The sequence below is a fragment of the Polaribacter ponticola genome (genome assembly GCF_026191475.2).
Taxonomy (GTDB): Bacteria; Bacteroidota; Bacteroidia; order Flavobacteriales; family Flavobacteriaceae; genus Polaribacter; species Polaribacter ponticola.
Genome location: NZ_JAOSLC020000003.1, coordinates 173,015 through 230,685 on the forward strand (window position 1 = coordinate 173,015; position 57,671 = coordinate 230,685).

The 57,671-nt window shown below is 27.4% G+C and carries 59 protein-coding genes, 1 other RNA gene and 1 pseudogene (2 of these 61 running past the window's edge); 34 read left to right on the forward strand and 27 right to left on the reverse strand.

The window, feature by feature from the left end:
- A protein-coding gene (locus N5A56_RS05520) for a T9SS type A sorting domain-containing protein (protein WP_265724588.1) crosses the window boundary here: on the forward strand, positions 1-434 show its end. Its footprint begins 9,943 nt before the window's first position; 434 of the gene's 10,377 nt are visible here — the last part of the coding sequence; its start codon lies beyond the left edge, outside the window; its stop codon occupies positions 432-434.
- Between the two features lie 67 nt (positions 435-501).
- Here the strand turns inward: N5A56_RS05520 and N5A56_RS05525 are convergent, their stop codons facing one another.
- Both N5A56_RS05525 and N5A56_RS05530 read right to left on the reverse strand, forming a co-directional pair.
- Complete coding sequence (locus tag N5A56_RS05525) at positions 502-2,949, reverse strand: TonB-dependent receptor (RefSeq protein WP_265724589.1); 2,448 nt, start codon at positions 2,947-2,949, stop codon at positions 502-504.
- A gap of 5 nt (positions 2,950-2,954) precedes the next feature.
- Positions 2,955-4,658 (reverse strand): M23 family metallopeptidase, encoded by a 1,704-nt coding sequence (locus tag N5A56_RS05530; RefSeq protein WP_265724590.1) that lies wholly within the window; start codon positions 4,656-4,658, stop codon positions 2,955-2,957.
- A gap of 148 nt (positions 4,659-4,806) precedes the next feature.
- Here N5A56_RS05530 and N5A56_RS05535 point away from each other — a divergent pair, with 148 nt between their 5' ends.
- The 4 genes from N5A56_RS05535 to rny all read left to right on the forward strand — a co-directional run bounded on the left by N5A56_RS05535 (position 4,807) and on the right by rny (position 7,197).
- On the forward strand, positions 4,807-5,097 hold the full coding sequence (locus N5A56_RS05535) for a hypothetical protein (RefSeq protein ID WP_265724591.1): 291 nt from the start codon (positions 4,807-4,809) through the stop codon (positions 5,095-5,097).
- A 13-nt stretch (positions 5,098-5,110) separates the two neighbouring features.
- Positions 5,111-5,401, forward strand: coding sequence for a cell division protein ZapA (locus tag N5A56_RS05540; RefSeq protein ID WP_265724592.1), 291 nt, complete (start codon positions 5,111-5,113; stop codon positions 5,399-5,401).
- Positions 5,402-5,454: 53 nt separating this feature from the next.
- Positions 5,455-5,582: non-coding RNA, 6S RNA (ssrS, locus tag N5A56_RS05545), on the forward strand.
- Positions 5,583-5,628: 46 nt separating this feature from the next.
- Positions 5,629-7,197: a ribonuclease Y gene (gene rny, locus N5A56_RS05550; RefSeq protein ID WP_265724593.1), complete on the forward strand. Its 1,569-nt coding sequence runs from the start codon at positions 5,629-5,631 to the stop codon at positions 7,195-7,197.
- A gap of 48 nt (positions 7,198-7,245) precedes the next feature.
- Here rny and xerD read toward each other — a convergent pair.
- Positions 7,246-8,141 (reverse strand): annotated as a pseudogene (gene xerD / locus N5A56_RS05555) (site-specific tyrosine recombinase XerD).
- A 245-nt stretch (positions 8,142-8,386) separates the two neighbouring features.
- Here xerD and N5A56_RS05560 point away from each other — a divergent pair.
- Both N5A56_RS05560 and aroQ read left to right on the forward strand, forming a co-directional pair.
- On the forward strand, positions 8,387-8,665 hold the full coding sequence (locus N5A56_RS05560; protein WP_265724595.1) for a hypothetical protein: 279 nt from the start codon (positions 8,387-8,389) through the stop codon (positions 8,663-8,665).
- Positions 8,666-8,749: 84 nt separating this feature from the next.
- Positions 8,750-9,163, forward strand: a complete 414-nt coding sequence (gene aroQ / locus N5A56_RS05565) for a type II 3-dehydroquinate dehydratase (RefSeq protein ID WP_265724596.1) — start codon at positions 8,750-8,752, stop codon at positions 9,161-9,163.
- 14 nt (positions 9,164-9,177) lie between these two features.
- Here the strand turns inward: aroQ and N5A56_RS05570 are convergent, their stop codons facing one another.
- The 5 genes from N5A56_RS05570 to N5A56_RS05590 form a co-directional block, all read right to left on the reverse strand.
- Positions 9,178-9,648 (reverse strand): GNAT family N-acetyltransferase, encoded by a 471-nt coding sequence (locus N5A56_RS05570; RefSeq protein ID WP_265724597.1) that lies wholly within the window; start codon positions 9,646-9,648, stop codon positions 9,178-9,180.
- Positions 9,649-9,760: 112 nt separating this feature from the next.
- The gene (gene ftcD / locus N5A56_RS05575; protein WP_265724598.1) at positions 9,761-11,443 is read right to left on the reverse strand and encodes a glutamate formimidoyltransferase; all 1,683 of its coding nucleotides are present in this window, start codon (positions 11,441-11,443) and stop codon (positions 9,761-9,763) included.
- 81 nt (positions 11,444-11,524) lie between these two features.
- On the reverse strand, positions 11,525-12,673 hold the full coding sequence (locus N5A56_RS05580; RefSeq protein WP_265726095.1) for a lipoprotein N-acyltransferase Lnb domain-containing protein: 1,149 nt from the start codon (positions 12,671-12,673) through the stop codon (positions 11,525-11,527).
- Between the two features lie 24 nt (positions 12,674-12,697).
- Positions 12,698-13,768 carry a putative type IX sorting system protein PorV2 gene (locus N5A56_RS05585; RefSeq protein ID WP_265724599.1) on the reverse strand — a complete coding sequence of 357 codons (1,071 nt, stop codon included), beginning with the start codon at positions 13,766-13,768 and terminating at the stop codon, positions 12,698-12,700.
- Between the two features lie 55 nt (positions 13,769-13,823).
- Entirely contained in the window at positions 13,824-14,822 is a 999-nt protein-coding gene (locus N5A56_RS05590; RefSeq protein WP_265724600.1) for a YheT family hydrolase, read from the reverse strand.
- 97 nt (positions 14,823-14,919) lie between these two features.
- On the opposite strand from N5A56_RS05590, the gene N5A56_RS05595 reads away from it, so the two are divergent.
- The 3 genes from N5A56_RS05595 (at position 14,920) to N5A56_RS05605 (ending at position 16,870) form a co-directional block, all read left to right on the forward strand.
- Positions 14,920-15,630: a CDP-alcohol phosphatidyltransferase family protein gene (locus N5A56_RS05595; protein WP_265724601.1), complete on the forward strand. Its 711-nt coding sequence runs from the start codon at positions 14,920-14,922 to the stop codon at positions 15,628-15,630.
- A gap of 30 nt (positions 15,631-15,660) precedes the next feature.
- Positions 15,661-16,155, forward strand: a complete 495-nt coding sequence (locus N5A56_RS05600; protein WP_274270262.1) for a GAF domain-containing protein — start codon at positions 15,661-15,663, stop codon at positions 16,153-16,155.
- 91 nt (positions 16,156-16,246) lie between these two features.
- The gene (locus tag N5A56_RS05605) at positions 16,247-16,870 is read left to right on the forward strand and encodes a sensor histidine kinase (protein ID WP_274270566.1); all 624 of its coding nucleotides are present in this window, start codon (positions 16,247-16,249) and stop codon (positions 16,868-16,870) included.
- 230 nt (positions 16,871-17,100) lie between these two features.
- Here the strand turns inward: N5A56_RS05605 and lptB are convergent, their stop codons facing one another.
- The 4 genes from lptB to N5A56_RS05625 all read right to left on the reverse strand — a co-directional run bounded on the left by lptB (position 17,101) and on the right by N5A56_RS05625 (position 20,093).
- Entirely contained in the window at positions 17,101-17,844 is a 744-nt protein-coding gene (lptB, locus tag N5A56_RS05610) for an LPS export ABC transporter ATP-binding protein (protein ID WP_265724603.1), read from the reverse strand.
- Positions 17,845-17,966: 122 nt separating this feature from the next.
- Positions 17,967-18,320 carry a carboxymuconolactone decarboxylase family protein gene (locus tag N5A56_RS05615; protein WP_265724604.1) on the reverse strand — a complete coding sequence of 118 codons (354 nt, stop codon included), beginning with the start codon at positions 18,318-18,320 and terminating at the stop codon, positions 17,967-17,969.
- Positions 18,304-19,125: a twin-arginine translocase subunit TatC gene (gene tatC / locus N5A56_RS05620; RefSeq protein ID WP_265724605.1), complete on the reverse strand. Its 822-nt coding sequence runs from the start codon at positions 19,123-19,125 to the stop codon at positions 18,304-18,306. The genes N5A56_RS05615 and tatC overlap by 17 nt, the downstream gene beginning before the upstream one ends.
- Positions 19,125-20,093: a KpsF/GutQ family sugar-phosphate isomerase gene (locus N5A56_RS05625; protein WP_265724606.1), complete on the reverse strand. Its 969-nt coding sequence runs from the start codon at positions 20,091-20,093 to the stop codon at positions 19,125-19,127. The genes tatC and N5A56_RS05625 overlap by 1 nt, the downstream gene beginning before the upstream one ends.
- A 141-nt stretch (positions 20,094-20,234) precedes the next feature.
- Between N5A56_RS05625 and N5A56_RS05630 the strand changes: the two genes are divergently transcribed.
- Positions 20,235-22,415 carry an ATP-dependent DNA helicase RecQ gene (locus tag N5A56_RS05630; RefSeq protein ID WP_265724607.1) on the forward strand — a complete coding sequence of 727 codons (2,181 nt, stop codon included), beginning with the start codon at positions 20,235-20,237 and terminating at the stop codon, positions 22,413-22,415.
- A gap of 83 nt (positions 22,416-22,498) precedes the next feature.
- On the opposite strand, the gene N5A56_RS17365 is transcribed toward N5A56_RS05630, so the two are convergent.
- The 6 genes from N5A56_RS17365 to N5A56_RS05655 all read right to left on the reverse strand — a co-directional run bounded on the left by N5A56_RS17365 (position 22,499) and on the right by N5A56_RS05655 (position 27,098).
- Positions 22,499-22,894 carry a response regulator transcription factor gene (locus N5A56_RS17365; protein WP_337994766.1) on the reverse strand — a complete coding sequence of 132 codons (396 nt, stop codon included), beginning with the start codon at positions 22,892-22,894 and terminating at the stop codon, positions 22,499-22,501.
- An 8-nt stretch (positions 22,895-22,902) separates the two neighbouring features.
- Positions 22,903-23,139: a response regulator gene (locus tag N5A56_RS17370; RefSeq protein WP_337994767.1), complete on the reverse strand. Its 237-nt coding sequence runs from the start codon at positions 23,137-23,139 to the stop codon at positions 22,903-22,905.
- 62 nt (positions 23,140-23,201) lie between these two features.
- A complete protein-coding gene (locus tag N5A56_RS05640) occupies positions 23,202-24,083 on the reverse strand; it encodes a sensor histidine kinase (RefSeq protein WP_274270263.1) in 882 nt (293 codons plus the stop codon).
- On the reverse strand, positions 24,025-24,651 hold the full coding sequence (locus tag N5A56_RS05645; protein WP_274270264.1) for a hypothetical protein: 627 nt from the start codon (positions 24,649-24,651) through the stop codon (positions 24,025-24,027). Before N5A56_RS05645 ends, N5A56_RS05640 begins: the two co-directional genes overlap by 59 nt.
- 1,047 nt (positions 24,652-25,698) lie before the next feature.
- The gene (locus tag N5A56_RS05650) at positions 25,699-26,376 is read right to left on the reverse strand and encodes a ZIP family metal transporter (RefSeq protein WP_265724610.1); all 678 of its coding nucleotides are present in this window, start codon (positions 26,374-26,376) and stop codon (positions 25,699-25,701) included.
- Positions 26,373-27,098, reverse strand: coding sequence for a class I SAM-dependent methyltransferase (locus N5A56_RS05655; protein WP_265724611.1), 726 nt, complete (start codon positions 27,096-27,098; stop codon positions 26,373-26,375). Before N5A56_RS05655 ends, N5A56_RS05650 begins: the two co-directional genes overlap by 4 nt.
- A 159-nt stretch (positions 27,099-27,257) precedes the next feature.
- Between N5A56_RS05655 and N5A56_RS05660 the strand changes: the two genes are divergently transcribed.
- The gene (locus tag N5A56_RS05660; RefSeq protein ID WP_265724612.1) at positions 27,258-28,433 is read left to right on the forward strand and encodes a THUMP domain-containing class I SAM-dependent RNA methyltransferase; all 1,176 of its coding nucleotides are present in this window, start codon (positions 27,258-27,260) and stop codon (positions 28,431-28,433) included.
- Positions 28,434-28,438: 5 nt separating this feature from the next.
- Here the strand turns inward: N5A56_RS05660 and N5A56_RS05665 are convergent, their stop codons facing one another.
- The 3 genes from N5A56_RS05665 to N5A56_RS05675 are packed head-to-tail and all read right to left on the reverse strand — an operon-like array spanning position 28,439 to position 31,102.
- On the reverse strand, positions 28,439-29,293 hold the full coding sequence (locus tag N5A56_RS05665) for an alpha/beta fold hydrolase (RefSeq protein WP_265724613.1): 855 nt from the start codon (positions 29,291-29,293) through the stop codon (positions 28,439-28,441).
- Between the two features lie 34 nt (positions 29,294-29,327).
- On the reverse strand, positions 29,328-30,221 hold the full coding sequence (locus N5A56_RS05670; RefSeq protein WP_265724614.1) for an alpha/beta fold hydrolase: 894 nt from the start codon (positions 30,219-30,221) through the stop codon (positions 29,328-29,330).
- A gap of 2 nt (positions 30,222-30,223) precedes the next feature.
- Complete coding sequence (locus tag N5A56_RS05675) at positions 30,224-31,102, reverse strand: alpha/beta hydrolase (protein WP_265724615.1); 879 nt, start codon at positions 31,100-31,102, stop codon at positions 30,224-30,226.
- 98 nt (positions 31,103-31,200) lie between these two features.
- On the opposite strand from N5A56_RS05675, the gene priA reads away from it, so the two are divergent.
- From priA to N5A56_RS05700, 5 genes are all read left to right on the forward strand, one after another.
- The gene (priA, locus tag N5A56_RS05680; RefSeq protein WP_476445308.1) at positions 31,201-33,642 is read left to right on the forward strand and encodes a replication restart helicase PriA; all 2,442 of its coding nucleotides are present in this window, start codon (positions 31,201-31,203) and stop codon (positions 33,640-33,642) included.
- A gap of 106 nt (positions 33,643-33,748) precedes the next feature.
- Complete coding sequence (gene mqo / locus N5A56_RS05685; protein WP_265724616.1) at positions 33,749-35,212, forward strand: malate dehydrogenase (quinone); 1,464 nt, start codon at positions 33,749-33,751, stop codon at positions 35,210-35,212.
- 134 nt (positions 35,213-35,346) lie between these two features.
- A complete protein-coding gene (locus N5A56_RS05690) occupies positions 35,347-35,907 on the forward strand; it encodes an RNA polymerase sigma factor (RefSeq protein ID WP_265724617.1) in 561 nt (186 codons plus the stop codon).
- Positions 35,894-36,724: a hypothetical protein gene (locus tag N5A56_RS05695; RefSeq protein WP_265724618.1), complete on the forward strand. Its 831-nt coding sequence runs from the start codon at positions 35,894-35,896 to the stop codon at positions 36,722-36,724. Before N5A56_RS05690 ends, N5A56_RS05695 begins: the two co-directional genes overlap by 14 nt.
- 58 nt (positions 36,725-36,782) lie before the next feature.
- Positions 36,783-37,892, forward strand: a complete 1,110-nt coding sequence (locus N5A56_RS05700) for a hypothetical protein (RefSeq protein WP_265724619.1) — start codon at positions 36,783-36,785, stop codon at positions 37,890-37,892.
- 29 nt (positions 37,893-37,921) lie between these two features.
- On the opposite strand, the gene N5A56_RS05705 is transcribed toward N5A56_RS05700, so the two are convergent.
- On the reverse strand, positions 37,922-38,821 hold the full coding sequence (locus N5A56_RS05705; RefSeq protein ID WP_265724620.1) for a sterol desaturase family protein: 900 nt from the start codon (positions 38,819-38,821) through the stop codon (positions 37,922-37,924).
- A 125-nt stretch (positions 38,822-38,946) separates the two neighbouring features.
- Between N5A56_RS05705 and rpsF the strand changes: the two genes are divergently transcribed.
- The 11 genes from rpsF (at position 38,947) to N5A56_RS05760 (ending at position 45,047) form a co-directional block, all read left to right on the forward strand.
- Positions 38,947-39,288, forward strand: coding sequence for a 30S ribosomal protein S6 (gene rpsF / locus N5A56_RS05710; RefSeq protein WP_265724621.1), 342 nt, complete (start codon positions 38,947-38,949; stop codon positions 39,286-39,288).
- 3 nt (positions 39,289-39,291) lie between these two features.
- Positions 39,292-39,588, forward strand: coding sequence for a 30S ribosomal protein S18 (gene rpsR, locus N5A56_RS05715; RefSeq protein ID WP_091893627.1), 297 nt, complete (start codon positions 39,292-39,294; stop codon positions 39,586-39,588).
- A 15-nt stretch (positions 39,589-39,603) separates the two neighbouring features.
- Complete coding sequence (rplI, locus tag N5A56_RS05720) at positions 39,604-40,050, forward strand: 50S ribosomal protein L9 (protein ID WP_265724622.1); 447 nt, start codon at positions 39,604-39,606, stop codon at positions 40,048-40,050.
- A gap of 65 nt (positions 40,051-40,115) precedes the next feature.
- Positions 40,116-40,583 (forward strand): DUF6495 family protein, encoded by a 468-nt coding sequence (locus tag N5A56_RS05725; protein WP_265724623.1) that lies wholly within the window; start codon positions 40,116-40,118, stop codon positions 40,581-40,583.
- A gap of 160 nt (positions 40,584-40,743) precedes the next feature.
- Positions 40,744-41,157, forward strand: a complete 414-nt coding sequence (locus N5A56_RS05730) for a response regulator (protein WP_265724624.1) — start codon at positions 40,744-40,746, stop codon at positions 41,155-41,157.
- A 61-nt stretch (positions 41,158-41,218) separates the two neighbouring features.
- Positions 41,219-42,352 (forward strand): FIST signal transduction protein, encoded by a 1,134-nt coding sequence (locus N5A56_RS05735; protein ID WP_265724625.1) that lies wholly within the window; start codon positions 41,219-41,221, stop codon positions 42,350-42,352.
- 3 nt (positions 42,353-42,355) lie between these two features.
- A complete protein-coding gene (locus tag N5A56_RS05740; RefSeq protein ID WP_265724626.1) occupies positions 42,356-43,402 on the forward strand; it encodes a sensor histidine kinase in 1,047 nt (348 codons plus the stop codon).
- A 2-nt stretch (positions 43,403-43,404) separates the two neighbouring features.
- Positions 43,405-43,728: an Hpt domain-containing protein gene (locus tag N5A56_RS05745; protein WP_265724627.1), complete on the forward strand. Its 324-nt coding sequence runs from the start codon at positions 43,405-43,407 to the stop codon at positions 43,726-43,728.
- A gap of 6 nt (positions 43,729-43,734) precedes the next feature.
- Entirely contained in the window at positions 43,735-44,439 is a 705-nt protein-coding gene (locus N5A56_RS05750) for a LytR/AlgR family response regulator transcription factor (RefSeq protein ID WP_265724628.1), read from the forward strand.
- Positions 44,440-44,548: 109 nt separating this feature from the next.
- Positions 44,549-44,698 (forward strand): hypothetical protein, encoded by a 150-nt coding sequence (locus N5A56_RS05755; protein WP_265724629.1) that lies wholly within the window; start codon positions 44,549-44,551, stop codon positions 44,696-44,698.
- Positions 44,699-44,816: 118 nt separating this feature from the next.
- Positions 44,817-45,047, forward strand: coding sequence for a hypothetical protein (locus N5A56_RS05760; RefSeq protein WP_265724630.1), 231 nt, complete (start codon positions 44,817-44,819; stop codon positions 45,045-45,047).
- 37 nt (positions 45,048-45,084) lie between these two features.
- Here N5A56_RS05760 and N5A56_RS05765 read toward each other — a convergent pair whose 3' ends face one another.
- Positions 45,085-45,771: an SIR2 family NAD-dependent protein deacylase gene (locus tag N5A56_RS05765; protein ID WP_265724631.1), complete on the reverse strand. Its 687-nt coding sequence runs from the start codon at positions 45,769-45,771 to the stop codon at positions 45,085-45,087.
- Between the two features lie 72 nt (positions 45,772-45,843).
- On the opposite strand from N5A56_RS05765, the gene N5A56_RS05770 reads away from it, so the two are divergent.
- Genes N5A56_RS05770 through N5A56_RS05780 form a run of 3 tightly spaced genes read left to right on the forward strand, consistent with a single transcriptional unit; the run spans position 45,844 to position 47,458 of the window.
- On the forward strand, positions 45,844-46,515 hold the full coding sequence (locus N5A56_RS05770; protein ID WP_265724632.1) for a TrmH family RNA methyltransferase: 672 nt from the start codon (positions 45,844-45,846) through the stop codon (positions 46,513-46,515).
- Positions 46,516-46,544: 29 nt separating this feature from the next.
- A complete protein-coding gene (locus tag N5A56_RS05775) occupies positions 46,545-46,958 on the forward strand; it encodes a VOC family protein (protein ID WP_265724633.1) in 414 nt (137 codons plus the stop codon).
- A 2-nt stretch (positions 46,959-46,960) separates the two neighbouring features.
- Positions 46,961-47,458, forward strand: coding sequence for a DUF1801 domain-containing protein (locus N5A56_RS05780; protein WP_265724634.1), 498 nt, complete (start codon positions 46,961-46,963; stop codon positions 47,456-47,458).
- A gap of 92 nt (positions 47,459-47,550) precedes the next feature.
- Here N5A56_RS05780 and N5A56_RS05785 read toward each other — a convergent pair whose 3' ends face one another.
- The 3 genes from N5A56_RS05785 to tsaE are packed head-to-tail and all read right to left on the reverse strand — an operon-like array spanning position 47,551 to position 49,579.
- Complete coding sequence (locus tag N5A56_RS05785; RefSeq protein WP_265724635.1) at positions 47,551-47,919, reverse strand: DUF4258 domain-containing protein; 369 nt, start codon at positions 47,917-47,919, stop codon at positions 47,551-47,553.
- A 47-nt stretch (positions 47,920-47,966) separates the two neighbouring features.
- The gene (locus N5A56_RS05790) at positions 47,967-49,163 is read right to left on the reverse strand and encodes an alanine dehydrogenase (protein ID WP_265724636.1); all 1,197 of its coding nucleotides are present in this window, start codon (positions 49,161-49,163) and stop codon (positions 47,967-47,969) included.
- A gap of 8 nt (positions 49,164-49,171) precedes the next feature.
- Complete coding sequence (gene tsaE, locus N5A56_RS05795) at positions 49,172-49,579, reverse strand: tRNA (adenosine(37)-N6)-threonylcarbamoyltransferase complex ATPase subunit type 1 TsaE (protein WP_265724637.1); 408 nt, start codon at positions 49,577-49,579, stop codon at positions 49,172-49,174.
- 261 nt (positions 49,580-49,840) lie between these two features.
- On the opposite strand from tsaE, the gene N5A56_RS05800 reads away from it, so the two are divergent.
- Entirely contained in the window at positions 49,841-53,287 is a 3,447-nt protein-coding gene (locus N5A56_RS05800; RefSeq protein ID WP_265724638.1) for an Ig-like domain-containing protein, read from the forward strand.
- Positions 53,288-54,121: 834 nt separating this feature from the next.
- On the opposite strand, the gene porX is transcribed toward N5A56_RS05800, so the two are convergent.
- On the reverse strand, positions 54,122-55,669 hold the full coding sequence (gene porX, locus N5A56_RS05805; protein ID WP_265724639.1) for a T9SS response regulator signal transducer PorX: 1,548 nt from the start codon (positions 55,667-55,669) through the stop codon (positions 54,122-54,124).
- Positions 55,670-55,885: 216 nt separating this feature from the next.
- Here porX and N5A56_RS05810 point away from each other — a divergent pair, with 216 nt between their 5' ends.
- Together N5A56_RS05810 and lpxD are read left to right on the forward strand one after the other, a co-directional pair.
- Positions 55,886-57,109, forward strand: a complete 1,224-nt coding sequence (locus tag N5A56_RS05810; protein WP_265724640.1) for an HD domain-containing protein — start codon at positions 55,886-55,888, stop codon at positions 57,107-57,109.
- A gap of 45 nt (positions 57,110-57,154) precedes the next feature.
- Positions 57,155-57,671 carry the 5' portion of a UDP-3-O-(3-hydroxymyristoyl)glucosamine N-acyltransferase gene (gene lpxD, locus N5A56_RS05815; RefSeq protein ID WP_265724641.1) on the forward strand. The gene runs 515 nt beyond the window's last position, so 517 of the gene's 1,032 nt are visible here — the first part of the coding sequence; it begins with the start codon at positions 57,155-57,157; the stop codon falls past the right edge of the window.

Here is a 57,671-nt window from a genome sequence, read left to right on the forward strand (position 1 = left end):
TAGCAAATAATAAATTAATCTATTTAAATTTAAATAATAATTCTAACACTACATTAATTAAAGTTGATGTAACTGGTAACCCAGATTTAAGCTGTATTCAGGTTGATGATGTAGACATAGCAAATAATAACGCAGATTGGAAAAAAGATGCAATAGCAAGTTATAATACTTTCTGTTCGAAGACTGTTTTAAATATAGAAAGCTACTTAACAGAAAGTATTTCTATGTATCCTAATCCTACAACAACAAATATCCAGATTACAATAACTAATGATATAATGTTAAGAACTATTGAAATATATAATTCAATAGGAAAGAAGGTGATAGAAAGTAATAAGAGCTTAATTGATTTAAAAAGCTTAGCAAACGGAATTTACTTAGTAAGAGTAATTACCGATAAAGGATTTATTAATAAAAAGTTAATCAAAAAATAAGAAAAAGAGAAGAGTGTATTTTGTTTTTGAATTTTGCGGGGTACAGATTTGTACCTCGCATTTTTTGTTAAAACTTCATGCCAATTTTAAAATTTAAAACTCTACCAGTCATAAAGTTTGGAATCCCAAATTGTGTTTTAGAATACACATCTCTAACCCAAGTATTTGTAATAGAATTTTGAATATCAAACATATTAAAGAGTTCTAAACCAGCAGTTAATTCTTTAAAATTTGATAACCATCCCTCAGAATAACGTTTATTAACATCTGTAAAAACATAAGAAATACCTAAATCTGCACGTTTGTAATCTCTTAATCTTTGCTGAAAATTATAAGGGTCTGAGTAAGAAGGAGAACCTCCTGGAAGACCCGTATTATAAACGAGGTTTAAATACGCTTTTAAGTCTGGTAAATTTGGTACATAATCTTGAAAAAGAATCCCAAATTTTATACGCTGATCAGAAGGTCTAGCAATTGTACCTTGGTTATTAATATTTTCTTCCGTTTTTAAATAACCTAAACTTACCCAACTTTCATTTCCAGGAACAAATTCGCCATTTAAACGAACATCTAAACCATGTGCGTAAGCAGTTGTAACATTATCTGCTCTATAACGGATTCTAACGTTATCTATAGTATAAGCATTTACATCAGAAAGATCTTTATAATATAATTCGGTTGTAAGTTTAAAAGGTCTCTGCCACATATCAAAACTATAATCCATACCTGCAACGTAGTGTATCGATTTTTGCGCTTTAACTTCAACATTAATATCACCATTAAAATTTCTTAATTCTCTGTATGAAGGTGGTTGTGCATATAATCCACCAGAAATTCGGAATAACATATCTTTTTCCCAATTGGGTTTAATAGCAAATTGAGCTCTTGGACTAACAATAGTTTTATTTTTAGATTGGATTCCGTTACCAAGTACAGACCAATTATGAGCTCTAACACCTAAATTGTAGAATATTTCATGATCACTCCAAAAAGAACGCTGATTAAATTGTACAAAACCAGAAACTCTATTAATGCTTACTTCATTATCTTTTCTAATATTTTGATAAGCAGTAATATCACCTTCAAAAGGTTCGTAAGGTTCGTTGTTTGCAGCATGACTTGGTGGTCTTATAGAAAAACCAAGAGAATCTATAATTTCCCATTCTCTAATTCTATCTTTAATTTCCTCTTTTTGATATTTTACTCCAAAACTCCACTCTGTTTTACCTTTTTTAATCGTTCCTTTAATTTGAAAATTAGTAATTAAGGCATCTAAATCATTACGAGCATGATTTAATTGAGATCCAATTCCTTGAGAGAATTCAACTTCACCAAAATTTTCAGAGCCTATATTTGCATCAACTTCTCCAAGGTTATATTGGGCAGCAATATCAAAATGTTCTTCTTCTTGGGTATTGTATCTAGAGGCAGTAGCAGTTAATTTAAAATTATCATTCATGTTATAATCAGCAGATAATGCACCAAACATAGTAAGGTATTTATCTCTTTCCTGTCCAGAGTAATAAACGATTAATTCTAATGGTTCTGCTACAGTTCCAAAACGAGTTCTTCTAGATAAAGGTTGATAATTATAATTGTTTAAAGAAAAATTTCCTAAAAAGTTTAAGGAAAATTTCTCTGAAAAATCATAGGTTAAATAAGTTTGTACATCGGTAAATCTTGGTCTAAAATTAGTTTCAATTTGTTTACTGTTTACAAATAAACTATTATCTCTATACCTAACTCCAGTAATTGTGCTTAGTTTTTTATTTAAAAAGTTACCTTCAAAAGTTACACTAGCACCTAGCAGACTAGCGTCTATTGTTGTTGCTGTTTCTGTGGGGTTTCTGTAAGTTATGTCTAAAACAGACGATAATTTATCGCCATATTTAGCTTGAAAACCACCGGCAGAAAAATTAATATTCTGCACCATATTAGAATTTATAAAACTTAAACCTTCTTGTTGACCAGATCTTATTAAAAAAGGTCTATAAACCTCAATTCCGTTAACATAAACTAGGTTTTCATCAAAATTTCCACCTCTAACATTGTATTGCGTACTTAACTCATTATTGTTACTTACTCCTGGCAATGTCATTAAAACATTCTCAACACCAGCATTAGGGCCAACAATATTTATTGCTTTCTTTACATCAATTTTAGTAAAACCTTGAGCCTTTTTTTTATGATCTTTAATAACTATTTCATCCAACTGTTCTGTTTTTAAAGATAAAATAGGAGAGAAGCGAATAGCATTTCTACTTTTTGCAGTAAATTTTTTTGAAAAAGTTCTATATGAAACATGACTAAAAAATAAAGTTACTTCTTCTTTAAAAGGAATTCTTATTTGATATTTTCCATTTTCATCAGTTATAGTTCCAATTTTACCAACCTTAATAGATACCTTTTCTATTGGATTTTTCTTACTGTCTCTAACTGTACCTTTAAGTATGGTAGTTTTTTGTGCTACTAGTAAACTAGGTATTAGTAACAAAAAGAAGCATATTTTTTTCACAAAAGTTAATTTATATGTTTTTTAAAGAACGTTGTAGAAAGCTTATTCGTATTTCCAACATTATCTGATACTACAAGTTTAAAGATATGTTTGCTACCAACCAATTTTTTATCACTAAAATTATAGGTTAGAATTCTTTTTTTATGATTGTATTGCATTAATATCCATTTACCATCTATGGTTGCTCTATAGTTTTTTATGCCAGATCCTATATCACTAATTTTAACTTTTAATGTTTTAAAATTAGAAATCCATTGATTGTTTTTTATATATAGTAGTTTTATTTTAGGTTTTTGATTATCAGTTAATAAACTGTATTTACCTAAAGTTTTTGTTGTGGTATAAAATGTGTTGTCTTTTTTTCTAGTATTTCTATATCTTGGATATTTAGCATAATCTACATTAGCAATATAAAGCTGTTGTTTTTCTGCTTCGGAATATTTTGAAACGTTAAAAGTTAATGTATAACTTTTATCTAATGGAATAATAGGTGAGTGTATTTTTGCAACTCCATTTTTAATTTCAAAATCTAAGTAAACATTTTTATAAAACGTGTTTTTAGGAAAAGCAATGGTAACATTTTCTTGTTTAAATTTATTAAATTTCTTTGCAATTATTTTATATGCAGTTGTGTCTTTTTGTTCTGTATAAATTGAATTATTTTTTACTCCGGTAATAGGTATTGTAACAGAACTAGTATTTCCTTTAAAATCTTTAGCAATAATTTCTACTGTATAATTTAAGTTTTGTTTTATGTTTATTTTACCATTATTAATTAAATCTTTATAGGTTGATAGTTTATTAGCAGTAACTTTATGTGTTTTTTGATATTTTCTTTTATATTTTTTATAATGCTTATAATCTATGTGTAAATTTAAAAATTTACTTTCAGAAAAAGAAAATGTTTCTACATTGTGGTAATAAAATCGCTTGCCATTTACGAGCATTTCTAAACTGTAAATTCCATTTTTATTTGGAGCTTTGTTAAATCTATCAAATACGCTTATACCAAAACCTATAAGTCCATTTGCTGTTACTTTATCTGCAATATATTTTCCAATTCCAATATTTTTAATTTGTAATTGAAAATTTTTCGTTTGTTGGTTTACCCTAGAATTAGAGTTCAAAGCATATATTTTAAGAGCTTGTATTGTTGGAACTTTTGTGTCATCAACTTTTAATCCAAAAAATAAAGGGTTAATTACATTCTCTGTAGCTGTATTTCTAATTTCGTAATGTAAATGCGGTCCGCCAGAACCACCTGTATCACCAGAAAAACCTATAATTTGACCTTTTTTTACTGGGAATTTACTTTTTTTAAAATATAAATTACCAGTAGCATAATTCTCTTTTTTATATTGAATAGATTTTACGTATTTATCGATATCTTTAGCAAACTTACTTAAATGCCCATACACCGTTGTATACCCATTCGGATGCGTAATATAAATTGCTTTTCCGTATCCGTATTGTTGTACTTTAATTCTAGAAACATAACCTTCTGCAGCTGCAAAAACATTTAAACCTTCTTTGCCTTGTGTTTTTATATCTAAACCTGCATGAAAATGGTTACTTCTTAATTCTCCAAAAGAACCAGATAATACGATTGGGATATTTAAAGGGGGAATAAAATAATCTTTTGGGTATTTTTCTTGAGAAAAAGAGAATAAATGTAGAATTAAAAAAGAGGCAACTAATATTTTTTTCAATGTGCAATGATTTTTTTGGCAAAAATAGTAAAAATCAAAGTTCTTGTAGTTTGTTCTGTTTCAGTAAATTAGTAAAAAAGTAATAAAATGTTGTAAGGTTTAAAACAGAATGTTAACTTTGTAGAGATAGTTTATTCTAAAAAGTAAGATGAGTAATACACTAGAAGCAATTCATTTACTGGAAGATAAGTTGAAAAAACTTCTTTCTAATTATGAGTTTTTAAAAAATGAAAATCAAATATTGCTTCAAAGTAACAGCAAATTACAAAATCAACTTATAGAAAAAGAGCAATTAATTGTAGAACATAAAAAAGATTTTGATCTACTAAAAATTGCAAAAGCTATTGAAGGCAGTGGTACAGATACAAAAGATACAAAGTTGAAAATTAATGCATTAATTAGAGAAATTGATAAATGTATTATTCAATTACAAGAATAAAGTTCTTTAAATTGTGGAAAAATTAAAGATTAATATTGTTATTGCAGGCAGAACATACCCTTTAAGTGTTAGTAATACTAAAGAAGAAGAAGGTATGCGTAAAGCAGCTACAGCAATAAATAATTTAATTTCTATGTATGAGCAAAATTATGCAGTTAGTGATAAACAAGATGTTTTAGCAATGTCTGCATTACAATTTGCTTCTAAATTAGAAATATTATCTTTAGATAAAAGCGACACAAAAAAAGAAGAATTAGAAAAATTAAATGAACTTACTAATCTGGTAAGTAATCATTTAGAATAAGTTCATTAAAATACATTAACAACACACTGCCTACGTTAGTAATTGTTTATTAAACTCAACACTATTCTATTATGAAGGATGAGTCTTAACTACAAAAGCATGCCATAAATGCTGATTTTTTTCAGTTTTTAAATGGATCCTTGAATAGTTAGTTAGTCCTATAAATGTCATATTGGAGTTTAAAAACCCAACTAACGTAGGCTTTTTTTATATATTAAATTTAAATTATGGATGGAATGATACTTCCCATTATTTTGGGAGTTTTAGCAGGAATTGCAATAGGTTTTTTAATCTTTAAATCGATGGAAAAATCGAAAGGTAAAAAAATGTTAGATGGAACTAGAAAAGAAGCTGCTACAATATTAAAAGAAGCTAAAATTGATGCAGAGTCAGTTAAAAAAGAAAAGATTTTACAAGCAAAAGAAAAATTTATAGAGCTAAAATCTGAGCATGAAAAGGTAATTTTATCAAGAGAAAAGAAAATTTCTGATGTTGAAAAAAGAATTAGAGATAGAGAATCTAAAGTAGCTTCTGAAGTTGATAAAAATAAAAGATTAAATCAATCTTTAGAAAGCAAAGAAAAAGATTATAATTTTAAACTAGATTTTTTAGAAAAGAAAGAAGGTGATTTAGATAAAATGCACAAACGTCATGTAGATATGCTAGAGCAAATTTCTGGTTTATCTGCTGATGAAGCAAAAAAAGAATTAGTAAGTTCTTTAAAGGATGAAGCTAAATCTGAAGCAATGGCTTTTGTTCAAACTTCTGTTGAAGAAGCTAAATTAACAGCAGAACAGGAAGCTAGAAAAATTATTTTAGGAACCATACAAAGAGTGGGTGTAGAACAGGCAGTAGAAAACTGTGTTTCTGTTTTTAACTTAGAGTCTGATGATGTTAAAGGACGTATAATTGGTAGAGAAGGTCGTAATATTAGAGCAATTGAAGCTGCAACAGGAGTAGAAATTATTGTTGATGATACTCCAGATGCAATTATTCTTTCTTGTTTTGATCCTATTAGAAGAGAAATTGCACGTTTATCTTTGCATAAATTAGTAACTGATGGTAGAATTCATCCTGCTAGAATTGAAGAAGTTGTTAAGAAAACAGAGAAACAAATTACACAAGAAATTATTGAAGTAGGAAAAAGAACTGTGATTGATTTAGGAATTCATGGTTTACATCCTGAGTTAATTAAAACTGTAGGACGTATGAAATATCGTTCTTCTTATGGGCAAAACTTATTACAGCATTCTCGTGAAGTATCTAACCTTTGTGGAATTATGGCTTCTGAAATGGGCTTAAACGCTAAATTAGCAAAAAGAGCTGGTTTACTACACGATATAGGAAAAGTACCCGAAACAGAAAGCGAACTACCTCATGCTTTATTAGGTATGCAATGGGCAGAGAAATATGGAGAAAAAGCAGAAGTTTGTAACGCCATAGGAGCACACCATGATGAAATTGAAATGAAAAGTATGTTATCACCAATTGTTCAAGTCTGTGATGCTATTTCAGGAGCAAGACCGGGAGCAAGACGTCAAGTATTAGATTCTTATATTCAACGTTTAAAAGACTTAGAAGAAATTGCATTTGGTTTCACAGGAGTGCAAAAGGCTTATGCAATTCAAGCTGGTAGAGAATTACGTGTAATGGTAGAAAGTGGTAAAGTAAACGATACGAAAGCTGCTGAATTATCATTTAACATTTCTCAGAAAATTCAAAATGATATGACATATCCAGGTCAAGTAAAAGTAACTGTGATAAGAGAAACCAGAGCAGTAAATGTTGCAAAATAAAATATTTGTTTAAAATATATTTAAAAATCCCGCAATTTGTGGGATTTTTTATTTTCTAGGATGAAATGTTTCTACAACTTCTTTTAAATAACTTCTATCTAAATGAACGTAAACTTCTGTAGTTGTTATGCTCTCGTGTCCTAACATTTGCTGAATAACTCTTAAATCGGCTCCATTTTTAAGTAGATGTGTAGCAAAAGAATGTCTTAAAGTATGTGGACTTATTTTTTTATTTAAATTAATTTTAATTGACAAATTTTTAAGGATTGTAAAAATCATTTGTCTAGTTAAACTTTTGCCTCTTCTGTTTAAGAACAAAGTATCTTCAAATCCTTTAATTGTGCTTACATGGCATCTAATATCTTTTATATAGAATCTAATATATTTTTGAGCAATAGAATGAATTGGAATAAAACGTTCTTTATCTCCTTTTCCTGTTACTTTTATAAAACCCTCTTCAAAAAATAAATCAGAAATTTTTAAAGTAATTAATTCGCTTACACGCAAACCACAACTATACATAGTTTCTAATATAGTTCTGTTTCTTTCTCCTTGAGAATGACTTAAATCAATAGCAGCTATAAGTTCATTAATTTCATTTTCGGATAATGTATCGGGTAATTTTCTTCCAATTTTAGGTGCTTCAATTAAATCGGTAGGATTAGTTTCTCTATAATCTTCAAAAATTAAATAATCAAAAAACTTCTTAATCCAGAAATTATTCTTGCTTGACTTCTGGGATTAATTTCTTTAGCTATATCATAAATAAATTTTTTTATGATATTGTTATCTATTGTAATAGGAGATAATTTAATTTCATTTTCTTTTAAAAATTTAGTAAGTTTTTTTAGATCTCTTGTATAACTATCTATTGTGTTTACAGATAATCCTCTTTCAATTTTTAAAAATAATTGATAATCAGTAATAGCGTTTAACCATTTCATAATTAGGTAAGTATGTTATATTCGATAATATTAATTAAAAATAAAGAATTATGAAAAAATTATTTTTAATGTTAGCTTTTTTAGCTATTGGGTTTTAAACTAGTGTACAAGGCGCTTTTAGTTATGGTGCAAATATAGGAATTCCTGTAGCAGATGTATCTAATGTAACTTCTTTTAGTTTTGGAGCAAACACAACCTATCTTTATAATTATAAAGAAAAATGGGATTTAGGTTTTGCTTCAAATTTGCAGTTTTATACAAGTAAGAATGGTCTTGATGGAGTTACAAACTTAAGTTTAGCAGGAGCTTCTAGATATGATGCTTCCAAAAAAAATGTTTTAGGTTTTGATCTAGGATGGGCTTTTGAAATAAGTTCTTCTGGAAATTATGGAGGTCTTTATTGGAAGCCAATGGTAGGTTATAATCTAAGTGATAAGAAACTTTTAACATTATCTTATAATGCAGTAAGAAAAGATAAAATAACCATTGCTAATATTGGTTTTGGAATAATGTTTAACATGTAATTACATTTTATTTATAATTTACATTAAAGGAGTGGTTTTAAAAATCGCTCCTTTTTTTGTAGAAAATAATTGTATTTTTGATTTATGAAAATAATAATAATTAATGGACCTAATTTAAATCTTTTAGGAAAACGTGAACCAGAAATTTATGGTTCTCAAACTTTTGAAGAATTTTTTGAAGAACTTAAATTAAAGTTTTCAACTATAGAATTATCTTATTTTCAATCTAATATTGAAGGAGAGTTGATTGATAAATTACACGGAGTAGGTTTTGATTATGATGGTATCATATTAAACGCTGCTGCTTATACACATACTTCTGTAGGTATTGGAGATGCAGTAAAAGGGATTAATACTCCTGTTGTAGAATTACATATATCTAATATACATGCCAGAGAAGAATTTAGGCATCATAGTTTTATTGCACCAGCTGCAAAGGGAGTTCTTTTTGGTTTTGGTTTAAAAGGCTACGAATTAGCAATTAAAAGTTTTCTTTAAAATGAATATGCTTGTTAATTTAGTTTTAATATCATTTTAATATCTGATCTTTCGTAATGTGAATTTTCTTCCACAGGAATTTCTATAAATCCCATTTTTTTATAAAGATTGATTGCTGGTACTAAGCTTCTGTGTGAATATAATGTTATACTTTCCCATTTTTTATTTTTAGCAAAATTAATACTAAAATTCATTAATTGTAAGCCAATTTTTAGGCCTTGATATTTTGGTGAAACAGCCATTTTACTCAATTCAAAAAATGTTTTTTGGTTAATTAACGAAACTACACCAACAATTTCATCATTATATTTAGCAAAGAAAATATATCCACCAGGTTCTAAAACATATTTTTTAGGATTACTCAATATCTTTTCATCATAAGGTTCTACGTAAAAATATTTTTTTAACCATTCTACATTTAAATTATAAAAATCTTTAGCATATTGTGGTTGATAATCTATAATTTCTAAATTGTTTATTGCCATATTATATTTTTATATAATTATAGTTGAATTCCATTTTTAAATGGAAATTAATAATATTAAAACTTAACTAAACTAAAATATAAGAACTTTAGTTTAGTTAAGAGTACTAAAATTAAATTTGAGAATTTATAATTCCCATCATTTCATCTTCTAATTTTTTTGTATTCTTATAAATTATTTCTGCTTTAGCTAATATATTTTTAGCAAACTCTCTATCTTTAATATCTTTAGCATTAATTCTTACGTTAAAATAAGCACCTGTAACTGCAGTTTTAGCACATAAAACTCCAACTCCAGCATCAGAAAGTGAGTTTTGAATTCCTGTTTTCATCATTTCGATCATAACTTCTATCGAGTTATATGCAGTTTCCATAACCTTATAAGGTATTTCTGTAGCATATTTCGTTGCATTTTCAATTGCTTCTTTTCTAAGTTCTATTTCATCATCATTTGTTTTTGGCATTCTAAATCCATCAATAATTTTATTAAATGCATTAGTGTCTTCATCCACTAGAAATAATAATTCGCTTTTATATTTCTGACCTTTTTCTGCCCAATCAGAAAAATATTCCCATTTAGAATCCCAACCAGCTTTATGAGCAGATAAATTTGCTACCATTGTTCCTAAAGAAACTCCAAGAGCACCAACATATGCAGATATACTTCCACCACCTGGAGCCATAGATTCAGAAGCGGTTTCCTCAGCAAAATCTTTTACTGTAAAATCAATAAGTTTTTTATCAGCGTCAGAATTCATTACATACTCTATAATTCTTTCTTGAGGATTAAATGGTTTTAGATCATCTAAGCCTAATGATTTTATAGCTATTTTTATTTTTTCACTTTCACTTATACCTAATGAACGTTGCTGTTTAATTAAATAAAAATCTGCAGCATCTAACATTGCGTTTAAGGGTACTAAACCTACTAATTCTGAACCAGTAACACGTAACCCACGTTTTGTCGCAGCTAAATCAGTTTCATAAAATGCTTCATGCATCGATGTTATAGTAATGTTTGTTAAGTTATATGATATTTGTGCAATACCATATTCATCAATAAACCAACCAATTCCTTTTACAGCTTTTAGTTTTCCAGGAATTCTTTCTACCTCACCATTTTTATCTAATACTTTTTTACCGTTAATTACTTTTGCTCTTCCGTTTTCTCTAATATCAAAAGCAATAGCGTTTGCTCTTCTTGTAGAAGTAGAATTTAAATTTACATTATAGGCTATTAAAAAATCTCGAGCAGAAATTGCTGTAACTCCAGAAGTAGTTACTTGTTTATTGTATTCTGTTGGACCAAAATCTGGTTTCCATTTTGGGTTAGATAGCTTATCTTTTAAACCTTCATATTCACCAGAACGAACAGTGGCTAAGTTTTTACGGTCGTTTGATGTTGCTGCATTTTCATAGAAATATCCAGAAATACCTAATTCATTACCAACTCTCTTACCTAGTTTATGTGCAAATTTTGCAGTTTCTTCCATAGAAATATTTGCAATTGGTACTAGAGGACAAACATCTGTAGCTCCAAAACGTGGATGCTCTCCAGTTTGTTTACTCATGTCTATTAATTCAGAAGCTTTTTTAATTAATCTAAAAGCAGCTTCAATCACATTTTTAGGCTCACCAACAAAGGTAATTACTGTTCTGTTAGTTGCTTTACCAGGATCTATATCTAATAGTTTTACACCTTCTACTGTTTTAACAGTATTAGCTATAATATTAATTTTATTAATATCTCTTCCTTCACTAATATTAGGAACACATTCTATAATCTGTTTGTTCATTATCGATCAATTTTATTACCAAATGTAGAATTTTCATCAAAAATATACTACTAAAATTATCATAAAAAGAAAATTAATTAACTATTTCAGTTCTTTTGATAAAAAGAGATATCTAACTAGTAAAAGAATTAAGAAAGGAGAAATAGAAATAGGAAATAATTGAACTTCAAAAAACCAAAGAATAGGAATTGTTAACATTAATAAGGTCAAAAATTTAAAATACATTTTTAATTTTATTGTTTTATTTTTTTTAAAAACCAAAAAAGAAACGAATAAATTTGGCGCAAAAGCCCATAAAAAATTAAAATTGTTTGGAGTAGTGGAGTGGTCTGTAAAAAACCATAAAAATAGAACTACAATACCAATAAAACCTGTAGAGAAAAGTAAGGTGAAATCTACCCATTTTGTTACGTTATTATTCTTAAAGTCTTTATATGTAAAGAAAAGGCCTATTAATGAAATAATGCTAAAAATTAAAAAAGGATTTAGTGTAGAAATTTCTAGTTCTTTTTCTTTATAATTTAAAAGAATATCTTCTCTCTTTATTAGTGCTGATTTTTGATTTTTAATATATAAATCACTATTTTTGAAAATAGAATACACATAATCAGGTAAATACATGTATTGTTTAAATTCTGCTTTTTGGTCTAATTTACTTCCTAAAGCTAAATTAATTCCAAAACTCCCCCAAGTATTCCAAGGAATCTCTTTATCCATTAACTGTCTAAAAGATTGATTATTGGGTGTGTTTTTATCACTAAAAACTACTTTATTTCCAAGTATAGAAGTTGTAATATCTCTTAGTTTAGTAGCGCAATTGTTAAAGTACGGATCGTAAAAGTAATTTGCATTTTTGGGATGGGCATTGTTTTCTAAAAAGATAAAAAATTGCTGTCTTTCTAATTGGTTTAAGTTAAGTACTTGTTGTTTTACCCAGCGTTTATCTCTATTATAACTTCTTAAAAAGTACTCAAACTTGTATCTTCCTAAGCGATAAAGTAATTTTCCTTTTGTAAAATTAGAATAGAAATTAGGAGCGTTAAAATCGAACATTCCATAATTATAAATTAAATCTAATTTTATAACAGGGTCTTTAACACGTATTGCAGAATGACCAAAAGCTTCATATAATTCTGCACCAGGACCAGCAGTTACAATACTTATTTCTGACTCTTCAGATAATTTTACTTGTGAATTTAAATGAAATGTATGACTAAATAAAAAGAGAATTAGTAAATATTTTTTTCATAAATATTATCTTCTAAAAAAACTATAATCTAAAGTAATAGAAAAAATATTAGAAAATAAAGCATTACCAACACTTCCAATATTTGTTAAAGCATAATCCACTTGAATTCCTCTATAATTAAAACCTACACCAAAATTTGGCTGTGTAGATAAAGATTTTGAGTTATCAAATTCTGTAATATATTGAAAATTTCCAACTCCTAAACGAAGAAAAACTAATTGATCATAATCTAATTGAAACCCTAAAGCAGGGTCTATACTCGCAATTTCTGATGAAAAAATATCGTTTGTTTGTTCAAAACGAATATTTAAATCTATTTCTGTTTGCAAATTAAAATATCTACCAATTCTAAAGTCTTTAGCAATACCAATTTGTAATTTAGGTTTGGTAATTTCGGTAGTTTCTGGTAGTTCTTGGTTTTGGCCTGGAATAGCATCTTTAATTTTATTGAATTCATCTTCGTCTATAGCCCAACTATTAAAAGTAGTTGTAATGTCTCTAGCCATTAACCCAAATTTCCAGTTATTTCTTTCAAACTGAATACCAGCATCAAGTCCAAACCCCCAAGAAGTTGCAAAATCACCAATAATTCTTCGAACTACTTTTGCATTAACACCAAACTTTACATCTTTAAAAATTAATTTTCTAGCATAAGCAAAGTTAAATGCATAATCTGCTGCAGAAAATAAACTAATTCTATTAAAATCAATATTTCCATTACTATCAATTAAAGAAGTAGTGTTTAAGATATCGTCTACACCAAAACGAATTAAAGAAATACCAATTGCACTATTTTTGTCTATTGGCATAGCAAAAGCTGCATGATTATAATTTGCAATTCCGGCAAAATAAGAAGCGTGCATTAATGAACCTTGGTAATCTTCTATACCTACTAAACCAGCAGGATTCCAATAAATAGCATTTACATTATTGGTTGTTGCAACCACAGATTTACTTTTACCAAGAGCAGCAGCATCCACACCAATATTTAAAAATTCGTTAGAGTAATTTCTAAAAGCTTGCGCATTTAAAAATAAAGGAAAAGTAATAATAAAAAGTAAAAATCTATATTTCACAAAAATAAAATTAGTTATAACAAATATCTAAAAACCTACTAAAATAACTATGGTTTTAACTAGATATTGTTTCTAAAATATCTAATTCTATATTTTCTTTAATAAATCTAGAAATTCTATTTTCTACCCATCTGTTTTCTTGTGGCTTAAAAGAAGACATAAAGCCACAATGACCACCAAATTTAGTTTCTTCAAAATAAAAATAATTAGAATTTTCTGCTTCTTCAAAAGGATAACATTCTTTAGATAAAAAAGTATCATCTTTGGCATTTATAAGAAGGGTGGGTTTATTAATTTTAGAAAGGTAAGGTTTTGCGCTAGCTTTTGCCCAATAATCCTCAGGACAATCAAAGCCAAAAACCGGTACAGTATATAAGTATTCTAAATGTTTAAATTTTGTAGCTTTAAAAAGTTTGTCTTTATCTAATTTATATTCTGGAAACTTATGTGCTTTTTCTAAAATCTTGTTTTTCATTGTTTTAAAAAACACTTCCATATATAATTTATTCTTAAATTTATCCATTTCAATTTCTGCAGAAGCTATATCTACAGGAACAGATACAGCAATTCCTCCTTTTACTATTGGAGAAATATTTTTACCTTTTTCGCCTAAATATTTAAGGGTTAAATTGCCACCTAAACTAAAACCTACAATTACTATGTTTTTATAATCGTAGTTTTCTATTAAATGATCTACTATAAAACTTACATCTTCAGTTTTTCCACTATGGTAAGTTGCTAGTAATAAATTATCTTCTCCGCTACAACCTCTTAAATTTAAGCAAACAGTATCTAAACCTTTACTATTTAAATGTTTTGTATTTGAAGTCATGTATTTAGATTCTGAACTACCTTCTAAACCATGTATTAGCAAAACTAGCGTATCTGAATTTACAAGAGAAAAATCCAAATCAAAAAAATCATTATCCCAAGTAGTTACCCTTTTTCTTTGATAGTTAACTTCGTCTTTCATAAATAAAGGCCTATACATTGTATTAAAATGACCATTTCTAAAAGGCATAGTAGGAGAAAAATTTGAAGTAAAGTTTGGCATTTGATTTTTATTTTTACAAATATGACAAAAATTAAACTATTTTGAAAACTGCCAAATTATGATTTCTTATTTTTGCTTCTAAAATCAAAAAGAAATAATGAAAATAAAAGCTCATATTCCAAATTTATTAACGTTGGGAAATTTACTATGTGGAACAATAGCAACAATATTTGCCGTTCAAAGTGATTTTGTCTTAGCAGGTATTTTTGTAATTATTGGTATTTTTTTTGATTTTTTAGACGGATTTGTAGCTCGATTATTAAAGGTTAGCGGAGATTTGGGTAAACAGTTAGATTCTTTAGCAGATATGGTAACTAGTGGAGTTGTACCAGGTATTATTATGGCTAAATTAATACAAGATAATTTAATAAGTAGATCTAATTCATTTGATACTTCAATTATTGATATTTCTATAATTGGTTTAATATTAACACTTTCTGCTTGCTATAGGTTAGCTAAGTTTAATATAGATACTAGGCAATCTGATTCTTTTATAGGATTACCAACACCAGCAATGAGTTTATTTGTAATTTCGTTGCCACTTATTCAAATGTACTCAGAACTTGATTTAGTACAAGATTTAATTAGTAATAATTATTTTTTGATTGGTGTAACTTGGGTTTTAAGTTACCTTATGAATGCTGATATTCCTTTATTTTCTCTTAAGTTTAAAGAGTATTCGTTAAAAAATAACTGGATTAGATACCTGTTTTTATTAATTTCGATAATTTTAATTTTTACATTAAATTTTATTTCTATACCAATAATCATTTTATTATACGTAATTTTATCATTGAAGAAGATGTGAAAAATATTTTTTACCCCCTTAAAAAAATCTATGATTTCTGCAAAGCACCCCAATAACGAAGAAGAAAGATTAAAAATTTTAAACTCATATAATATTTTAGATACTTTACCAGAAGACGAATATGATGCTATAACAAAAATAGCTGCGGGTATATGCAATACTCCAATAGCGTTAGTTTCTATAGTTGATGAAAAAAGACAATGGTTTAAGTCTACATATGGTTTAAATGCAAAGGAAACTCCTAGAGATGTTGCTTTTTGTGCTCATAGTATATTACAACCCAAAGAATTATTTATTATAAACGACGCTAATTTAGATGAACGTTTTCACGACAATCCTTTAACTACTCAAGAGCCTAATGTAGTTTTTTATGCAGGAGCACCATTAAATAGTTCGGAAGGGCAACCTTTAGGGACTTTATGTGTAATAGATAACAAACCTAAAGAATTAAATGAAAGCCAAAAAGAAAGCTTACTTTTATTAGCAGAACAGGTTGTAAGACTTTTAGAGTTAAGAAAAAAATAATGAATTAAGTCAAGCTAAAGATAAGTTCGAAAAATTAAATGAGCAATTAAATAATTTTGCTTACCGTTTAACTCATGATTTAAAATCGCCAATTAATGGAGTAAGTTTTTTGCTAGATGTTTTAAAAGAAGACCATTTAGACCTTTACAAAAATACTGAAGCAGAAGGCTATATTAATTTAATATCTAATAGAATTGTTTACATGAATAATCTTGTAAATGAAATATTAAATTACTCTAAAGTTACAAGTGAAAATATAATTTATGAAGATTTTAACTTAAAAGAGTTACTTGAAAGTATAATTAGCAATAACGATTTTGAGAATAAAATGTTGTTAAGTTCAAATGGTTTAGATAAAAAAATTAATTGTTCTAAAATAGGTATTCTTCAAATATTTCAAAATTTAATTTCTAACTCAAGAAAATTTTCAGATGAAGATAAGGCAATTATAGAAGTTATTTTAAATGAAGATGAAGAATATTATCATTTAACTTATATGGATAATGGCCCCGGAATTGAAGAAGAATATAGAGAAAAGGTTTTTGAAATGTTTGAAACCTTAAATAATGAAAGCAATAACAATACAGGAATAGGCTTAACTACAGTAAAATCTATAATAAAAAGATTAGGAGGTACAATTAGTTTAAGTGAAAGAGAAGATAAAAATAAAGGGGTCTGTTTTATCTTTAATATTTCTAAAAGAAATATTAACTAATTTATTATTTAAATGATGTTTAAATCTTCAAGAAGTTTTATTGGAACTTTAAAATAAATGATAAAGTTGGCTTTTATTTGTAGAAAGCTAATGTTAAAGATTGGAAAGAAAATTCTATGTTATTTTTAGAAGTAGTAAATCTAGAAGATTACTTTTTAACTGTTAAAGATAAAAAACTTACCAATAAATCTTACACAATCCTTCAGTATCTCTTTGCATTTTGGTAATTTTTAAGGAGTAAAAATTTTCTTCTTTTTTAGTTCAAAATCCTTACCTAAATATACTTTACGTACCATTTCATCAGCAGCTAATTCTTCTGGTGTTCCTTCTTTTAGAATGCTACCATTATACATTAGATATGTTTTATCAGTAATAGCTAGCGTAGCTTGTACATCATGATCTGTAATTAAAATACCAATATTTTTGTCTTTTAAATGTGCTACTATACTTTGAATATCTTCTACAGCAATAGGATCTACACCAGCAAAAGGCTCGTCGAGTAAAATAAATTTTGGATCAGATGCTAAACATCTAGCAATTTCTGTTCTTCTTCTTTCTCCTCCAGAGAGTAAATCGCCTCTGTTTTTACGAACATGACCAATATTAAATTCTTCTATTAAAGATTCTAATTTTATCTTTTGTTCTTTTTTAGATAAACCAGTAAATTGTAAAACAGACATTATATTATCTTCAACAGATAGTTTTCTAAAAACAGATGCTTCTTGAGCTAAATAACCAATACCTTTTTGTGCACGCTTATACATAGCGTCTTCAGTTATTTCTTCATCATTTAAATAAATACTACCAAAATTAGGTTTTACCATACCAACAATCATATAGAACGAAGTAGTTTTACCAGCTCCATTTGGCCCTAATAAACCAATAATTTCTCCTTGTTGTACTTCTAAAGAAATGCCTTTTACAACTTTTCTACTGCCATAAATTTTTTGAATATTTTCTGCTCTTAAAATCATATATTTTAAATATGTGTAACGCTAAAAAAGTTTATTTTAATATGTGTAAATATAAATAATATTTATTCTAAGAATCTTAAAGCACTCTTAAACATTATAAACTAACACAGTTAAAAAAAGCATTAAATATTTTGTTCTTCTTCTAAAAGTTCCCAATATTCTAAAGCTTTTCTTAAGTGAGGTATCACAATAGTACCACCAATTAAATTTGCAATAGACATTGTTTCTAACATTTCTGCTTTAGAAACACCATTTTTCATTGCAGATTCTAAATGATATTGTACACAATCATCACATCTTAAAACAGCAGAAGCTACTAAACCTAGTAATTCTTTAGTTTTAACTGGTAGATGACCTTCTTTAAAAGCATTGGTGTCTAAATTAAAAATACGTTTAATAACTTTATTATCGGAAGCTAAGATTTTATCGTTCATTTTAGCACGATAATCATTGAATTCTTTAACTTTTGTTGGCATTCTTTTCTTGATTTTTTATGACTCTTCTTGAAACTTTAATACCTATTTCATATAAAATAAGTATCGGTATTGCTACTATAACTTGGCTAGCTACATCCGGAGGTGTAATAATAGCCGCTAAAATAAGTACTACGACTAATGCGTGTTTTCTATATTTTTTTAAAAACTCAGGTGTAATTAATCCAATTTTTGTGAGGAAATATATTAATACTGGTAATTCAAATAAAATTGAAACTCCTAATAACATATTAGTAACTAAGCCTATGTGAGATTCTAATGTAAAACTATTTTCTATGGCATCAGTAATTTGATAATTATATAAAAAATGAATAGATATAGGAGCTATAATATAAAAACTAAATAATACACCTAAAAAGAATAGAGTAGAAGCTATAAAAATAAAACCTCTAGATTTTTGAATTTCTTTTTTAGTTAAACCTGGGGAAACAAAACGCCATATTTCCCATAGTATATAAGGGAATGAAACAATTAAACCTAAAATTAAAGAAGACCAAATAGAATTCATTAATTGAGAAGTTACTTTAATACTTTGTAATTTTTTATCAACAAAACTAACATTACAGAAAGCACTGTCCATTCCGAATAAATTAAAGAAATCACAGAATAATTGATAAGTAATAAAATCTGGTTTAATATGAGCTAATAAAAAATGATTGTATACTTCAGTTGCAAATGCAAAAAAGATGATTGCTAAAATAAAAATAGAAGCAACACTTCTTACTAAATGCCATCTCAATTCTTCTAAATGTCCTAAAAAGGACATTTCTTGTTGCTGCTCTTCCATTAAAATATACCTTCTTTTATTAAATCATGTAAATGCACAACACCTGCATAATTATCATCATCATCAACAGCTAAAATTTGAGTAATACTATTATTTTCTAGAGTATCTAAAGCTTCAATAGCCATAGCTTCTTTATGAATAGTTTTAGGATTTTTACCCATTATATCTTTTGCAACAAAATTTTTAATTTCTGTTGTTTTACTTAACATTCTCCTTATATCACCATCTGTAATAATACCAATAACTTTATTGTTTTTTATTACAGCTGTTACACCAAGTCTTTTTTCTGAAATTTCTACTATTACTTTCGCAATCGTATCGTTTTCTGATACTTGTGGTAATTCGTTGTTTTTAATTAAATCACTTACACGTAAATACAAACGTTTACCAAGAGCACCACCTGGGTGATATTTAGCAAAGTCTTTGCTTGTAAAACCGGTTAATTCTAATAAACAAACGGCTAATGCATCTCCCATAACTAATTGTGCCGTAGTACTTGTAGTTGGTGCTAAATTATTAGGACAAGCTTCTTTTTCTACAAAAGTGTTTAATGGGAAGTCAGCATTTTTACCAAGAAAAGAATCTACATTACCAGTTATAGCTATAATTTTGTTTCCGTAACTTTTAATTAAAGGAACTAAAACTTTTATTTCTGGAGTATTACCGCTTTTTGAAATACATATTACAACATCATCTTCTAAAACATTACCTAAATCTCCATGAATAGCATCTGCTGCATGCATAAAAACTGCTGGAGTACCGGTAGAATTAAATGTGGCTACAATTTTGGTAGCTATGTTTGCGCTTTTTCCAATACCAGTTACAATTACTCTTCCTTTAGAATTATATATATATTTTACAGCATTTTCAAAAGCTACATCTATAAAATTAGCTAATTTAGCTATTGCATTGCTTTCAGCTAATATTGTTTTTTTTGCGTTAGCAATAATTGGAGAATTATCTTTCAAGCTTTAAGTTTTTATCAGAATAAAAAAAGTTATATCTTTAGATATATGAAACAGGCAAATTTACTATAAAAAAAGTTTCAACAAACTATATAGTAATAGGTTTCATATTTCTTTTAACAATAAATGAATATTATATAATATATGGATTTACATAGTCCTCTAAAAAAGTTTTTTGGATTTAATAAGTTTAAGGGTTTACAAGAACAAGTAATAAAAAGTATTGTTAATGATAATAATACATTTGTAATAATGCCAACTGGTGGTGGTAAATCTTTATGTTACCAATTACCCGCTTTAATGGCAGAAGGTACAGCAATTGTGGTTTCTCCCTTAATAGCCTTAATGAAAAATCAAGTTGATGCAATAAGAGGTATCTCTGAACAACATGGTGTTGCTCACGTTTTAAATTCATCATTAAATAAAACAGATGTAGCTCAAGTAAAATCTGACATAGCAAATGGTATTACAAAATTATTATATGTAGCTCCAGAATCTTTAATAAAAGAAGAATACGTTACTTTTTTAAGAACACAAACTATTTCTTTTGTAGCTATTGATGAAGCGCATTGTATTTCTGAATGGGGTCATGATTTTAGACCTGAATATAGAAATTTAAAACATATAATTAGTGCAATTGATAATGTGCCAGTTATCTGTTTAACAGCTACTGCTACAGAAAAAGTACAAGAAGATATTTTAAAAACTCTTGGTATTACAGATGCAAATAGGTTTAAAGCCTCTTTTAATAGAGCAAATTTGTTTTATGAAGTAAGACCAAAAACAAACGAAGTAGAGAAAGATATTATACGATTTGTAAAACAAAGAGAAGGTAAATCTGGAATTATTTATTGTTTAAGCCGCAAAAAAGTAGAAGAAGTAGCACAAATTTTACAAGTTAACGGTATTAAAGCTGTTCCTTATCATGCAGGTTTAGATGCAAAAACAAGAGTGAAACATCAAGATATGTTTTTGATGGAGGATTGCGATGTAGTAGTAGCTACAATTGCATTTGGTATGGGGATTGATAAACCAGATGTTCGTTTTGTTATACATCATGATATCCCAAAAAGTTTAGAAAGTTATTACCAAGAAACTGGTAGAGCAGGTAGAGATGATGGAGAAGGATATTGTTTAGCTTTTTATGCTTATAAAGATATAGAAAAACTAGAGAAATTTATGTCTAGTAAGCCGGTTGCAGAACAGGAAATAGGTCATGCTCTATTACAAGAAGTTGTTGGTTATGCAGAAACATCAATGAATAGGCGTAAATATTTGCTACATTATTTTGGCGAAGAATTTGATGCAATAAATGGTGAAGGAGCTGATATGGATGATAACTCAAGAAATCCTAAGAAAAAACATGAAGCAAAAGAAAATGTAGTTAAACTTTTAAAGGTTATTAAAGATACGCTTCAAAAATATAAATCTAAAGAAGTTGTAAATACAATTGTAGGTAAAGAAAATGCGTTATTAACTTCTCATAAAACACATTTACAACCTTTTTTTGGTATTGGTAAAGATAGGTCTGCATCTTATTGGATGGCTTTAATAAGACAGGTTTTAGTTGTAAACTTCATTAAAAAAGAAATAGAGCAATACGGTGTTATAAAAATTACAGAAAATGGAATTAATTTTATTGATAACCCAACCTCTTTTATGATGACAGAAGATCATTCTTATAATGAAGAGAATGATAATTCTATAATTACAAATTCAAAATCTTCTGTAGCCGCAGATGCAAACTTAATTAAACTATTAAAAGATTTAAGAAAAAAAGTTGCAACTAAACAAGGAGTTCCTCCTTTTGCAGTTTTTCAAGATCCATCTTTAGATGATATGGCTTTAAAGTATCCTATAACATTACAAGAATTAGCAACAGTTCATGGAGTTGGAGAAGGTAAAGCCAGAAAATTTGGTAAAGATTTTGTAAAATTAATTGCAGGTTATGTTGATGAGAATGATATTTTAAGACCAGACGATTTAATTGTAAAAAGTACTGGGGTTAACTCTGGGTTAAAATTATTTATAATACAGAATACAGATAAAAAATTACCTTTAGAAGACATTTCTAAATCGAAAGGTTTACAAATGAATGAGTTGATAAAAGAAATGGAAGTAATCATCTTTTCTGGGACAAAATTAAATATTAATTATGCCTTAGATGATTTGTTAGATGAAGATCAGCAAGAAGAAATTCATGAGTATTTTATGGAAGCAGAAACGGATGATATACAAGAAGCTCTAGACGAATTTGATGGCGATTATGATGAAGATGAATTAAGGTTAATGAGAATTAAATTTATAAATGAAGTAGCTAATTAAAAATGTTTATTTACAAATAAAAGGTTAAATAACAATTTAACCTTTTTTATATTAATTAAAAAGTAGATGAAATTCTTTTCCTTTTAAAATTTATATTTCATATCTATAGCATATTTAATTAACTCACTACCAGAAGCTAAATTTAGCTTACGAATCATATTTTTTCTATGTGTATCTACCGTTGTTTTTGCAATAAACAAGTTTTCAGAAATTTCTTTTGATGTTTTACCGTTTGCAATTAAATGTAAAATTTCTTTTTCTCTATTTGATAAAGTAACTTTAGCTGTTTTTCCTACAGTTACATTTTCTTCAATATAATTATTCATAAAATTAAAAGCTACATTAGGGTCAAAAAAAGTTTTGCCGTTAGCAACTGTATTAATTGCTTTTGATAACATTTTTATACCAGAATTTTTTAAAAGATAACCAGTTGCTCCCGCATCTAACATTTGTTTAATTGCATCGGGTTGATCAAACATTGTCATTGCTAAAACATTAATATAAGGGTATTTTTTTTGATAATTTTGGTAGCTTCAATACCATCCATTCTTGGCATTCTTATATCAGTAATTACAAGTTTGGGTTTTTTTAGATCAACTAATTTTACTAATTCTTCTCCATCATTTACAGTTCCAATAATACTTATATCTTCATCATATTCAAAGAAAGATTTTACTCCATCTATTAACATTTGATGGTCTTCTGCCATTATTATTGTAATCATTGGTTTCATTTTTATCAAAAGTAAGTAATTAACTTTTAAAAAAAATCACTACTAATAGGTATTTAATTTATGGGTATATCTAAAATAATTGAACTCCCTTTCCCAATTGTACTGTCAATTTTAAAATCACCTTTTAAATGTTTAATTCTAGTTTTTATAGAATTAATACCCATTCCATTATTTAAATTAACTTTATCAATATCAAAACCAATTCCATCATCTTCTATTATAATATTTAAGTTTTTATCAAATAAAGAAATATTAATCGTTGCGTTATTAGCTTCTGAATGTTTAATAATATTTGTAGTTAATTCTTGTACTATTCTAAAAACGCTAATTTCTAGGCTATTTTCTAACCTTTTATCTAGGCCAAAATCTAAAACATCAATATTAATTTTATCAGCAGAAGATATTTTTTCTGCCATCATTTGTACAGCAACTAATAACCCTTGATTTGCAATTACACCAGCGTTTTTAGCATGTGCAATACTTCTAACTTTTAAGTATGCTTCATCTATTAACTCTTCAGTTTTATTAAAAAGTTCTTCTTGATTAATTTTTTTCTTTTCTCTGTTAAATTTTAAGTTTTCAAAATGTAGTTTTAAAGTAGCTAAAACAGAACCTAAATTGTCGTGTAAATCTTCTGCAATTTGTTTGCGTTCTTTTTCTTGGCCATTAACCATTGCATTTATGTTTGTAATTTCTTGTTCTTTTAAAAAGGTAATATTTTTTTGTTTTTCTAGTTCTTTTTGTTGTTCTGCAAGTTTTCTTTTGCGTTGCGAATTTTTATAGGAAAGTAAGTAAATAGTACTACCTGCTATTATTGTTAAAATAGCAGCAATTAGTAAGTTTAACTTCTGTTTGTTTTTTGCTTCGAATTCTAAATTATCTTGTTTTAACTGTAAATTTTCTTTCTCTTTTTTCTGTTTGATATTTAGTTTCAATTTCTTCTACTTTTTCAATTAAAGATTGATTTTTAACTACTTCATTTAATGAATCATATTTTTCTAAATAATAAAGAGATGTTTTGTAGTTTTTAAGAGCTTTATTGTTTTCTGATAGAAATTTATAAAGATCTACTTCTAATTCTTTAAAAGGATCTTGTTTAATATTTTCTAAAGCTATTTTTAAGTTTTTGTTTTCTTCTATAAAGTTGTATTTTCTTTTATTAATAATAGCTAAATCTTTATGTATAAAAGCTAATGTTTTTTTTGAAGTTTGACCATTAATAGCTTTTTTATTATAAAATAATGCAGAATCTATGTTGTTATAAAAGTTTAAATAAATAGAACTAATGTTTTGAAAAATTGTATTTCTAGTGATAGTTCTATCCATATAATTTAAGGCTTTTTTAAAGTTAATTAAAGCGTTTTCATACTCATTATTTTTTTCATAATAAATTCCTAATAAATTTAATGCATAACCAATTCTATTTTTATCTATTCCATTATAAGCTTCTTTTAAATATAGCTTAATATAAAATAACTCTTTTTTTGTTATTAATTTGGCCATATAATGCAGACAAACCTGCATAAATACTTATTCTTTGTGAAGTTTTATCAGAATCAAATTTTATTAAAGATAATGCATTAATATAATTATTAATGCTTAAATCTAGCTCATTATTTGTCTTGTAGAAATAAGCTAGATTAGTATAGTAATTAGTTAAGTTTTTTTTGTTTAATCTTTTACTATATGAATTAATTTTATTTAAAATTTGTCTACAGCTATCGTTTTGCCGTAATATAAAGTGGTAGTAATATATATTTTTGTCTAAAAGGTAGATTTCATTTTCGTTTTTAAAATTTAATAAAGCCATTTTATCAATATTTATTTTAGCTTTTATTTTATTTCTAAACTTAATATAATGTTCTATAGAATCATTTAACTCAAAAATCGATAATTCATTTTGAGAAAAACAAGTTATCGATTTTATAATAAGAAAAGTTAATATTATTTTTTTATACATAAAAAATTATAATTCTATTTTTTTCTTTGCTGGTGGATAAGGGTCTGCAGGCTCTGTTGTACCACCTGTTGGATTTGATCCAGCTATAATTGTTTCATTTTTATCATTCAAATACTCACTGAAATTAATATTTACTTCATAATCAATACTTATTTTTTTCTAGTGTATTTCTTATTTCTGGAACTTCATCTGCATTAAAAACTAATTGAGAGATAGAATCTTTACCTTTACCTTTGGGGGTTACATCAATATTAATTTTTATTTTTCCATCTTTAAGTTCTATACCAGTACTATTAACTTTAGCTTTTTCTTTCGCTAGAAATAATACAACAAAATAGAATTTATCTTTTGCGCCATTTTCAATTATATGATGTACAAATTTAACATAGGGTGTGTAAGCTAAATTTAAAATTTCATCTAAAGGATTTCCTGAAGATCTATTTAAAGTTAGTATAGAATTTCTAGGTTTTTTTTAATTTCCATATCACTTAGTTTTATTTTAGTTAATACTTATTCAAATATCTAAAAACTTATTAATAATTATATACCTATATGTAGGTATATTTCTTTTCTTAAAAATAAGTAAAATATTATAAAGTAAAAACAGTTAATAAAACACCTAAAAGTATAGCAACAAATTTCTGTAAGTTAAACTTATGATTTTCAGTACTTTCAAAAAGGATAATTGTAGAAATATGTAAGAAAACACCAATTATTAAAGCTGTAATTTCTGTTGCATAGTTTGTGAAAAATGGAATTTTATCACCTAATAAAACACCTAAAGGGCTCATTAATCCGAAAAAAAATAAGAAACTAAATACTATTTTTTTAGAATAATTAGTATTTATTAAAAATGTGGTTAGTACAATTGCAATTGGTATTTTATGAACAACAATTGCCCAAAGTAAATTATCGTCAGAATGGTGAATTGGTAATCCTTCAGAAAAAGCATGCAAACATAAACTCACAAATAACAACGTAGGAAACTCTTTTCCATTAGAATGAATATGAATATGGCCATGTTCTGCACCTTTAGAAAAAGACTCTAAAACTGATTGCAAAATAATACCGACTAATATAAAAATACCAACTCTAGAACTTTCAGAATTTAAAGTGTAAACCTCTGGTAATAGGTGTAATATTGTAACAGATAAAAGATAAGCTCCACTAAAAGCCAATAATAAACGTACAATTTTAGTACTAGGTTTAATTAATAGCACTAAAAAAGAACCCAATAAAACAGATAAAATTAGTAAGATGTAATTCACTTTGCAACAAGTATTAATCTATTTGATTTTTTAATATCAAAATTATTTAAATTATAATCACCAAACATAAAGGTAATATTAAAACCTACTTTTTCTAAATAAGCTTTCATTTTTTTTAAATCTAAATACTTAACTTTTTCAGTGTAATTATGATTTTTTCCATCAGCAAAAAAAGAAATATTTTTTATAATAAAGCCATTAGTAATTTCTCTAGTGATTTTAAAAGTAATGTTTTCTACAATTTTTGTCTCTTTAGCAATTAAATTCGCTTTAACAAAATTGGCGTTTAAAAAATCGAAAACAAAATAACCTCCTTTTTTTAATCCATTTTTAATATTCTGAAGAATTAAAATATCTTCTTTATCTTCTTCGAAGTAACCAAAACTTGTAAATAAATTAAAGACAGCATCGTATTGTTTATTTAAAGGCTGTCTCATGTCATGCACTTTAAACTTTAAGTTTTCATTTTCCAAAATTTTAGCTTTTTTAATACTGTTTTCAGCTAAATCTCCTCCAGTTACTTTATAACCTAAAGAGTTTAAAAAAACAGCATGACGTCCTTTACCACAAGGCAAATCTAAAATATGATTATTTGTAGGTATTTTTAAAAATGAAGTAATGTTCTTCATAAACAGTTGAGCATCTTCATCATTTCTATCTTTATAAAGAATATGATAGTATGGGGTATTAAACCAATCTGTAAACCAATCTTTTTGCTTCATTTTTGTTTTAACTTAATTAGATTTAATAATTAATATTGGTTATTTTTATTTTGTTATTAAGTCTGTAAAAGTAACCAAATCTTACGTTTCTTAAAATGAATTTTTTAATTAGTACAAAACCTATTTATAAATAGTATTTTTGCAGTCAATTTTACAAGTATGGATAGAGATTTTAAAATGACAGCAACAACACTTTTTGGTTTAGAAAGTGTTTTAGCAGCAGAACTTAAAAATTTAGGAGCCCAAGATGTTAAAGAATCTGTTAGAAGTGTTTCTTTTAGAGGCGATAAAGGTTTTATGTATAAAGCAAATATTGCTTTAAGAACTGCAGTAAGAATTCTTAAACCTATAAAAGTTTGTAAAGTTTATGATGAAGAAGATTTATATGAAGCTATTCAAAAAATTAAATGGGAAAACTTTTTAGAAGCTGATGGTACGTTTGCAATTGGGGCAGTTGTAAATTCAAAGAATTTCACATCCAATTCTCATTATATTTCATTAAAATCTAAAGATGCAATTGCAGATTATTTTAGACATAAATACCATAAAAGACCAAATGTAGATTTAAAATATCCAGATGTAAAAGTGCACATTCATATACAAAAAGAATGGCTAACTGTTTCTTTAGACTCTTCTGGAGATTCTTTGCACAAACGTGGTTATAGAACAGCAACAAATATTGCTCCTATAAATGAAGTTTTAGCAGCAGGTATGGTATTATTATCTGGTTATACAGGAGAGGAAAATTTTATTGACCCTATGTGTGGCTCTGGTACTATTTTAATTGAAGCTGCTATGATTGCAAACAAAATTCCTGCAAATATTAATAGAAAATTATTTGCCTTTGAAAATTGGAAAGATTATGATGAAGATTTGTATTTTACGATTCAAGAATCATTACTAAAAAAAATTCGTTCTTCTCATTTTAAAATAATGGGTTTTGATAAAGCTCCTTCTGCAGTACAGAAAGCGAAAGCAAATGTAGAAAATGCTAATTTAGATGAGTTTATTGGAATACATCATGTTAACTTTTTTAATTCTACAAAAGAAGTTTTTGGTAATACTACAATTTTATTTAATCCTCCTTATGGAGAAAGATTAAATATAGATACAAATGAATTTTATAAAAAAATAGGGGATACTCTAAAACATAATTATCCAGACTCAACTGCATGGTTAATTACTTCAGATACAGATGCTTTAAAATCTGTAGGCTTAAGAACATCTAAAAGAATAGCGCTTAAAAATGGTGATTTAAACTGTAAATTTGTGAAGTACGAATTGTATGAGGGTTCTAGGAAATTAAAAGAACGTAAAAGTATTCCTGATTCATGATTTTTTTAATTTAATACTAGTTTTACCCATTCATTCGGTTTTTCTAGCATAGGAAAATGTCCGCATTTATCAATCCAGAATAACTCGTTATTTTGAATTTCTATGGTTAAAAGACCTGCTATTAAATCTATAGCAACAGGATCATTTTTTGCCCAAATTATTTTTGTTGGTATTTGAGTTTCTTTTAAAGCTCCAATCCAACGATGCCAAAAAGTGTATCGTTCGTTTATATAATTAGATAAGTAATGAATAACTTTTTTACCATTATTATGCTCTAATTGATACCACATTTCTTGTAGTTCATTATTAGTAACTTTATTTTTATCAAAATACACATTTCGAATATTTTTTCTGTAAATGGGATAATTTGTAAGTTTTGCAACCCATTTTCTGGTAATTTTATTTCTTAAAAGCTTTTGAATAATTCTAAGTTTAGAAAGCTCTATATGCATGGATCCATTGCAAAGAATTAAACTACTTATTTGAAGGTTTATTTGTTGTTTATTATGTCTTGCAATAATTTCTGTAGCAACACTTGTTCCGTAATCATGAGCTAATAATGTAACTTTTTTTAAGCCTAATTGTTTCCAAAGTTCTAAAGCTACATCTGCTTGTTCTATTAAAGAGTATGAGTATTCTATAGGCTTGTCAGAAAAACCAAAGCCTAAATGATCATGAATAATAACTCTATATTTTTTAGCTAACTCTGGTAAAACTTTGTAATAATCATAAGAAGAAGTAGGGTAACCATGGAGTATTACTAGTGTTTCTTTTTCTTTATTACCAACATCTATAGTAAAAACTCTTTGGTTATAAATAGATACTAATTTGCCTTTGTTTTTCCATTCTAAGCTATCCATAATATAAAATTTAATACCAAATTAATAAAAACAATTAGTTACTTAGTATACATTCAATTAATCTTTTTGGAGATTCTAACATTGGATAATGACCAGATTTTTCTATCCAGAATGTTTTATTATTAGTTAACTTATCAGTAATTAGCTTTACTATATTATCTTCTTCTAAAGTATCATTATCTTTTTTACTCAATATTAATTTTACTGGAATTTGAGTTTCATTTAATGCATTAACCCATCTATTCCAAAATATTTTACGTTCTCTTATATAATTACTAGTAAAATTAATAATATCTCTTCCGTTATTATGTTCTAATAATTTCCATAATACTTTTAATTCATCATCACTTATTAAGGATTCATTATAAAATACTTTTCTCATAGATTTTTTATAAACGCCAAAAGAATTTAACATTGTAACCATGTTTTTAGAAACTTCATTTTTGTAATTATCATTAGTGTCTAAAAAGTAGGATTGATCTAACGGCATACTACCATTGCAAAATATTATTTTATCAATATCTAAATGGGTAATATAAGAGTTTTGTCTTGCTAAAAGCTCTTTAGCTACTAAAGCACCATAATCATGAGCTAAAATTGTAATATTTTTTAAATCTAGGATTTTCCAAAGTTGAAGTAAATAATCTGTTTGATCTATAATGGTAAGGTATTTGTTTTCTAACTTATCAGAAAAACCAAAACCGATAAAATCTTGTATAATTACTCTGTAATGTTTGCTTAATTCTGGTAGTATCTTATTATAATCATAAGAAGATGTAAGGAATCCATGAAGTATAATTAAGCAATTTTCATGGTCTCCACCAGTATCAATAGTAAAAATTTTCCTATTATAAACTTGTATTAAGTCTCCTTTTTGTTTCCATTCACTAGAGGTAGTAAAGCCATTATTTTTAGTCATTACATCCATAATTAATAAATTTTAGTGTTTTTAACTTTAAAAACAAGAGTCATCCAATATTTTGGACTATCTATAATAGAAAAATGCCTTACATTTTCGATCCATTCTAAATTATCATTTATTTTTTCTGTTGCTAGAACAATAGCAATTTCTTTAATTGCTACAGGATCACTTTTTTCCCAAACTATTTTTATGGGTATTTTAGATTCTTTTAAAGCTTCCGTCCATCTGTGCCAAAAAGTGTAACGTTCATTTATAAAATCGCTTAATAAATGAATATCTTTTTTGCCTTCGTCTGATTCTAAGTTATCCCAAACTTTTTTAATATCATACTCAGTATGAATCTCTGGGTTTAAGTTATTATTTCTTAACTTATTTTTAATTTTACGATATCCATAACTTGTTAAACGTGCAATATACCTACCTAGTTTTTTATCTTTAAGAAGCTTATCCATATTTCTTAAATGTAAATGTTCTAGTCGCATACTACTATTACATAAAAATATTTTTTTAATCTTAATAGGTATTAAATTATGGTTTTTTCTAGCTAAAATTTCTTTTGCTACAGATGTACCATAATCATGAGAAAGAATTGTTACTTCTTTTAAGCCCATTTTATGCCATAATTGCAGCGCAAAATCTGCTTGATCTATTAATGAATAATTATAAGAATCTGGTTTGTCTGAAAAACCAAAACCTAAATGATCGTGTATAATTACTCTATAATATTTACTTAATTCAGGTAAAACTTTAATGTAGTCAAAAGATGAAGTAGGGTAGCCGTGTAAGATTACTAATGTTTCTGTAGATGAACCTTCTTCAATAACAAATATTTTCTTGTTATTTATAGTATAAAATTTACCTCTACTTTTCCAATTTGCAGCAGTCATAATTTTGGGGGGTTAATTATTAACTTAATATGTTTATATGTATAAAGATAGTATATTTTAATTAATTTTGAAAAATTAAATGTTAAAATAATAATAATATTAATTTTATAGATATCATATTACCAATTCCTATTCAGAAAACGTTTACGTATTCTGTTACAAAGGATGAAGCTAGCTTTCTAAAAAGAGGAATGCGTGTTGCTGTTTCTTTCGGTAAAACTAAGATGTATACAGGTTTAGTTTTTAATGTTCATAAAACAGCACCAACATTATATGAGGCCAAGGAAATTCATCAAATTTTAGACGAAATGCCTTTAGTAAATGAACGTCAATTAAAACATTGGGAATGGATTGCTAATTATTACATGTGTTCTTTAGGTGATGTGTATAGGGCTTCTTTACCCTCTGCTTTTTTGTTAGAAAGCGAAACAATATTGTTTAAGAATGATGCTTTTTCTGATGAATCTATTCTAACAGATAACGAGTTTTTAATTTTTGAGGCTTTACAGCATCAATCTCAATTAACAATACACCAAGTTGTAGCTATTTTAGGTAAGAAAAAAGTAATGCCAATCGTTAATGAGTTAATTAAAAAATCGGCTATATATATAAAGGAAGAAATTTACGAGCAATACAAACCTAAACTAGTAAAATATGTTCGTTTGCATGCAGATTATTCTAATGATGATTCTTTAGGTAAATTGCTAGAAGAATTATCTAGAGCAAAAAAACAAAGAGAAGCAGTTTTAGGTTTTTTTCAATTATCATCAAATAAAAAACCTATAAAAGCTAAGGATTTAGAAGAAAAAACAAATGTTTCTTCTAGTATTTTAAAATCTTTAGTTGATAAAAATATCTTCGAATTTTATCATATTAAAACAGATAGAATTACTTTTAAAGGAGATACCAACGATTTAAAAGTGCTTAATGAATTTCAAGAAAATGCACTTTCAGAAATTAAAGAATCATTCAAAGAAAAAGATGTTACGTTGTTACATGGTATTACAAGTTCTGGTAAAACGGAAGTGTATACAAAATTAATTCAAGAAGTTTTAGATAAAGGTAAACAAGTATTGTTTTTATTGCCAGAAATAGCTTTAACAACACAAATTATAACACGTTTACAGTTTTATTTTGGAGATCAAATTTCGGTTTTTCATTCTAAATATTCTATGAATGAAAGAGTAGAAGTATGGAACAATGTTTTAGAAAATAAAACAAAAGCACAAATTGTTTTAGGTGCTCGTTCTTCTATATTTTTGCCTTTTTCTAATCTTGGTTTAATTGTTGTAGACGAAGAACATGAAACCTCTTACAAACAATTTGAACCTTCGCCAAGATACAATGCAAGAGATTCTGCAATTGTATTGGCAAAATTGCATAAATCAAAAATTTTATTAGGTTCTGCAACTCCGTCTTTAGAAACGTATTTTAACGCACAACAAAATAAATACGGTTTTGTAGCATTAAATAGAAGACATGGAAATGTACAATTGCCAAAAATAGAATTAATTGACGTAAAAGAAAAGCATAAGAAAAAGGAAATGAACGGTCATTTTTCTGATCGTTTGTTAAAATTAATTCAAGAAGCTTTAGATTTAAAAGAGCAAGTTATTTTGTTTCAAAATAGACGTGGTTTCTCACCAGTAGTAGAGTGTAAAACTTGTGGCGTTTCTCCTCAATGTCCAAATTGCGATGTTTCTTTAACTTTTCATAAATTTAAATACGAGTTACGTTGTCATTATTGTAATTACCAACGTGCAATGCCAAATAGTTGTGGTGCGTGTGGTAGTAATACTTTAGATAACAAAGGTTTTGGTACAGAGCAAATTGAGTTAGAATTAACAGCACTTTTTCCTGATTATAAAATAGGTAGAATGGATTTAGATACTACTCGTGGCAAACATGGTTATCAGAAAATAATTGGTGCTTTTGAGGCTAAAGAAATAGATGTTTTAGTAGGTACACAAATGTTATCTAAAGGTTTAGATTTTGAAAACGTTTCTTTAGTTGGGGTTTTAAATGCAGATTCTATGCTTAATTTTCCTGATTTTAGAGCACATGAACGTGCATATGATATGATGGTGCAAGTTTCTGGTAGAGCAGGTAGAAGTAAAAAACAAGGTAATGTAGCTATACAAACCTACAATCCTTATCATCAAATATTACAACAAGTTTCTACAACTAATTATGCAGAAATGTATAAAGAACAGTTGCAAGAACGTTGGCAATATAAATATCCTCCTTTTTATAGGTTGATAAAAATTACGCTTAAACATAAAGATTATAATAAGGTTGATAGTGGAGTAAATTGGCTTTATAAAGCATTATATAATTCTTTTGGAGAAAATGTTTTAGGACCAACTGCACCTGCAATATCAAGAATTAGAAACCAATATATTAAGAATATTGTTATAAAAATTCCACCAAAACAGAGTTTAGCAAATACTAAAAATCAACTTACAAAAATTAGAAATACGTTTGATGCTGTTAAAGATTTTAGACCTATTCGATTTATTATTGATGTTGATGCTTATTAATTCAGTTAGCAGTTAAAAACTGAATGTCAGTTCAAGTGATTTTGAAGAATGAAAAATTGTATCGAGAACTATTTAAAAACTATATTTATCAAAATAAAATTCATTTATGAAATTTAAAAAAGAATACGATTTAATTTGTGTTGGTGGCGGAATTATGAGTGCAACTTTAGCGCTAATTACCAAACTACTAAAACCAGAAATGAATATTCTAATTTTAGAGCGATTAGAAAATGTTGCACAAGAAAGTTCTGCTGCTTGGAATAATGCAGGAACAGGCCATTCTGCTTTGTGTGAGTTGAATTATTGCCCCGAAGAAAATGGGAAAGTTTCTATAAAAAAAGCCATTAATATTTGTACGCAATATGAAACCTCTAAACAATTTTGGTCTTATTTAACCAATGAAGGTTTATTAGAAAATCCTGAAGACTTTATTGCATCTGTAAAGCATCATAGTTGGGTTTTAGGAAAAGAAAATACAGATTATTTAGAAGGTAGATTTAAACAAATGAAAGAACATTTTATGTTCGATTCGATTGAGTTTACTAGAGAAATTAGTAAAATGGAAGAATGGTTTCCTTTAATTGCAAATGATAGGAGTGAAGACGAAATAATGGCGGCTTCTAGAATAGATAGAGGAACAGAAATGAATTATGGTTCGTTAACAGAAAAGTTGTTTGCTATTTTAGAAACTAAATTTGATACGCCCGTTCATTGCAATATGGAAGTTTTTGATATAGATCCAGATACAGATTTAGATTGGACGGTTGAAGTTAGAAACCTTAAAACTGATGAAAAGTATAATTTAGAAGCAGAACATGTTTTTATAGGAGCCGGTGGCGGAAGTTTATTGTTATTACAAAAAGTAGAAATCGACGAGAAAGAAGGTTACGGTGGTTTTCCAGTAAGTGGAGAATGGTTGGTTTGTAAAAACGAAGAAATTATAAACCAACACAATGCTAAAGTTTATAGTAAAGCAGGTTTGGGAGATCCGCCAATGTCTACACCACATTTAGATACACGTTATATAGATGGTAAACGTCAATTAATGTTTGGACCTTTTGCAGGTTTTAGCCCTAAATTTTTAAAAGAAGGTTCTAATTTAGATTTGTTTAAGTCTATTCAGTTTGATAATATTCCGTCTATGTTTGGTGCTTTTTGGCATAATTTACCATTAACTAAATACTTAATTGAGCAGGTTATGATGAGTAAAGAAGACCGAATGGATTCTTTACGTAAGTTTATGAAAAATGCTAAAAGTGAAGATTGGGAAGTGATGAAAGCTGGTCAAAGAGTTCAAATTATTAAAAAAGATGAATTTGAAGGTGGAAAACTACAATTTGGTACAGAAGTAATTTCTAGTAAAGACGGAAGTATAACTTGTTTGTTGGGCGCTTCTCCTGGAGCTTCTACAGCAACTTCTATTATGCTAGAAGTCATAGAAAAAGCGTTTCCAGAAATCATAAATTCTGCAAAAGGGAAAGAAAAATTGAAAGAAATTGTTCCTTTTTATAATACAAAAGTTACTAAAGAATTGTTTTATAAAGAACTGAAAAAAGTAAATCTACATTGAAAATTTAATCAAATAAAGTACACGTTTAAAGTCTTAAATTAATTATTTAAGACTTTTTTTAATTTAATAGACAACCTTTTTAAAACTTCTGTAGTCTATATATTTGTAAGGCAGTTAAAACAGAACTAAGAGGCTTGAAAATTATATCATTACATAGCAAACAAAAATCGCTTATTAAAAAAGCGATTGATAACAATAGGGAAGCGCAACAACAATTGTTTGAGCAACATTCACCTAAAATGTTAGGAGTTTGTAGGCAATATGTAAAAGATATGCATCATGCAGAAGATTTATTGTTATCAGGTTTTTTAAAGGTTTTTACCAACTTACACAAATTTAAACACGAAGGTAGTTTTGAAGGTTGGATTCGCAGAATTATGGTGAATACTTGTATTTCTTATCTCCGTAAAAAGAACTTAGTCGATTTATCTGACGAAGAGTATGTTTTTAACGATGCAGCTACAGAAAGTTTAGAAAACACATCTGTAGAAGACATTCAAAAACTAATAGATAAATTACCAGAAGGTTACAAAATAGTGTTTAATTTATTCGCCATAGAAGGTTATAAACATTCAGAAATTGCAGAGAAATTAGGCATTTCTGAAAGTACATCAAAATCGCAATTATTTAAAGCACGTAAATTATTGCAAACAAATTATAATAAAATGAATAAAACAATTCATGAAAACAAATAAGTTAGATACTAACATAAAAGAGAAGTTCGCAAAAAGAACTTTAGAACCATCTACTTCTGCTTGGGAGCGTTTGTCTGTACAATTAGATGAACAACCGAAGCAAAAAAAGAAAGGTTGGTTTTTTTATATAGGAGCGGCAGCAAGTATTTTGTTATTGGTTTCTATTGGAATTCAATTTTTTAATTCAGAAAAAGAAACAATTTTACCAAAAGATATTGTAGTAGAAGTTCCAATTGATACAAACAGTATCGATAAAAAAATAGAACTGTTTATAAATGAAATCCCTGTAGAAGAGGCTATTGTTGAAAATAAGAATATTGAGAATAGAGAAAAGAAACAAGACTTTAATAAGAATATTATTGCTAATAAAGTTGAGCAATCATTTATCTCTAAAAAAACAAATGTAATTACGAAGTATAAAACAACAATAATTCAGAATAAAAAGAATACAATTATAGCTAAAGTTGAAGAAAATAAAAATAGAATTCCAAAGATTGAAGAGTCAAAAAAAATAAAATACTTAAAACAAGACCCAAATAGTAAAATTAAAATTAATAGTGACGATTTGTTATACGCGGTAACACATTCGCCACAAGAAGTAAAAACCTATTATGCAAAATATAAAGTTGATAGAAATGCAATTTTAAAAACGATTCAAGATCAGCTGAAAGAATCAAATTTAAAAGTAAATCCAGAAACTATTTTAGCAGAAGTAGAACGTACAATAGATGATGATGATTTTCAGAATAACTTTATGAAATTATTAAAAAGAAGAGTGTCTGATATTGCAACTGTTATTGCCAGTAGAAATGATTAATATGCCTTACAATCAGTTCTAAAAAAAACAAAAATAATAAAGTTTTAAAACCAATAAAATGAAAAGAATACTATTAATACTAGTGTTGTTCTGTACAACTATTGCCCAATCTCAAGAAAAAACATTTGAGAAAGAAGTAAGTAAAATATCAAAAAGAATAGAAAGAATTACCAAACAACAGAAAGATTCTTTAAAAGCTAAAGTTATTAATATTGATAAACGATTTGAAAAAGGAGAGCTTAAAAAGGAAACTGCAGAAAACCTTAAAAAAGAAGTTGCAGTGTATCATGCGCGCAGAATTGAAAGTTTAGTAGGTGAGCAAGAACGTTTACTACAGTTATTAGTACAAGATAAAACAAATGGAAAAATTGCAAGTTCTGATGAATCGATAACTAATGAAGATGAGGATAATACATTTTCTATAGGGAATAAAGTATTTAAACTTAATATTTCTGAGGGAGATTTGGAAGAACGAAATGAAAGAAGAGAGAGGAGATGGAAAAATAAAAATAAGAAGCAAAGAAGTACAACAACCCAGTTTGTATTTGCTATGGGTGTAAATAATGTGCTTACAAATGATAAATTATCATCTTTAGAAGATTCTGAGTATAAATTTTGGCAATCTCATTTTTACGAGTTAGGTTGGACTTGGAAAACTCGTTTTAATAAAAAACCATCTAAGTTGTATTTTAAATATGGTTTCTCTTTTCTGTGGAATAACCTTAGGTTAAAAGATAATCAACAACATGTAAAAAATGGGAATACTACAATTTTAGCAACAAGAATTGATGAAGTATTATCGGAAAGTAGATTACGTCATGTACAAATGAATTTTCCTATGCATTTAGAATGGGATTTTTCTAAAAACAAAACTTATAAAGATGGACGAGTAAGAGATAGAACTAATAATTCTGTTCGTTTTGGAATTGGAGGTTTTGTAGGTGTAAAATTAGGAACAAGACAATATTTAGAATATGTAGATTTAAATGGAGTAGATGTTAAAGAAGTACAAAAAGATAATTTTAATATGAATACTATTAATTATGGTTTGAGTTCTTATTTAGGTTATAAGAATACTAGTTTTTATGTTAAGTATGATTTGAATCCATTATTTAAAGACACTGAAACAAGAAATATTTCTATGGGAATTCGTTTTGATTTTAATTAAATAATAAAAGTATTAATAAAACCAATGTTTTAAACATTGGTTTTATTTTTTTCTTCCCAGTCTTTTCTTAAATCTGTAGATAAAATACTAGTACCATCATGTTTCCAACCTGGAGGCTTTATTAAATATTTAAATTTATTGATGAAAGAAGTTTTTGTTGTAAAAACATCTTTTAACAGATTGTACCATTCTAAAAATGCAATTTTTATAGGATTATAGGTTTCAATATTTGTAACTAAACCATAAACGGGTTTTTCTACTTCTGGCTCAAAAGTACCAAAAAGTCGATCCCAAATAATTAAAATTCCTGCATGATTTCTATCTAAATATTGAGGGTTTGTAGCATGGTGAACTCTATGATGACTTGGAGTATTAAAAATAGCTTCAAACCATTTAGGCATTTTGTTAATTAGTTCTGTATGAATCCAATATTGATAAATTAAACTTATAGACATTTGTACCAAAACCATAATTGGATGAAAACCAATTAAAATTAATGGAGTCCAAAAAATAAAAGTATAAAAGCTACCCGTCCAAGTTTGCCTTAAAGCTGTACTTAAATTATACTTTTGTGATGAGTGATGCACAACATGACTTGCCCAAAACAATCTGCTCTCATGAGCTATTCTATGATTCCAGTAATAAGCTAAATCTTCGGCAAAAAGAATTAAAACCCAAGCCCACCAAGTAAACGAGATTTCAAATAAATGGTAAAAATTATAGATGAAATAAAAAACACTTAATATAATGCCCTTTGTAAATAAACCAATAGCAACATTACCTAATCCCATAGTTATAGATGTACCAGCATCTTTAAATTCATACTCGTCTAATTTTACTTTTACAGTTAAAATAACTTCAAGTACTACAGTTAATACAAAAAATGGAATTGCATAATGAATTAAATTAGGTATTTCAGGTATATGCATATCAGTATATTATGTTATTTTTAATCATCTATTTAGAAGATTATATTTTGTTATTAAAATTACGCGTAAATGTAAAAAAGTATGTATATTTGCAGCCTTAAAAATAAACAATAAATATTTAATTTATGAATCATTACGAAACTGTTTTCATTTTGAATCCCGTTTTATCTGATACTCAGATAAAGGAGACAGTACAAAAGTTCGAAGATTATTTAGTTTCTAAAGGAGCTGAAATGATCTCAAAAGAAGATTGGGGCTTAAAGAAATTAGCGTATCCAATTCAAAAGAAAAAAAGTGGTTTTTATCACTTATTAGAGTACAAAGTTGCTGGAGAAGAAATTACAGCGTTTGAACTAGAATTTAGAAGAGATGATAGCGTTATGCGTTACCTTTCTGTTAGATTAGACAAACATGCTGCTGCTTGGGCAAAAGTTAGAACTGAACGTGTTAAATCTACAAAAAAATAAGAAATGGCATCAATAGAACAACAAGCAAAAGGTGGTAAATCTGCTGACGTTAGATATTTAACGCCATTAGATATAGATACTAAGAAAGAAGCAAAGTACTGTAGATTTAAAAAGAAAGATATTAAGTATATCGATTATAAAGATGCAGACTTCTTAATGTATTTAGTAAACGAACAAGGTAAGATTTTACCAAGACGTTTAACAGGAACTTCATTAAAATATCAACGTAAAGTTGCGCAAGCAATTAAAAGAGCGCGTCATTTAGCGTTAATGCCTTACGTTGGAGATATGTTAAAATAATAAAGAGGTAGAGACATGGAATTGATATTAAGACAAGACGTAGAAAATTTAGGATTTAAAGATGATATCGTAGACGTTAAAAACGGATATGGAAGAAATTTTTTAATACCTACAGGGAAAGCATCTTTAGCTACTTCATCTGCAAAGAAAGTTTTAGCAGAGAATTTAAAACAAAGAGCTTTTAAAGAGGCTAAATTAATTGAAGATGCTAATGCTTTAGCAGAAACAATTAAAGGATATGAAATTAAAATTGCATCTAAAGTTGGTTCAGGAGACAAATTATTTGGTTCTGTAAATAACATCGATTTAGCTGCAGCACTTGCAAAAGCAGGTACAGAATTAGACAAGAAATTTATTAAAGTTGTTGGTGGTTCTGTAAAAAGATTAGGTAAATACGACGCATCTGTAAGATTACACAGAGCAGTAGTTGCTGATATTACTTTTGAAGTAGTAGCTGAATAGTTTTACTTTAAATAATTTATAAAAAGCTCGTTAGAAATAACGAGCTTTTTTATTTTTACATTTTTATGAAATATAGACAACTTACTAAAGAACAATTTGAAAGCTTACATGAAGATTTTGCTCGGTTTTTAGCTACGCAAAGTATAGATGTAAATGAATGGAACCAAATTAAGAAAGAAAAACCAAAAATAGCAGAAGATGAAATGAATGTTTTTTCAGACGTGGTTTGGGATGATGTTTTAACAAAAACTAATTATATAGAACATTTTTCTAAAACAAGTGTAAACTTGTTTAAATGCGAGGAAAATGAAATACATAGGATAGCTATTAAGGTTAATTGGGACATAAACCTTTTAGAACAGGATGGATTTGAATGGCTAATGCAAAACCCTATGGATAATTCTGTAGATATATTTAAAGGCTCAAAATCTTATATATCAGAACGTAATTTAGAAATTTTTGATTTAATCGAAAAAGGAAGTTCTATTTCTAAGGGAGAAATTTTTGAGTATTTCAAAGAGTTAATTAACTAATGTTTTTTTAAAATAATCGTTAAACGGTTAAAACTACAGTTCGTCGATACATTTAAGCATTTTAACTTTAGATAAACACCTATTTACCATTCTTTAATATTTTATCTTAATCTTTAAGCTTAATTTGTATTCAAAATAAACTGTGTAAAGTAAAAAGTTAATGGATAAATTCTTAAAAATCATATTAGTTGAAGATAATTTAATTGAGATAATGAAAATGAAAAGAACAATTTCATTATTAAAATTAAATCATACCCTTCAAGAAGCAAAGAATGGAGAAGAAGCTCTTCAAATTTTAGAGGATAAAGCTAACATGCCAGATATTATTTTATTAGATTTAAATATGCCCAAGATTAGCGGAATTGAATTTCTAAAAATTATTAAGGCAAATGAAGATTTAAAGCATATTCCAACTATTATTTTAACTACTTCTAGTAATCAAAAAGATTTGTTAGAATGTTATAGAACTGGTATGTCTGGTTACGTTTTAAAGCCTTTAAAATATGAAGATTATGTAAAGAAAATTGAATCTGTATTAGCATATTGGAGTGTAAATGAACTTATAAAAATGTAATATGTTAATATAAATAGTTATTAATACTTAATTTATTTTCAACCCCCAAAAATAAAAAAAGATGAAAACAGTACAGCTTAAGAAAATAGGAAACGGAAAATTTGAATATTTAACAGAAAAAATAGAATTAAATAATCCATTAGTATTAGTATTTGGAAACAGATATATGCTAGAGGATAAAAGTATATATCAAGAAGTTAAAGATCTATTTAATGATGGACATTTTGTTTTTGGTTCTACTTCAGGTGATATAACATCTGAATCTGTAGACGATGAAAGTATAACTATTACTGCTGTAGAATTCGAAAAAAGTAATTTTATAATTAAAACAGCAAATGTTTTAAATACTGATGTAAACAGTTATGAAACCGGGAAAAAAATAATAGAACAGTTACCAATAGAAGGATTAAAGTATGTTTTTGTCCTTAGTGAAGGTAGTTTTATTAATGGCAGTCAGTTAACTAAAGGAATGAATGCTGCTACTGAAGATAATCTAGTTATTACAGGAGCTTTATGTGGTGATGCTGCAAGGTTTGAAAAAACAGTTTCTTCCTACAATGAAAACCCAAAAGAAGGAGAATTAGTTGCAATTGGACTATATGGAGAAACTTTAGAAGTAACTTTTGGAACTAATGGCGGATGGACTCCTTTTGGACCAGAAAGAGTAGTAACAAAATCTGAAAATAATATTTTATACGAGTTAGACGGAAAACCTGCATTAGATTTATATAAAAGGTACTTAGGAGAAAAATCTAATGAATTACCATCTGCAGCTTTATTATATCCTTTAAAAGTAAAATCATCTGATGAACGTAAATCTATTGTTAGAACAATTCTAAACATTGATGAAGAAGAAAATTCAATGATTTTAGCTGGAGATATATTAAAAGAATCTAAAGTGCAGTTAATGATGACTAATGTAGATAGTATAGTAAATGCAGCAGAAGTTGGAGCAATTCAAGCCCTAGATTTAAGGGATAAAAAACCAGAATTGGCAATTCTTGTAAGCTGTATTGGACGTAAATTAGTTTTAGATCAAAGAGTAGAAGAGGAAATAGAAGAAGTTATGGAAGTTGTTGGAGAAGGAACTACAATTTGCGGATTTTATTCCTACGGAGAAATTGCACCTTTTGACGGAGAAATGAATTGTCAATTGCATAATCAAACGATGGCTATTACTTTAATTAGCGAATAGAGCATGAACTCTTTATTAAGAAGACAATTAAGAAAATATTTACCTAAAGACTTGCAATCTAATAAAGATTTGGAAGTTTTTTTAGATGCTGTAAATAGATCTTATGACACTTCAGATGAGCAATTTGGGATGTTGCAAAGAGCAGCTTCTATTAGTTCTGAAGAACTTTTTGATTCGAATAGGCAGTTAAGAAAAGAGTCAGAATCACAAAAAGAAATTATTGATAAGCTTAAAAGTGTTATAGATAGATTAAAAATTTATGGTTTAGATGCTGATAAAACTTTAGAAGATTTTGACTCATTAAAGTTAGTTGATTTTATAGGCAACCAAACTAAAGAAATTGTAGAGATTAATAAAGTTAAAGATAAATTAGTTACCAATTTAGAACGACAAAATCAAGAACTTAATGATTATGCACAAATGGTATCTCATGATTTAAAATCGCCATTACAAAGTATAGATGCATTAACTACCTGGATTAAAGAAGATTATTCTGAAGCTCTTGGAGACGGAGGGAAAGAAATTGTAAATTTAATCAGAGAAAATGTTGAAAAAATGGATACTCTAATTCAAGGAATTTTAGAATATTCAACTATTGGTAAAGGAGAAAATAAACTTTATAATGTAAATTTAAATACATTACTAGAAGATTTAATAGTTACAATTGATAACCCTGAAGATGTAAAAATATCTATCCTTAATAAACTACCTATTGTAGAAGGTGATCAACGAAGGTTAGAGTTATTATTTTATCATTTAATACATAATGCAATAAAGTTTAATGATAAAAAAGAAAATGGATTAATAGAAATAAATTTTACTGATAAAACAAATTTCTGGGAGTTTTCTATAAAAGATAATGGAAAAGGAATTGAAAATCAGTTTTTTGAAAAAATATTTATTGCATTTCAAAAATTAGAAAACGATTATAAATCTACTGGAATAGGATTATCTATAGTTAAAAAAATTGTTGAAGCATATAAAGGTGAAATTTGGTTAGATTCTGTACCAAATAAAGAAACAATTTTTTATTTTACAATAAAAAAATAATTATGGAGCAACCAAATTTGAACTATATAGAACAATTAGCAAGAGGTGATGAATCTATTAGAAAAACCTTAATAGATGTGATAAAAAGTGAATTTCCAGGTGAAATAATTGACTATGAAAATAGTATAAAATCAAAAGATTTTAAAAAAATAGAAGAAAATGTTCATAGAATTAAACATAAATTTAGTATTTTAGGACTTGAAAAGAGTTATAATAAGGCTAATAAGTTTGAACATAATCTTCGAGAACACGTATTTAATCAAAGTGAACAAAGAGAATTTGATAAAACTCTAATAGCTATTTCAGAATATATGAAAACTATTTAGACCCCCATGAATTGTATTATTATCGATGATGAAAAAATGGCAAGAGTTATTATTAAAACTCTATGCAGTCAAATTAAATCGTTAAATCTCGTAGAAGAATTTTCTAATGCTATACAAGCAATTAAATTTTTAAATGAAAATCAAATTGATTTAATTTTTCTAGACATACACATGCCAAACTTTAGTGGATTAGATTTTATAAAAACACTAAAAGACCCTCCTAAAATTATTTTTACTACTTCAGACCCTAAGTTTGCTATTGAAGCTTTTGAATATGATTTTATCGTAGACTATTTGCTTAAACCTGTAGAATTACCTCGTTTTGAAAAAGCCGTTAAAAAAGCAGAAAAGCGTCACATGATTCAAGCTCAACTTAACACTAAAGAATCTACAGAAATTAAAAATGATTTTTATGTTAATATTGATAGGAGGTTAATAAAAATAGACTTACCAAGTATTTATTTAATAGAAGCAAAAGGAGATTATATAAATATTAAAACAGAAGACAGTAATTATATAGTTCATTCAACTTTAAAAAAGATTGAAGAAAAATTACCTAGTTCTTTATTTTTAAAAGTACATCGTTCATACATAATTAATGTAAAGAAGATTATAGATATTGAAGATAATAGTGTTTTAATTAAAAAAGACGTTGTACCTGTTAGTCGCTCTAATAGGCCAGAATTAATGAAACGATTAGACTTACTCTAATTTAATTATCGAAATATATTTAACATTCGTCGATGAATTATCGATGTAAAACGAAATTTAGTTTTATTTAAGACATTAAAAACTAACTTTATGATATAATATAAATATCATGAGAGACTTTTTTATAGTAGTAATATCAGTTGTAGTAACAGCCTTAAATATTAATTCTTATGGAGATTTAAGTAATGAAAAAATCCAAGAGGCAAAAAATGAAGCTAGTAAACAAACAGAAATTTTTATATTGAACTTATTAGATTAATTTAATGTTTATATGTAAAGGTTATTGTTTTTTTATCAATTATAGAATACTAATCAATTAAATATATACATTATGTCCCTCAAAATTATTAAAAACAAGAGTACTTACTCTTTACAAGGTGTTATTAGTAAACCTACCGTTAAATTATTTCTTAGTTACTTTAGAAAGAAAGTTAAAAAAAGAAAAAATTGTTTTAGATATTAATGAAACAAAATTAATAGATAAGTCTGGACTTATAGCTTTAAAAGAGATTATAAAAAAAGGAACAAAAAATAGTAAAGATGTTTTTATAATTGGTAATGGTTGTAAAGAAATTTATGATGATATTTCCCAAACAGAAGCAGTGTAAATAATCATATCTTTTATATTATAATTAATTAAAAGAACTATTTGTTTTCAAGTAGTTCTTTTAGTTTGCACATACCTTTACTAGCAATTTCTTTAATAATCTTAAGGTTTTTAAATTCATTTTCAGAAACAGATGGTTTTGGGTCGATAAAATAAATTGGTGTATTCTCTTTTACAAAATCGATTAAACTTGCTGCAGGATAAACTTGCATAGATGTACCAATAATAACTAAAATATCTGCTTTTTTTGTAATTTCAATTGCCTTGTCTAATAAAGGGACCATTTCTCCGAACCAAACAATATGAGGTCTTAATTGGCTTTTTTTAGAGCATAAATCTCCTAAGAACAAATCTTTTTTCCAATTTATAACAATCGATTCATCAAAAGTACTTCTTACTTTTAAAAGCTCTCCATGTAAATGCGTAATTTTTGAGCTACCCGATCTTTCATGTAAATCGTCTACATTTTGTGTTATAATTTCTACATCAAAATGTTTTTCTAATTCCTTTAAGTTATAATGTGCTTTATTAGGTTTTACATCTAATAATTGCTTTCTACGTTTATTATAAAAATCTAAAACTAATTCTGGGTTTGCAGCAAAACCTTCTGGTGAAGCAACTTCCATTATATTATAACCTTCCCATAATCCATCTGCATCTCTAAAAGTTTGTATACCACTTTCAGCAGAAATTCCTGCACCAGTTAAAACAACAATTTTCTTCATATTTATAATGGTTTAAGTAAATTTGATAAAATCCTTAGCTAAGACTAAAGTAATTATTTTAAGTTTGTAAATATGATTGATGAAAAACTATTAGAATATTTTGAAGGTTATTTAACAGAGAATAGAAAATCGCTTTTTAAGAAAGTATTAGCAGAAAGAACACGCCATTTTAGTGTTGTTTTAGAAGATATTTATCAACCACATAATGCAAGTGCAGTTGTAAGAACTTGCGATATTTTTGGAGTACAAGATATACATGTTATCGAAAATAAATATGTTAACAGAGTTTCTAAATATGTAACAAAAGGTTCACAGAAATGGATAACCTCTAAACGTTATAAATCTGATGGAGATAATACTAAAGTTTGTTTAGATAATTTAAGAGCTAAAGGATATCAAATTATTGCAACTACACCACATAACGATTCTTGTTTATTACAAGATTTTGATATCAGCAAAAAATCAGCATTTGTTTTTGGAGTAGAAGCAGATGGTGTTTCTGATTATGTAAAAGAAAATGCAGACGGATTTTTAAAAATACCAATGGTTGGATTTACAGAGAGTTTAAATATTTCTGTGGCAGCAGCAATTATTTTACAAGATATTACCACAAAATTGCGTAATTCTGATATTGATTGGGAATTGTCTGAAGAAGAAAAGGAAGTTTTGTATTTTGATTGGGTTAAGAAAACCATCAAAAAAGTTGATAAAATTGAAGCCCATTTTTACAAGAATATTGAGTAATTTTAAAAAATAATTTTAAAATTAGAAATATGAAATGTAATATGTATTTATCTTTTGACGGTAATTGTGAGGAAGCTATGGATTATTATAAAGAAGTATTTAATGGTGAAACTACTGTTATAATGCGTTACTCCGAAGGTCCTCCGGAATATAGTAATGATGCTATTGTCAACAAAATTATGCATCAAACAATGGTTTTTGGTAAAGATTGTGAATTAAAAGCGTCCGATAGTTTTCATGAACCTTTACAAAAAGGAAATAATTTTCATGTATCAATTTCTACGGATATTGAAAAAGAAGCTATAGATATTTTTAATGGTTTATCTAAAGATGGTATTATAACAATGCCTTTTGAAGAAGTTTTTTGGGGTGGAAAATTTGGAAGTTGTAAAGATAAATTTGATATACAATGGATGGTGAGTTTAGAACCTAAAAGTGAATAATAATGAGTTCTAAAATTGAAGAATACATTTCTAAAAAAGAAAAATGGAAGACTGAGTTAGAGTTACTTCGTTCAGTTTTTTCTAATTTACCTGTTGAGGAAACCATAAAATGGGGAGCACCAACTTATGTTTTTAATAATAAAAACATTGTTGGTTTAGCTGCCTTTAAAAACTATTGTGGATTATGGTTTTTTCAAGGTTCTTTATTAAAAGATAAGCACAAGGTTTTTATAAATGCACAAGAAGGTAAAACAAAAGCGATGTTACAATGGCGTTTTCATTCTTTAGAGGAAATTGATGTAGATTTAATTAAAGAATATGTATTAGAGGCTATAGAAAATGTAAAAGTTGAAAAAGAAATAAAACCAGATAGAACTAAAAAAGAATTAAAAATCCCTTCTGAATTAGATAATGAATTTAAGTTAAATACTAAATTTAAAAAAAAGTTTGCTGCATTATCAAATAATAAACAAAGGGAATACGCTAATTATATTTCTTAAGCTAAACGAGAACAAACCAAAAAGAAAAGATTAGAGAAAATAAAACCAATGATTATAAGTGGAGTAGGACTCCATGATAAATATAAGCATTGTTAATCTATAAATATCTTTTCTATAGTTGATGTAGAATCGCACCTAGAAACATATAAGCTTATGTTTTTCAAGTCTTTGTTTCCTGTAACATAGTATTCTGCACAAGGTTTTTGTCTTGGTTTACTTTTACCAAAATCTACATCACCTGTATATAATATTGTAGAAATTTTAAGTGTATCTATATTAGAATTTTGCATCACTCTTTTAGCATCATCAGAAAAAAATCTCTTTTTAATTCTAATTGTTTTTAAAGTCCTAGCATCCATTCCATAATCAAAAGTTGCTTGTTTTTTTTGCCAGAAAAAATACACACCAATAGAACCTAATGATAAACCGACTAAATAATAACCTATTCTTTTAATTAACATTGTAAAATTTTGAATTGCAAAAGTAGTTCTTTTATCAAAAAATAAGCTTACAAAATTAATAAATTAATATCTCTAAAAGGTAGATCAAACCAATCTGCAACGGTTTTATTTGTAAGAATTCCATGATAAAAATACATTCCGTTTCTTAAGCTTTTATCAAAACGAGCCGCATTCTCGAAACCACCTTCTTCAGCTATATTTAATAAATAGGGTGTAAAAATATTACTAATAGAAACAGATGCAGTTCTTGCATAACGAGAAGGTATATTTGGCACACAATAATGTATTACACCATGTTTTACAAAAGTTGGTGTGCTATGAGAAGTTACTTTAGAAGTTTCAAAACAACCACCTCTATCTATACTAACATCCACTATAATTGCACCTTCTTTCATTTGTTCTATCATTGTTTCTGTAGCAATAATAGGAGATCTATTTTTTCCTCTTATAGCACCAATAGCAACGTCACAACGCATTAAAGCTTTTGCAACAGATTTTGGTTGAATTGTAGATGTATATATTGGTGAGTTTAAATTGTGTTGTAATTTACGTAGTTTAGATATAGAATTATCAAAAACTTTAACTCTAGCACCTAAACCTATAGCAGATCTCGCAGCAAATTCGCCCACAGTTCCTGCTCCAAAAATTACTACGTTTGTTGGTGGTACACCTCCAATATTACCAAATAATAATCCATTTCCTTTATTTACTCCACTCATTAATTCTCCTGCAATAAGTACAGCTGCTGTACCAGCAATTTCACTTAAAGATTTTACAATAGGATAAGAATCATGATCATCTTTTATATAATCGAAAGCAACAGCGGTAATTTTCTTTTTAGTTAAACTTTCGAAATATTTTTTAGTTTGAGTTTTTAATTGAAGTGATGAAATTAGAATTGTTTGTGGGTTTAAATATTCTATTTCTTTTTCTGTTGGTGGTGCAACTTTTAAAACAATATTACATTTAAAAGCTTCTTCTACATTGTAAGATATTTTTGCGCCTGCTTCAGAATATTCTTTATCTGTAAAATTTGCGCCATCTCCAGCACCAGTTTCAACCACAATTCTATGGCCATTTGCTGTTAAAGCAGTTACTGCGTCTGGTGTTAAACAAACACGTTTTTCACTTAAATAGGTTTCTTTGGGTAAGCCTATAAATAGTTCTCCTTTTTGTTTTTTTATTTCTAGCATTTCTGCTTGTGGTATTAACTCTTCTTTACTAAAAGGAGAAAACTGACTCATGGTTTTGGTTATTTTAGTTGAATGTTACGTTTATTATCATCTAAAATAGAAAGATGAATTTCAACAGCATCTAAAGGTAGTAAATTTTCGATATTTTCTGGCCATTCTATTAAACACCAATCGTTATTATATAAATAATCCTCGATTCCCATATCTAAAGCTTCTTCTTCATCTGTAATTCTATAAAAATCGAAATGAAAAACTTTTGCATTCTCTATTGTTTGATATTCATTTACTAAAGAAAAAGTAGGTGAGGAGATATTATCTTGTACTTTTAACGCTTTGCAAATTTCTTTGATTAAGGATGTTTTACCAACGCCCATTTGCCCGTAAAACAACAAAGTTTTATTTTTTGCTGATGCAATAAGTTCTTTTGCAATTTCGGATAAATCTTTTAAAGAATAGTTTTTGTTCATGTAACAAAAATAATGAAGAATTTTTTAATAAAAAGTTTTTATATTCTTTTTAAGTTCGGGTAATATATATTCAATTTAACTTATTTGTATAATAAATCTCAACTATTTATTATAGTATATTTTTTTAAAAAAATATGATACATTTGCATTTTGTTAATTCCTCCAACAATTATTTCCCCTTAATTTTTTTATAAAAATTAATCTTTAATAAATGAAAATAATTATGTTGAAAAAAACACATTTAGAAAAACCCTTATCTTAATGTTATTTTTTGGAACAGTAAAATTCTACTCTACAAATAATAATTTTACTAAATATTTAATAGAGTCACCTCAAGCAAGTACACCTACAGCAGAAGATGACACTATAAATGTAGATTATGAAAGTGAAAACAATATCATATCAATTTTATTAAACGATAGTTATGGTACAGATGGACCAATATCTGCACACGAACCATTAACTTTAGTAAATGGTAAGCAAAGTACAGCAAGTCTAAATGGCGGATTGATCAGTGTTTCTGATAATGGAACCATAAATGATAAAACAGATGATTTTGTTTTATATTCTGCACCAAAAGGTTTTAGTGGTACAGACTCTTTTACTTATTCTATAACAGATGCAACAGGAGATGCTAAAACAGCTACTGTAACTATAACAGTTTTGGAAGAAATAGCACTTAATTCAATTGATAAAATTTATTCAGTATCTGTAGACGAAAACTGTATAGATTGTGTAGTAGATGTAAAAGATTTAATCATAAGTGATTTTAGTACAGTTGGAGAAATAAGTTTTATTTCTTTTTATGATGATTATAATACTCATGCAGGTGGTTCATATTCTAATGAAAAACAAACAGATAAAGGAGGAATAATTAAAGTTAATTCTGGTGCAACTTATCATTACCTTGATGATTTATATACCTATACTTCTCCAACAAATTTTACAGGGACAGATAAGTATTTTCTTTATGTTTATAATACAATCACTAAATTATCTTATGTTCAGATAAACATAACAGTTGGTACAGTTACACCACCAACAAATCACACACCAACAGCAGAACCAGATACCGTTTCCGTAGAGTTTGGAAGCATCAATAATGTTATTGATGTTTTAGATAACGATTCTTTTGGATCTGATGGAGCAATAAACGGAGGATTAACGATGACCAATGGTACTTTATCTAGTGCTAGTGCAAATGGTGGTTTAATAAGTGTTGATAATAAAAATACAGCTGATACTTTAGATGATAAATTTATTTATGCTGCACCAGCTAATTTTTCTGGAACAGACAAATTTAGTTACACAATTACAGATGCAACAGGAGATGCTTCTATAGCGGAAGTTACAATAATTGTTGCAGAAGAAACAAACAATCCAAAGGTTGTTGATGATTATTATACCATAGAAGAAAATAGTGGAGAATTTGTATTTGATGTGACCACAAATGATATAAAGGGAAATAATAGTGTTGACCAAATATTTGTATCAATACCAAATATTTATGACCAACCATTTGTAAACTCTCAAGGTACACTTGCTTTATTAGACAATAATACACCAAATGATACTTCAGATGATACATTATCTTTTACCCCAGTACAAGATTTTACTGGAGTATATGAATTTCACTATTTATATTCAGTAAGTGATTCTGGAAATAGTTTTACACAAGTAGGTTATGGATATGTCTACATAACAGTTGGTAGTATTACACCAGTAGCTGATACACCTACTGCAGAAGATGACACCATAATTGTAGATTATGAAAGTGAAAACAATACCATATCAATTTTATTAAATGATAGTTATGGATCAGATGGTCCAACATCTATACATGAACCATTATCATTAGTAAATGGTAAGCAAAGTACAGCAACTTTAAAGGGCGGATTGATTAGTGTTTCTGATAATGGAACCGTAAATGATAAAACAGATGATAGAGTAATATACGATGCTCCATTAGGTTTTACAGGAATAGATTCTTTTACTTATTCTATAACAGATGCAACAGGAGATGCAGCAACAGCTAAAGTTACTATAACAGTTACAGGTTTAGTTGTAGATGTTCCGTCTGCAGTAAATGATTCAGCATTTGTAGATGAAAATAGCACAGATAATATAATTGAAATATTGGCAAATGATAGTTTCGGAACCGAAGGTGCTTATTCTCCACCAATGAGTTTTTCTGCAGGATTAATAACACAAGGTTTTTATATTATTAATAGCACCTCAGATGAAGGAGGTTCTATAACTATAGTAAATAATGCTGTTATTTATTATACACCTTTTATGAACTTCACAGGAGTAGACAGATTTAGGTATTACATATATGATGCTAGTGGAGATAGATCACAAGGCGAAGTTACAGTTACAGTTGGTGCAGTTACACCACCAACAAATAACACACCAACTGCAGAACCAGATACCGTATCCGTAGAATTTGGAAGTACCAATAATATTATTGATGTTTTAGATAATGATTCTTTTGGATCTGATGGAGCAATAAACGGAGGATTAACGATGACCAATGGTACTTTATCTAGTGCTAGTGCAAATGGTGGCTTAATAAGTGTTGATAATAAAAACACAGCTGATACTTTAGATGATGAATTTATTTATGCAGCACCAGCTAATTTTTCTGGAACAGACACATTTAGCTACACAATTACAGATGCAACAGGAGATGCTTCTACAGGAACTGTTATAGTTATTGTTATTCCCGTTGAAGGAGCCGTAAATGATACAGTTACTGTAACTGAAAATAGTACAGATAACTTAATTGATGTTTTATCGAATGATAATTTCGGATCAGGAGTTGGTACCCTGTTATTGAACAGTCCAAATCATTTAACAGGTACAACTTCTCAAGGAGGAACACTTACTTTAGATGATGGTGGGACAGTAGGAATTAATCAAGCTGATGATAAAATTTTTTATACACCAAAAGCAAACTTTAAAGGAGAAGATACATTTAATTATACTTTAACAGTAGGTGTAAATCAATATCAAGGAATTGTAACCATAACAGTTGGTAATGTAACTCCTCCAAATAATGATGAGCTATCCGCAGTAGATGATAATATTACAATAAATAGAAATGGAACATCATTAGATCAAAACCCTATATTTATAGATGTCTTAGCAAATGATAGTTTCGGTCCTAATGGAGCTATGACTGCTCATAGGGCATTGTCATTTAGAAATGGTAAATCAAATGAAGCTAGTGAAGGTGGCAGGATAATTAGAATTAATGATAATGATACTCCTTCTGATTATTCAGATGATAGAGTTCAATATTTTCCTTCTGGAAACCCAAATTTCACATCAGATTCATTTAGTTATACAATTACTGATAATGTGGGTGTAGCTGTATCAGCAATTGTTACAATAACTTATGAAGATGCAACCTCGCAAAAAAGTAGTATTAGATTAAATAATAATAAAATTTTAATGAATAATTTTTTGGTATTTCCAAATCCATCAAAAGGATATTTAAAGACGAATATTTTAAGTAAGATAGATACAAAAGCTTCTATTTCTTTATCTGATATTACTGGAAAAATTATCTACAAGAAATCAATAGAATTAATTGAAGGTTTAAACGAATTTAATTTTAATGTAAATGTATTACCTGGAGTATTATTTTTAAAAATTATAAGTCCAAAGATTAACTTTGGTATTTCAAAAATTATATTTAAATAAAAAATAAAATAATTTTAAAAGAAAACAAACAACTTTTTAAAACTTGACCAGCAACAATATTATTGGCTATTAAATACCTTTTAATCTCATTAGGTCTTTTATTAATAACAATGCTGTTTGTGTAATTGCATTTCACAAATTCAAACAAACAATACCTTTGGGTTAATAATCTACTGGATTTTTGGTATTGGTTTTTACAGCTCCTATTCGAGAAACGAAAGTCATTAAATTAGGAACAATTTTGTGATCTATATTTTTATCATTTTTTTAAACCTCAAATTTTAGGATACAATATAAAGTTTGCGTTCATATTTAAATGAACTTCCTTTTTTTAGTCTATACCTAATTTTCTATAGGTCCTAATAGTTATATATATACAATCATCTTTTGCAATGGGTACATCTTCATTTCGATAATCAATTGAAATTAACTTGAATCGTAAGTAACTTCTAATTTAGAGAAAGATTGTTTGTCTTTGTTTTGTTTGTGAGAAACCAATGTTAACGAATAATATTAGAACTATTTTTTCATTAAATTAAATTTTTAATCAGATATGCATAATTGAAAATTGCCATTATAGGAGTAAATAACTATTTAATAATACATTTTAGTTAGCAAACAAGTCAAGCTTAGGTTTAAATGACATTCTTTTTATGTTCATAATAAATATAATTGTTGTAAGGTGTGAAGCAACCTATTTTTATTATGAGATTACTATAGTTTACAAAAAAATTAAACTTCATTATAATAGAAAAAAATATAGTGGAATGCTAATAAATAGCTTCTAGTAATTTTTTATAAAAAGGACGTCAATTAACTGCCAATTAAAAACTATTATTTAGGACTATAAATAGCACAAGGAATAATAACTTCTTCTAAAGAAACACCACCATGTTGATAGGTGTTTTTATAGTACTTTACAAAGTGATTAAAGTTATTTGGATAGGCAAAAAATAAATCTTCTTTCGCAAAAATAAACGGGCTGTTCATTGCAACTGTTGGTAAGAAAATATCTTTTGGATTTCTTACAGCGTATACATCTTTGTCTTCATAACTTAAACTTCTACCTGTTTTATAACGTAAATTAGAGCTAATGTTTTTATCGCCAATTACCTTTGTTGGGTGTTTACAATTAATTGTACCATGATCTGTTGTGATAATTAATTTCTGACCTAAATTTTGTGCTTTTTGTATAATTTCAAACAAAGGTGAGTTTTTAAACCAACTTAAAGTTAAGCTTCTGTATGCTTTATCATCACCTGCTAATTCTTTAATTACTTCCATTTCTGTTTTAGAATGTGAAAGCATGTCTACAAAATTATAAACTACAGCAGTTAAATCGTTTTGTTTTGTTCCGTTGTAATTATCTGCTAAATCTTTTCCGCTTTTTAAATTTGTAATTTTATAATATTCATGCTTAATATCTAAACTTAATCTTTTTATTTGTGCAGTTAAAAAGTCGTTTTCAAATAAATTCATTCCACCTTCGTCTGTATCATTCTTCCAAATATTAGGATGACGTTTTTCCATTTCCGAAGGCATTAAACCAGAAAACATAGCATTTCTTGCATACTGAGTTGCAGTTGGTAGTATTGAGAAATATGAATATTCTTCGTCTTTTTTGTAGTGGTTATTAATTAAAGGTTCTAGAATTCTATATTGATCATAACGCAAATTATCTATAACAACCCATAAAACTCCTTGATCTTTACTTAATTCAGGAACTACATAATCTTTAAATAAAGTATGAGAAAAAGTAGGTTTATCATTTGCTGTTAAATAATCTTCGTAATTCTTTTTTATAAATTTAAAGAACTGACTGTTAGCTTCTTGTTTCTGGCTTTCTAAAATACCTAACATTCCAGGATCACTAATGTTTTCCAATTCTAATTCCCAATGAACTAGTTTTTTGTATAGTTCAATCCATTCTTCGTAAGAATTAACCATAGCTAAATCCATAGATATTTTTCTAAATTCTTGCTGATAACTAGAAGTTGTTTTTTCTGAAACTAAACGAGAATGATCTAAGTTCTTTTTTAAACTTAATAAAATCTGACTCGGATTTACAGGTTTAATTAAATAGTCTGCAATTTTAGAGCCAATCGCTTCTTCCATTATATATTCTTCTTCACTTTTAGTAATCATAACAACAGGTAAATTAGCCTGTTTTTGTTTAATTTCTGCAAGTGTATCTAAACCTGTTAAACCAGGCATATTCTCATCTAAAAAAACAATATCAAAATTTTCTTCACCAACCAAATCTATCGCATCAGCACCATTTGTACATTTGGTAACTTTATAATTTTTACGTTCTAAAAAAAGAATGTGAGGTTTTAATAATTCTATTTCATCATCAACCCATAAAATTTGTATGTTGCTCATATATTTTTTTTAATTTTAACATTTAACGTTAAAAATACTCTATTGTTATATGTATTTATGTTTTAAAATGATAAAATATTGCCAAAATCAGTATTAGATTTAATTAAACATAATACAATAAGTTTTCCTTTTTTTCAATTATAAAGTCTATAATTAAAATATATGAATTTGTGACATTATGTTTGTATTTTGCCAGCAATTGATAAAAAACATCTTTTGAAGAAAAAAATACCAAATAAACTTAAAATTCTTAATGATCCAATTTATGGGTTTATACAAATACCGAATTCATTAATTTTTGACATTGTAGAACATCCTTATTTTCAGCGTTTAAGAAGAATAACGCAAATGGGGTTTTCTAACTTGGTATATCCAGGAGCTAATCATACTAGGTTTCATCATGCATTAGGATGTATGCATTTAATGCAGAAGGCAATTGGGGTTTTACGTTTTAAGCAAATAGAAATTTCTAAAGATGAAGAAAATGCATTGTGTATTGCAATTTTACTGCACGATATTGGTCACGGAGCATACTCACATGCGTTAGAGCATAGTATTGTTAACGGTATTTCTCATGAAGAAATTTCTTTAAAATTTATGAAGAAATTAAATGATGAGTTTAACGGTAAACTAGATTTAGCAATAGAAATATTTGAAGGAAAGTACAAACGAAAATTTTTAGGTCAATTAATATCGAGTCAATTAGATATAGACCGATTAGATTACCTAAAACGCGATAGTTTTTATACAGGAGTTACAGAAGGAAATATTTCATCAGACAGGTTAATTGTTATGATGAATGTTAAAAATGATGAATTAGTTATTGAACAAAAAGGGATTTATTCTGTAGAAAAATTTTTAATTGCAAGAAGACTTATGTATTGGCAAGTATACTTGCATAAAACAGGATTAGTAGCAGAAAATATGCTAGTTAATGTTTTAAGAAGAGCAAAAGAATTGGCAGAACAAGGTGTAGAAATGTATGCTAGTTCTTCTTTAAAATACTTTTTATATAAAGAAATTGATCAAAATAATTTTACTAACCAAACATTAGAAATGTTTTCTAGATTAGATGATTATGATATTTTTTCTGCGATAAAAGAATGGACAAATCATAAAGATAAAATTCTTTCATTGTTATCAAAAATGATAGTAGATAGAAAGTTGTTAAGAATAGAAATTCAAAAAGGCGTTTTTAATGAAACACAAATTCATAAAAAGATAAGTAAATTTTCTAAAAAGTTAAATTTAACAAAAGAAGAAACTAGTTATTTTGTTTTTTCACAAGAAATAAAAAACCAAGCTTATAATTCTGAAAAACCAATTTTTATTCTAAATAAGAAAGGAAAATTAAAAGACATTGCAAAAGCTTCAGATCAATTAAACCTTCAGGCATTAACAAAACCAGTTATAAAACACTTTATTTGTTACCCAAAGTAAAATGAGATTAGCCAAATAACTATAATTTTTATACTTTTGCGTTTAATGAATTTTACAGCACAACAAATAGCAGATATTTTAGAAGGTGAAGTAGTAGGTAATCCTAATGAAGAAGTTTCTAAATTATCTAAGATAGAGGAAGGTGAAAAAGGTTCTTTAACTTTTTTATCAAACCCTAAATACCAACCCTTTTTATATACTACAAATGCTTCTATTGCTATTGTAAATAAGAGTTTTTTATTGGAAAAAGAAATTTCTACAACTCTTATAAAAGTAGAAGACGCATATAAAGCCTTTTCAAAACTACTAGAGTTTTATAATGAAGTAAAAAATAATAAAATGGGTAGAGAAATGCCACATTTTATTTCTGATTCGGCTAAAATAGGTGATAACGAATACCTTGGTGCATTTGCTTATATAGGTGAAAATGTAATTATAGGTAATAATGTAAAAATATACCCTAATTGTTATATTGGTGATAATACAACTATTGGTGATAATTGTATTATTTTTTCTGGAGTTAAAATTTATTCTGAAACTAAAATTGGTAATCACTGTAAAA

Excerpts from the sequence above, each read along its gene's own strand:
- N5A56_RS05535 (WP_265724591.1), top strand. The coding sequence starts at position 4,807 with ATGAGTAATACACTAGAAGCAATTCATTTACTGGAAGATAAGTTGAAA.
- rny (WP_265724593.1), top strand. The coding sequence starts at position 5,629 with ATGGATGGAATGATACTTCCCATTATTTTGGGAGTTTTAGCAGGAATT.
- aroQ (WP_265724596.1), top strand. The coding sequence starts at position 8,750 with ATGAAAATAATAATAATTAATGGACCTAATTTAAATCTTTTAGGAAAA.
- N5A56_RS05570 (WP_265724597.1), bottom strand. The coding sequence starts at position 9,648 with ATGGCAATAAACAATTTAGAAATTATAGATTATCAACCACAATATGCT.
- ftcD (WP_265724598.1), bottom strand. The coding sequence starts at position 11,443 with ATGAACAAACAGATTATAGAATGTGTTCCTAATATTAGTGAAGGAAGA.
- N5A56_RS05590 (WP_265724600.1), bottom strand. The coding sequence starts at position 14,822 with ATGCCAAACTTTACTTCAAATTTTTCTCCTACTATGCCTTTTAGAAAT.
- N5A56_RS05595 (WP_265724601.1), top strand. The coding sequence starts at position 14,920 with ATGAAAATAAAAGCTCATATTCCAAATTTATTAACGTTGGGAAATTTA.
- N5A56_RS05600 (WP_274270262.1), top strand. The coding sequence starts at position 15,661 with ATGATTTCTGCAAAGCACCCCAATAACGAAGAAGAAAGATTAAAAATT.
- lptB (WP_265724603.1), bottom strand. The coding sequence starts at position 17,844 with ATGATTTTAAGAGCAGAAAATATTCAAAAAATTTATGGCAGTAGAAAA.
- N5A56_RS05615 (WP_265724604.1), bottom strand. The coding sequence starts at position 18,320 with ATGCCAACAAAAGTTAAAGAATTCAATGATTATCGTGCTAAAATGAAC.
- tatC (WP_265724605.1), bottom strand. The coding sequence starts at position 19,125 with ATGGAAGAGCAGCAACAAGAAATGTCCTTTTTAGGACATTTAGAAGAA.
- N5A56_RS05630 (WP_265724607.1), top strand. The coding sequence starts at position 20,235 with ATGGATTTACATAGTCCTCTAAAAAAGTTTTTTGGATTTAATAAGTTT.
- N5A56_RS17365 (WP_337994766.1), bottom strand. The coding sequence starts at position 22,894 with ATGTTTGATCAACCCGATGCAATTAAACAAATGTTAGATGCGGGAGCA.
- N5A56_RS17370 (WP_337994767.1), bottom strand. The coding sequence starts at position 23,139 with ATGATTACAATAATAATGGCAGAAGACCATCAAATGTTAATAGATGGA.
- N5A56_RS05645 (WP_274270264.1), bottom strand. The coding sequence starts at position 24,651 with ATGGCCAAATTAATAACAAAAAAAGAGTTATTTTATATTAAGCTATAT.
- N5A56_RS05655 (WP_265724611.1), bottom strand. The coding sequence starts at position 27,098 with ATGAAGCAAAAAGATTGGTTTACAGATTGGTTTAATACCCCATACTAT.
- N5A56_RS05660 (WP_265724612.1), top strand. The coding sequence starts at position 27,258 with ATGGATAGAGATTTTAAAATGACAGCAACAACACTTTTTGGTTTAGAA.
- N5A56_RS05665 (WP_265724613.1), bottom strand. The coding sequence starts at position 29,293 with ATGGATAGCTTAGAATGGAAAAACAAAGGCAAATTAGTATCTATTTAT.
- N5A56_RS05670 (WP_265724614.1), bottom strand. The coding sequence starts at position 30,221 with ATGGATGTAATGACTAAAAATAATGGCTTTACTACCTCTAGTGAATGG.
- N5A56_RS05675 (WP_265724615.1), bottom strand. The coding sequence starts at position 31,102 with ATGACTGCTGCAAATTGGAAAAGTAGAGGTAAATTTTATACTATAAAT.
- mqo (WP_265724616.1), top strand. The coding sequence starts at position 33,749 with ATGAAATTTAAAAAAGAATACGATTTAATTTGTGTTGGTGGCGGAATT.
- N5A56_RS05695 (WP_265724618.1), top strand. The coding sequence starts at position 35,894 with ATGAAAACAAATAAGTTAGATACTAACATAAAAGAGAAGTTCGCAAAA.
- N5A56_RS05700 (WP_265724619.1), top strand. The coding sequence starts at position 36,783 with ATGAAAAGAATACTATTAATACTAGTGTTGTTCTGTACAACTATTGCC.
- N5A56_RS05705 (WP_265724620.1), bottom strand. The coding sequence starts at position 38,821 with ATGCATATACCTGAAATACCTAATTTAATTCATTATGCAATTCCATTT.
- rpsF (WP_265724621.1), top strand. The coding sequence starts at position 38,947 with ATGAATCATTACGAAACTGTTTTCATTTTGAATCCCGTTTTATCTGAT.
- rpsR (WP_091893627.1), top strand. The coding sequence starts at position 39,292 with ATGGCATCAATAGAACAACAAGCAAAAGGTGGTAAATCTGCTGACGTT.
- rplI (WP_265724622.1), top strand. The coding sequence starts at position 39,604 with ATGGAATTGATATTAAGACAAGACGTAGAAAATTTAGGATTTAAAGAT.
- N5A56_RS05725 (WP_265724623.1), top strand. The coding sequence starts at position 40,116 with ATGAAATATAGACAACTTACTAAAGAACAATTTGAAAGCTTACATGAA.
- N5A56_RS05730 (WP_265724624.1), top strand. The coding sequence starts at position 40,744 with ATGGATAAATTCTTAAAAATCATATTAGTTGAAGATAATTTAATTGAG.
- N5A56_RS05735 (WP_265724625.1), top strand. The coding sequence starts at position 41,219 with ATGAAAACAGTACAGCTTAAGAAAATAGGAAACGGAAAATTTGAATAT.
- N5A56_RS05740 (WP_265724626.1), top strand. The coding sequence starts at position 42,356 with ATGAACTCTTTATTAAGAAGACAATTAAGAAAATATTTACCTAAAGAC.
- N5A56_RS05745 (WP_265724627.1), top strand. The coding sequence starts at position 43,405 with ATGGAGCAACCAAATTTGAACTATATAGAACAATTAGCAAGAGGTGAT.
- N5A56_RS05750 (WP_265724628.1), top strand. The coding sequence starts at position 43,735 with ATGAATTGTATTATTATCGATGATGAAAAAATGGCAAGAGTTATTATT.
- N5A56_RS05755 (WP_265724629.1), top strand. The coding sequence starts at position 44,549 with ATGAGAGACTTTTTTATAGTAGTAATATCAGTTGTAGTAACAGCCTTA.
- N5A56_RS05765 (WP_265724631.1), bottom strand. The coding sequence starts at position 45,771 with ATGAAGAAAATTGTTGTTTTAACTGGTGCAGGAATTTCTGCTGAAAGT.
- N5A56_RS05770 (WP_265724632.1), top strand. The coding sequence starts at position 45,844 with ATGATTGATGAAAAACTATTAGAATATTTTGAAGGTTATTTAACAGAG.
- N5A56_RS05775 (WP_265724633.1), top strand. The coding sequence starts at position 46,545 with ATGAAATGTAATATGTATTTATCTTTTGACGGTAATTGTGAGGAAGCT.
- N5A56_RS05780 (WP_265724634.1), top strand. The coding sequence starts at position 46,961 with ATGAGTTCTAAAATTGAAGAATACATTTCTAAAAAAGAAAAATGGAAG.
- N5A56_RS05785 (WP_265724635.1), bottom strand. The coding sequence starts at position 47,919 with ATGTTAATTAAAAGAATAGGTTATTATTTAGTCGGTTTATCATTAGGT.
- N5A56_RS05790 (WP_265724636.1), bottom strand. The coding sequence starts at position 49,163 with ATGAGTCAGTTTTCTCCTTTTAGTAAAGAAGAGTTAATACCACAAGCA.
- tsaE (WP_265724637.1), bottom strand. The coding sequence starts at position 49,579 with ATGAACAAAAACTATTCTTTAAAAGATTTATCCGAAATTGCAAAAGAA.
- N5A56_RS05800 (WP_265724638.1), top strand. The coding sequence starts at position 49,841 with ATGTTATTTTTTGGAACAGTAAAATTCTACTCTACAAATAATAATTTT.
- porX (WP_265724639.1), bottom strand. The coding sequence starts at position 55,669 with ATGAGCAACATACAAATTTTATGGGTTGATGATGAAATAGAATTATTA.